Annotated in this window: 52 protein-coding genes, 1 tRNA gene and 1 pseudogene; 28 read left to right on the top strand and 26 right to left on the bottom strand. The window is 70.4% G+C overall.

Features of this window, described 5'->3' with window-relative positions:
• Positions 1-224: 224 nt before the first annotated feature.
• Positions 225-1073: a 16S rRNA (cytidine(1402)-2'-O)-methyltransferase gene (rsmI, locus tag ACI2L1_RS37770; RefSeq protein WP_404743961.1), complete on the bottom strand. Its 849-nt coding sequence runs from the start codon at positions 1071-1073 to the stop codon at positions 225-227.
• Between the two features lie 85 nt (positions 1074-1158).
• Between rsmI and ACI2L1_RS37765 the strand changes: the two genes are divergently transcribed.
• The 3 genes from ACI2L1_RS37765 to ACI2L1_RS37755 all read left to right on the top strand — a co-directional run bounded on the left by ACI2L1_RS37765 (position 1159) and on the right by ACI2L1_RS37755 (position 6416).
• Positions 1159-2898: a dolichyl-phosphate-mannose--protein mannosyltransferase gene (locus tag ACI2L1_RS37765; RefSeq protein WP_404743960.1), complete on the top strand. Its 1740-nt coding sequence runs from the start codon at positions 1159-1161 to the stop codon at positions 2896-2898.
• Between the two features lie 125 nt (positions 2899-3023).
• Positions 3024-4634 (top strand): penicillin-binding transpeptidase domain-containing protein, encoded by a 1611-nt coding sequence (locus ACI2L1_RS37760; RefSeq protein WP_404743959.1) that lies wholly within the window; start codon positions 3024-3026, stop codon positions 4632-4634.
• A gap of 96 nt (positions 4635-4730) precedes the next feature.
• A complete protein-coding gene (locus tag ACI2L1_RS37755) occupies positions 4731-6416 on the top strand; it encodes a penicillin-binding transpeptidase domain-containing protein (RefSeq protein ID WP_404743958.1) in 1686 nt (561 codons plus the stop codon).
• Here the strand turns inward: ACI2L1_RS37755 and ACI2L1_RS37750 are convergent.
• Positions 6413-6760 (bottom strand): SsgA family sporulation/cell division regulator, encoded by a 348-nt coding sequence (locus ACI2L1_RS37750; protein ID WP_404743957.1) that lies wholly within the window; start codon positions 6758-6760, stop codon positions 6413-6415. The genes ACI2L1_RS37755 and ACI2L1_RS37750 overlap by 4 nt on opposite strands.
• A 166-nt stretch (positions 6761-6926) precedes the next feature.
• On the opposite strand from ACI2L1_RS37750, the gene ACI2L1_RS37745 reads away from it, so the two are divergent.
• The 6 genes from ACI2L1_RS37745 (at position 6927) to ACI2L1_RS37720 (ending at position 11716) form a co-directional block, all read left to right on the top strand.
• Complete coding sequence (locus ACI2L1_RS37745; RefSeq protein WP_404743956.1) at positions 6927-7967, top strand: energy-coupling factor ABC transporter permease; 1041 nt, start codon at positions 6927-6929, stop codon at positions 7965-7967.
• A gap of 1 nt (position 7968) precedes the next feature.
• The gene (cbiQ, locus tag ACI2L1_RS37740) at positions 7969-8730 is read left to right on the top strand and encodes a cobalt ECF transporter T component CbiQ (RefSeq protein WP_404743955.1); all 762 of its coding nucleotides are present in this window, start codon (positions 7969-7971) and stop codon (positions 8728-8730) included.
• Positions 8718-9494: an energy-coupling factor ABC transporter ATP-binding protein gene (locus ACI2L1_RS37735; protein WP_404743954.1), complete on the top strand. Its 777-nt coding sequence runs from the start codon at positions 8718-8720 to the stop codon at positions 9492-9494. The genes cbiQ and ACI2L1_RS37735 overlap by 13 nt, the downstream gene beginning before the upstream one ends.
• Before the next feature lie 10 nt (positions 9495-9504).
• The gene (locus tag ACI2L1_RS37730; RefSeq protein ID WP_404743953.1) at positions 9505-9966 is read left to right on the top strand and encodes a MarR family winged helix-turn-helix transcriptional regulator; all 462 of its coding nucleotides are present in this window, start codon (positions 9505-9507) and stop codon (positions 9964-9966) included.
• Between the two features lie 107 nt (positions 9967-10073).
• Complete coding sequence (locus ACI2L1_RS37725; protein WP_404743952.1) at positions 10074-10520, top strand: organic hydroperoxide resistance protein; 447 nt, start codon at positions 10074-10076, stop codon at positions 10518-10520.
• Positions 10521-10555: 35 nt separating this feature from the next.
• Entirely contained in the window at positions 10556-11716 is a 1161-nt protein-coding gene (locus ACI2L1_RS37720) for a serine hydrolase domain-containing protein (RefSeq protein ID WP_404743951.1), read from the top strand.
• A gap of 4 nt (positions 11717-11720) precedes the next feature.
• Here ACI2L1_RS37720 and ACI2L1_RS37715 read toward each other — a convergent pair whose 3' ends face one another.
• The 3 genes and pseudogenes from ACI2L1_RS37715 to ACI2L1_RS37705 form a co-directional block, all read right to left on the bottom strand.
• The gene (locus ACI2L1_RS37715; RefSeq protein WP_404743975.1) at positions 11721-11996 is read right to left on the bottom strand and encodes a DUF1876 domain-containing protein; all 276 of its coding nucleotides are present in this window, start codon (positions 11994-11996) and stop codon (positions 11721-11723) included.
• Between the two features lie 102 nt (positions 11997-12098).
• Positions 12099-12941, bottom strand: a pseudogene (locus tag ACI2L1_RS37710) (EamA family transporter); the annotation flags it as partial.
• Positions 12938-13450 (bottom strand): YbaK/EbsC family protein, encoded by a 513-nt coding sequence (locus ACI2L1_RS37705; RefSeq protein ID WP_404743950.1) that lies wholly within the window; start codon positions 13448-13450, stop codon positions 12938-12940. The pseudogene ACI2L1_RS37710 and the gene ACI2L1_RS37705, both read right to left, overlap by 4 nt.
• Positions 13451-13533: 83 nt before the next feature.
• On the opposite strand from ACI2L1_RS37705, the gene ACI2L1_RS37700 reads away from it, so the two are divergent.
• Entirely contained in the window at positions 13534-14175 is a 642-nt protein-coding gene (locus ACI2L1_RS37700) for a GNAT family N-acetyltransferase (RefSeq protein WP_404743949.1), read from the top strand.
• A 40-nt stretch (positions 14176-14215) separates the two neighbouring features.
• On the opposite strand, the gene ACI2L1_RS37695 is transcribed toward ACI2L1_RS37700, so the two are convergent.
• Complete coding sequence (locus tag ACI2L1_RS37695) at positions 14216-16480, bottom strand: MMPL family transporter (RefSeq protein ID WP_404743948.1); 2265 nt, start codon at positions 16478-16480, stop codon at positions 14216-14218.
• Positions 16481-16601: 121 nt separating this feature from the next.
• The gene (locus ACI2L1_RS37690; RefSeq protein WP_404743947.1) at positions 16602-17207 is read right to left on the bottom strand and encodes a TetR/AcrR family transcriptional regulator; all 606 of its coding nucleotides are present in this window, start codon (positions 17205-17207) and stop codon (positions 16602-16604) included.
• 184 nt (positions 17208-17391) lie between these two features.
• Between ACI2L1_RS37690 and ACI2L1_RS37685 the strand changes: the two genes are divergently transcribed.
• Positions 17392-20700: a S41 family peptidase gene (locus ACI2L1_RS37685; protein ID WP_404743946.1), complete on the top strand. Its 3309-nt coding sequence runs from the start codon at positions 17392-17394 to the stop codon at positions 20698-20700.
• 159 nt (positions 20701-20859) lie between these two features.
• On the opposite strand, the gene ACI2L1_RS37680 is transcribed toward ACI2L1_RS37685, so the two are convergent.
• The 4 genes from ACI2L1_RS37680 to ACI2L1_RS37665 form a co-directional block, all read right to left on the bottom strand.
• Positions 20860-21063, bottom strand: coding sequence for a hypothetical protein (locus ACI2L1_RS37680; RefSeq protein ID WP_404743945.1), 204 nt, complete (start codon positions 21061-21063; stop codon positions 20860-20862).
• 88 nt (positions 21064-21151) lie between these two features.
• Complete coding sequence (locus tag ACI2L1_RS37675; protein ID WP_404743944.1) at positions 21152-22036, bottom strand: SDR family oxidoreductase; 885 nt, start codon at positions 22034-22036, stop codon at positions 21152-21154.
• On the bottom strand, positions 22033-22950 hold the full coding sequence (locus ACI2L1_RS37670) for an alpha/beta fold hydrolase (RefSeq protein ID WP_404743943.1): 918 nt from the start codon (positions 22948-22950) through the stop codon (positions 22033-22035). The genes ACI2L1_RS37675 and ACI2L1_RS37670 overlap by 4 nt, the downstream gene beginning before the upstream one ends.
• Positions 22947-24449 (bottom strand): flavin-containing monooxygenase, encoded by a 1503-nt coding sequence (locus ACI2L1_RS37665; protein WP_404743942.1) that lies wholly within the window; start codon positions 24447-24449, stop codon positions 22947-22949. The genes ACI2L1_RS37670 and ACI2L1_RS37665 overlap by 4 nt, the downstream gene beginning before the upstream one ends.
• A 127-nt stretch (positions 24450-24576) precedes the next feature.
• On the opposite strand from ACI2L1_RS37665, the gene ACI2L1_RS37660 reads away from it, so the two are divergent.
• Positions 24577-25221 (top strand): MerR family transcriptional regulator, encoded by a 645-nt coding sequence (locus ACI2L1_RS37660; protein ID WP_404743941.1) that lies wholly within the window; start codon positions 24577-24579, stop codon positions 25219-25221.
• A gap of 160 nt (positions 25222-25381) precedes the next feature.
• Positions 25382-26698, top strand: a complete 1317-nt coding sequence (locus ACI2L1_RS37655) for a recombinase family protein (RefSeq protein WP_404743940.1) — start codon at positions 25382-25384, stop codon at positions 26696-26698.
• A 51-nt stretch (positions 26699-26749) separates the two neighbouring features.
• Here the strand turns inward: ACI2L1_RS37655 and ACI2L1_RS37650 are convergent, their stop codons facing one another.
• Positions 26750-27553, bottom strand: a complete 804-nt coding sequence (locus tag ACI2L1_RS37650) for an exodeoxyribonuclease III (RefSeq protein WP_404743939.1) — start codon at positions 27551-27553, stop codon at positions 26750-26752.
• A 66-nt stretch (positions 27554-27619) separates the two neighbouring features.
• Between ACI2L1_RS37650 and ACI2L1_RS37645 the strand changes: the two genes are divergently transcribed.
• The 3 genes from ACI2L1_RS37645 to ACI2L1_RS37635 are packed head-to-tail and all read left to right on the top strand — an operon-like array spanning position 27620 to position 28930.
• Entirely contained in the window at positions 27620-28096 is a 477-nt protein-coding gene (locus ACI2L1_RS37645) for a GNAT family N-acetyltransferase (protein WP_404743938.1), read from the top strand.
• Positions 28097-28136: 40 nt separating this feature from the next.
• Positions 28137-28589 carry a hypothetical protein gene (locus ACI2L1_RS37640; protein WP_404743937.1) on the top strand — a complete coding sequence of 151 codons (453 nt, stop codon included), beginning with the start codon at positions 28137-28139 and terminating at the stop codon, positions 28587-28589.
• Positions 28586-28930, top strand: coding sequence for a hypothetical protein (locus ACI2L1_RS37635; RefSeq protein ID WP_404743936.1), 345 nt, complete (start codon positions 28586-28588; stop codon positions 28928-28930). Before ACI2L1_RS37640 ends, ACI2L1_RS37635 begins: the two co-directional genes overlap by 4 nt.
• 251 nt (positions 28931-29181) lie before the next feature.
• Here ACI2L1_RS37635 and ACI2L1_RS37630 read toward each other — a convergent pair.
• From ACI2L1_RS37630 to galU, 7 genes are all read right to left on the bottom strand, one after another.
• Positions 29182-29255: transfer RNA gene (locus tag ACI2L1_RS37630), tRNA-Ala, on the bottom strand.
• A gap of 95 nt (positions 29256-29350) precedes the next feature.
• Positions 29351-30613 (bottom strand): gephyrin-like molybdotransferase receptor GlpR, encoded by a 1263-nt coding sequence (gene glpR / locus ACI2L1_RS37625; RefSeq protein WP_404743935.1) that lies wholly within the window; start codon positions 30611-30613, stop codon positions 29351-29353.
• A 210-nt stretch (positions 30614-30823) separates the two neighbouring features.
• Positions 30824-31462 carry a GNAT family N-acetyltransferase gene (locus tag ACI2L1_RS37620; RefSeq protein ID WP_404743974.1) on the bottom strand — a complete coding sequence of 213 codons (639 nt, stop codon included), beginning with the start codon at positions 31460-31462 and terminating at the stop codon, positions 30824-30826.
• Positions 31459-32001 carry a molybdenum cofactor biosynthesis protein B gene (locus tag ACI2L1_RS37615; protein ID WP_404743934.1) on the bottom strand — a complete coding sequence of 181 codons (543 nt, stop codon included), beginning with the start codon at positions 31999-32001 and terminating at the stop codon, positions 31459-31461. The genes ACI2L1_RS37620 and ACI2L1_RS37615 overlap by 4 nt, the downstream gene beginning before the upstream one ends.
• On the bottom strand, positions 31998-32477 hold the full coding sequence (gene moaC / locus ACI2L1_RS37610) for a cyclic pyranopterin monophosphate synthase MoaC (RefSeq protein WP_404743933.1): 480 nt from the start codon (positions 32475-32477) through the stop codon (positions 31998-32000). The genes ACI2L1_RS37615 and moaC overlap by 4 nt, the downstream gene beginning before the upstream one ends.
• A gap of 62 nt (positions 32478-32539) precedes the next feature.
• Positions 32540-33862 carry a gephyrin-like molybdotransferase Glp gene (gene glp / locus ACI2L1_RS37605; protein WP_404743932.1) on the bottom strand — a complete coding sequence of 441 codons (1323 nt, stop codon included), beginning with the start codon at positions 33860-33862 and terminating at the stop codon, positions 32540-32542.
• A 5-nt stretch (positions 33863-33867) separates the two neighbouring features.
• The gene (gene galU, locus ACI2L1_RS37600) at positions 33868-34794 is read right to left on the bottom strand and encodes a UTP--glucose-1-phosphate uridylyltransferase GalU (RefSeq protein ID WP_404743931.1); all 927 of its coding nucleotides are present in this window, start codon (positions 34792-34794) and stop codon (positions 33868-33870) included.
• 168 nt (positions 34795-34962) lie between these two features.
• On the opposite strand from galU, the gene ACI2L1_RS37595 reads away from it, so the two are divergent.
• Positions 34963-35511 (top strand): 5-formyltetrahydrofolate cyclo-ligase, encoded by a 549-nt coding sequence (locus ACI2L1_RS37595; protein ID WP_404743930.1) that lies wholly within the window; start codon positions 34963-34965, stop codon positions 35509-35511.
• A 78-nt stretch (positions 35512-35589) separates the two neighbouring features.
• On the opposite strand, the gene ACI2L1_RS37590 is transcribed toward ACI2L1_RS37595, so the two are convergent.
• On the bottom strand, positions 35590-38397 hold the full coding sequence (locus ACI2L1_RS37590; protein WP_404743929.1) for a penicillin acylase family protein: 2808 nt from the start codon (positions 38395-38397) through the stop codon (positions 35590-35592).
• 205 nt (positions 38398-38602) lie between these two features.
• Between ACI2L1_RS37590 and ACI2L1_RS37585 the strand changes: the two genes are divergently transcribed.
• The 6 genes from ACI2L1_RS37585 (at position 38603) to mscL (ending at position 44343) form a co-directional block, all read left to right on the top strand.
• The gene (locus tag ACI2L1_RS37585; protein ID WP_404743928.1) at positions 38603-40246 is read left to right on the top strand and encodes a potassium/proton antiporter; all 1644 of its coding nucleotides are present in this window, start codon (positions 38603-38605) and stop codon (positions 40244-40246) included.
• Between the two features lie 207 nt (positions 40247-40453).
• Positions 40454-41719: an MFS transporter gene (locus tag ACI2L1_RS37580; RefSeq protein WP_404743927.1), complete on the top strand. Its 1266-nt coding sequence runs from the start codon at positions 40454-40456 to the stop codon at positions 41717-41719.
• A 68-nt stretch (positions 41720-41787) separates the two neighbouring features.
• A complete protein-coding gene (locus ACI2L1_RS37575; RefSeq protein ID WP_404743926.1) occupies positions 41788-42117 on the top strand; it encodes an FmdB family zinc ribbon protein in 330 nt (109 codons plus the stop codon).
• Positions 42118-42215: 98 nt separating this feature from the next.
• Complete coding sequence (locus ACI2L1_RS37570; protein WP_404743925.1) at positions 42216-43061, top strand: S-methyl-5'-thioadenosine phosphorylase; 846 nt, start codon at positions 42216-42218, stop codon at positions 43059-43061.
• Between the two features lie 133 nt (positions 43062-43194).
• Positions 43195-43731: a hypothetical protein gene (locus tag ACI2L1_RS37565; protein ID WP_404743973.1), complete on the top strand. Its 537-nt coding sequence runs from the start codon at positions 43195-43197 to the stop codon at positions 43729-43731.
• Between the two features lie 138 nt (positions 43732-43869).
• Positions 43870-44343, top strand: coding sequence for a large conductance mechanosensitive channel protein MscL (gene mscL / locus ACI2L1_RS37560; RefSeq protein ID WP_404743924.1), 474 nt, complete (start codon positions 43870-43872; stop codon positions 44341-44343).
• A gap of 43 nt (positions 44344-44386) precedes the next feature.
• Here the strand turns inward: mscL and ACI2L1_RS37555 are convergent, their stop codons facing one another.
• Positions 44387-44569 (bottom strand): hypothetical protein, encoded by a 183-nt coding sequence (locus ACI2L1_RS37555; protein ID WP_404743923.1) that lies wholly within the window; start codon positions 44567-44569, stop codon positions 44387-44389.
• A 113-nt stretch (positions 44570-44682) separates the two neighbouring features.
• Between ACI2L1_RS37555 and ACI2L1_RS37550 the strand changes: the two genes are divergently transcribed.
• From ACI2L1_RS37550 to ACI2L1_RS37535, 4 genes are all read left to right on the top strand, one after another.
• Positions 44683-45891 (top strand): low temperature requirement protein A, encoded by a 1209-nt coding sequence (locus tag ACI2L1_RS37550; protein ID WP_404743922.1) that lies wholly within the window; start codon positions 44683-44685, stop codon positions 45889-45891.
• A 40-nt stretch (positions 45892-45931) separates the two neighbouring features.
• A complete protein-coding gene (locus ACI2L1_RS37545; protein WP_404743921.1) occupies positions 45932-46963 on the top strand; it encodes a P1 family peptidase in 1032 nt (343 codons plus the stop codon).
• A 343-nt stretch (positions 46964-47306) separates the two neighbouring features.
• Entirely contained in the window at positions 47307-48533 is a 1227-nt protein-coding gene (locus ACI2L1_RS37540) for an Ig-like domain-containing protein (protein ID WP_404743920.1), read from the top strand.
• 177 nt (positions 48534-48710) lie between these two features.
• A complete protein-coding gene (locus ACI2L1_RS37535) occupies positions 48711-49460 on the top strand; it encodes a DUF6227 family protein (protein WP_404743919.1) in 750 nt (249 codons plus the stop codon).
• Between the two features lie 49 nt (positions 49461-49509).
• On the opposite strand, the gene ACI2L1_RS37530 is transcribed toward ACI2L1_RS37535, so the two are convergent.
• From ACI2L1_RS37530 to ACI2L1_RS37510, 5 genes are all read right to left on the bottom strand, one after another.
• Positions 49510-49764, bottom strand: coding sequence for a hypothetical protein (locus ACI2L1_RS37530; RefSeq protein ID WP_404743918.1), 255 nt, complete (start codon positions 49762-49764; stop codon positions 49510-49512).
• A gap of 99 nt (positions 49765-49863) precedes the next feature.
• Positions 49864-51891 (bottom strand): fructose-specific PTS transporter subunit EIIC, encoded by a 2028-nt coding sequence (locus tag ACI2L1_RS37525; RefSeq protein ID WP_404743917.1) that lies wholly within the window; start codon positions 51889-51891, stop codon positions 49864-49866.
• Positions 51892-52039: 148 nt separating this feature from the next.
• Positions 52040-52987 carry a 1-phosphofructokinase gene (gene pfkB, locus ACI2L1_RS37520; RefSeq protein WP_404743916.1) on the bottom strand — a complete coding sequence of 316 codons (948 nt, stop codon included), beginning with the start codon at positions 52985-52987 and terminating at the stop codon, positions 52040-52042.
• Positions 52984-53745, bottom strand: coding sequence for a DeoR/GlpR family DNA-binding transcription regulator (locus ACI2L1_RS37515; protein ID WP_404743915.1), 762 nt, complete (start codon positions 53743-53745; stop codon positions 52984-52986). Before ACI2L1_RS37515 ends, pfkB begins: the two co-directional genes overlap by 4 nt.
• Before the next feature lie 186 nt (positions 53746-53931).
• The gene (locus ACI2L1_RS37510) at positions 53932-55458 is read right to left on the bottom strand and encodes an MFS transporter (RefSeq protein ID WP_404743914.1); all 1527 of its coding nucleotides are present in this window, start codon (positions 55456-55458) and stop codon (positions 53932-53934) included.
• Positions 55459-55519: 61 nt separating this feature from the next.
• On the opposite strand from ACI2L1_RS37510, the gene ACI2L1_RS37505 reads away from it, so the two are divergent.
• Positions 55520-56485, top strand: coding sequence for a helix-turn-helix transcriptional regulator (locus ACI2L1_RS37505; RefSeq protein WP_404743913.1), 966 nt, complete (start codon positions 55520-55522; stop codon positions 56483-56485).
• Positions 56486-56865: the final 380 nt, after the last annotated feature.

The following is a 56865-nucleotide window of genomic DNA, read 5'->3' as shown; positions in this document are numbered from 1 at the left end:
GTTCGAAGGACGGGTACGTCCCTCACCCCAGTGGACGCCTCCCGAGGCGCCGAGGCGACAGGCCTGTCGAGTGTTGGAGTCGATTTGGACTTTCCTTGCCGAACAGGCCCGCCACACCGTGCGGACCTTTGCATTCCGAGACACCGCTTTGCATGCACATGGGGCGCACGCTCAGAAGTCATGCGCCCTGCTCAGAGGGGGTGTGAGCCACCTCATGCGGCAGGTCAGGAAGGGGCGTTCTTCGCCGCGACGACCGCATCGAAAACAACCCTCTTGGGGATCCCCGCCTCGACGGCCACCGCGGCGATCGCCTCCTTGCGCCGCTCCCCCGCCTCCTCCCGCACCCGCACCCGCCGCACGAGCTCCGCGTCGTCGACCTCCTCGGCCCCCTTCTCGGGCGCCCCCTCGACCACGACGGTGATCTCCCCGCGCACCCCTTCCGCGGCCCACTCTGCGAGGAAACCCAGCGCCCCCCGCTTGACCTCCTCGTACGTCTTCGTCAGCTCCCGGCACACCGCGGCCCGCCGGTCCGCCCCGAACACCTCGGCCATCGCGGCGAGGGTGTCGTCGAGCCGGTGCGGCGCCTCGAAGTACACGAGCGTGCGCCGCTCCCCGGCGACCTCCCGCAGCCGCGAGAGCCGCTCGCCGCCCTTCCGCGGCAGGAACCCCTCGAAGCAGAACCGGTCCACGGGCAGCCCGGACAGCGCGAGCGCGGTGAGCACCGCGGACGGTCCGGGTACGGCGGTGACCCGGACGTCCTTCTCCACGGCCGCGGCGACCAGCCGGTACCCGGGGTCGGACACCGACGGCATCCCGGCGTCCGTGACGAGCAGCACACGCGCGCCGCCGAGAAGTTCCTCGACGAGTTCGGGCGTACGAGCGGCCTCGTTGCCCTCGAAGTACGAGACGACCCGCCCCTTGGGCGTCACGCCCAGCGCCTGGGTCAGCCGGCGCAGTCGGCGGGTGTCCTCGGCCGCGATCACGTCGGCCCCGGTCAGTTCCTCCGCCAGCCGGGGAGGAGCGTCCGCGATGTCGCCGATGGGGGTGCCTGCCAGGACAAGGGTTCCAGTCACGTGCCCATCCTCCCAGGGGCGGCCCGAACCGGACGCATCCGCCCATGCACGGGACTCACACAGCGCCGTTCCCTACGATGGCGCGGTGACCAGTACCGCGTCCTCCACGGACACCCGGCAGGAGCAGGCCCCCCAGGACCGGCGGCCGTCATGGCAGCAGAGGCTGCGCCGTTTCGGCTACACGGCGCCGACCAGCAGCGATGTGCGCGAGCGCCTGGTGCCGCCGTATGTCGAGCCCAGTCCGCGGATGTGGCAGGTACTGGGTCTGCCGGCGTCGCTCACCGACCGGATCACCCGCTGGTCGGGCTGGGTCGGGCCGCTGCTGGTGACGCTGGTGGCGGGTCTGATGCGGTTCTGGAACCTGGGCAGCCCGAAGAAAGTGATATTCGACGAGACGTACTACGCGAAGGACGCGTGGGCGCTCGTCCACCGCGGCTTCGAGCTCAGCTGGGGCAAGAACGTCGACAGCCAGCTCCTGTCCTCGAACGGGCACATCGCGCTGCCGACGGACGCCGCCTATGTGGTGCATCCGCCGGTCGGCAAGTACGTCATCGGGCTCGGCGAGCTGATGTTCGGGTTCAATCCGTTCGGCTGGCGGTTCATGACGGCGCTGCTCGGCACGCTGTCGGTGCTGATCGTGTGCCGGGTGGGCCGCCGGATCTTCCGCTCCACCTTCCTGGGCTGCCTGGCCGGGGCGCTGATGACCGTGGACGGCCTGGCCTTCGTGATGGCGCGGACCGCGCTGCTCGACGGCGTGCTGATGTTCTTCGTGCTGGCCGCGTTCGCCTGTCTGGTCATCGACCGCGACCGGGCCCGGGAGAAACTCGCCGCCGCGCTGCCTGTCGACTCCTACGGGCTCGTGCGCCCCGACGCGCACATCGCGGACACCATGCGCCTGGGCTGGCGCCCCTACCGCTGGCTGGCGGGCCTGTTGCTGGGCCTGGCCATCGGCACCAAGTGGAACGGCCTGTTCTTCCTGATCGCCTTCGGCATCATGACGGTGCTGTGGGATGTCGGCTCGCGCCGGGTCGCGGGCGCGAGCCGCCCTCACGAGGCGGTCCTCAAGTACGACCTCGGCATCGCGTTCCTGGCCACGGTGCCGGTCGCGGTCATCACCTACTTCACCTCGTGGATCGGCTGGATCCTCTCCCCCTCGAACGGCACCGGCGGCTACTACCGCAACTGGGCCGCGACCGACGGCAAGGGCGGCAGCTGGACCTTCCTGCCCGACTGGTGGCGCAGCCTGATCCACTACGAGCACGAGGTCTACAAGTTCAACGTCGGCCTGTCCTCACCGCACACGTACATGTCCAACCCGTGGAGCTGGATCGTCGACGGCCGCCCGGTCTCGTACTTCTACGAGTCCCCCTCGCCCGGCACGGACGGCTGCCCGGCCGACGCGGGCGAGAAGTGCGCCCGAGAGGTCCTGGCGATCGGCACGCCCCTGCTGTGGTGGGCGGCCTGCTTCGCGATCCTCTACGTCCTGTGGCGCTGGTTCTTCCGCCGTGACTGGCGGGCGGGCGCCATCGCCTGCGGCATCGCGGCCGGTTACCTCCCCTGGTTCAACTACCAGGAGCGGACGATCTTCTTCTTCTACACGATCGTCTTCCTCCCCTTCCTCTGTCTGGCCGTGGCCATGCTCATCGGCGCCCTCATCGGCCCCCCACACGCCTCCGACACCCGCCGGGTGGCGGGAGCCACAGCGGCCGGCGTCCTGGTCCTCCTGATCGCCTGGAACTTCATCTATTTCTGGCCGCTGTACACGGGAACATCGATCCCGATCGATGAGTGGCGATCGCGGATGTGGCTGGATACATGGGTGTAGCGGGCCGACGTTCACGTATGTGATTGAGCACCCGGCCCGGCGAATCGGGAAACTCTTGCCCCGCCTGTCACACCTCCCGCTTAGAGTTCCCACAACAACGGGGTAACCGGGGAGGGGGCCAGACCATGGCCAAGGGGGTGAAGGTCGCTGTCGTCAGCACGGTGTTCGCCGTAATGGTCGGCGGGGCCGGATACGGGGCGTACAACTTCGTGTCGGCGATGAGCGACGACGGGTCCGGCGGCGTCAGGAGCGGGCCGCCGGACGCCGACGAGATCGCGAAGACGTCGAAGGACTTCTTCGCCGCCTGGGAGAAGGGCAACGCGGCGACCGCGGCCGCGCTCACGAACAACAACACCGCTGCCGAGGTGCTGCTGACGGCCTACGGGACGGACGCGCACATCGGCGACGTGCACATCACGCCCGGCAAGGCGACCGGCGCGACCGTGCCGTACAGCGTGAAGGCGACCGTGTCGTACGACGGGAAGTCGAAGCCGCTGGCGTACGAGAGCAAGCTGACCGTCGTGCGCGGGGTGACCACCGGGAGGGCACTCGTCGACTGGCAGCCCTCCGTGGTGTACCCGAAGCTCCAGGCGGACGACAGGCTCGCCACCGGTGAGTCCGCGAACCCGTCCATCGAGGCGGTGGACCGCGACGGCAAGGTGCTGACCAAGGAGAAGTACCCCTCCCTCGGCCCGGTCCTCGACGCCCTGCGCGAGCGGTACGGAAGCCAGGTCGGCGGCACCCCGGGCATCGAGCTGGTCATCAAGCACCCGGACCAGACGCCCGACACCTCACTGCTCACCCTCGCCGAGGGCAAGGCGGGCGAGCTGCAGACCACGATCAGCGCGACCGCTCAGGCCGCCGCCGAGAAGGCCGTGAAGCTGTACGGCCAGTCCTCGATCGTCGCCCTCAAGCCCAGCACCGGCGAGGTGCTGGCCGTCGCCAACAACCGTACGGACGCCTTCAACGCGGCCTTCGAGGGCACCAAGGCCCCCGGCTCCACCATGAAGATCCTCACCTCCGCGATGCTCATCGACAACGGCGTGACCTCGATGAACGGCCCGGCGCCCTGCCCGGACAGCGCTGTGTGGCAGGGGCAGACCTTCAAAAACCTCACCAGCATGGAGCCCAACGAGAGCGCCACGCTGGCCAACAGCTTCATGCGGTCCTGCAACACCGCCTTCATCAAGCTCATCGACGAGAAGCCGCTCACCGACGAGTCCCTGACCACGGAGGCCGCGTCGCGCTTCGGGATCGGCAAGGACTGGAAGACCGGCATCGTCTCCTTCGACGGCAAGGTCCCCGCGGTCAGCGGGCCCGACCGCGCGGCCAACGCGATAGGCCAGGGCCAGGTCCAGATGAACCCGCTGAACATGGCCTCGGTGACGGCCACCGCGATCACCGGTGCCTTCCGCCAGCCCTACCTGGTCTCGCCGAAGCTCGACGACCGCCGACTGGCCACCGCCAAGGGCCTGCCGTACAACACCGCCTCCCAGCTCAAGCAGATGATGCACCTCACCGCGACCCAGGGCACCGCCCAGAAGGCGATGGCCGGGCTCGGCGGGGACATCGGCGCCAAGACCGGCTCCGCGGAGGTCGACGGGCAGGAGGTGTCCAACAGCTGGTTCACCGGTTTCCGCAACGACGTGGCCGCGGCGGCCATGACGGAGGAGGGCGGCCACGGCGGCGACGCGGCAGGGCCGATTGTCGCAGCTGTGCTACGAGCTGCCGGCTGAAGTCACCCGCGCGGGACAGGGACTCTAGGCTGGTGCGGTCGTTGAGGTGCATGAGGGCAACGGGGACCCTGGGATAGCGCGGAGGAAGCGTAAGTCGTGGGTAACAGAAGGCGCGTCGCCGAGCGACGGAAGACCAAGCCCGCCGTGATCGGCGGGATGATCGCCGTGGTCGTCGGCGGCGCCGGCATCGGCGTCTACGCGCTGTACGGCTCGGGGGCGGCGGCCGACGACCGGACGCAGAACACGTCCGCGTCCGCCGACCAGAAGCCGAAGGTCAAGACCGGCCCGCTGTCGGCGACCGAGGTGACCACCACCGCGACCACCTTCCTCACCTCCTGGCAGCAGGGCAAGGTGGCCACGGCCGCCGCCGCGACCAGCGACACCAAGGCGGCCACCACCCTGCTCACCGGCTACACCAAGGACGCCCACATCACCGGCGTCACCCTCACCCCGGGCACCCCCACCGGCGACAAGGTGCCCTTCTCCGTGAAGGCGACGGTGTCGTACAAGGACACCAGCAAGCCGCTGACGTACAGCAGTTCACTGACCGTCGTGCGGAACACGAGCACCGGGAAGCCGCAGGTCGACTGGGTCGCCTCGGTCGTCCACCCCGACCTCAAGGACGGCGACACCCTCGTCACCGGCGAGTCCGGGACCCCGCCCATCAAGGCGGTCGACCGGGACGGCGGCGAGCTGACCGCGGCCAAGTACCCGTCGCTGGGCACGGTGCTGGACGGGCTGCGCGAGAAGTACGGCAAGAAGGCCGGCGGCAAGGCGGGCATCGAGCTGCGGGTGATCCGCGGCAAGGACGCCGATTCCTCCAAGTCCAAGGACTCGGACAAGACACTGGTGGAGCTCAGCGAGGGCACCCCGGGCACCGTGAAGACCACGCTGAACCCGACGCTCCAGGCGGCGGCGGAGCGGCAGGTCAAGACGCAGGCCCGGTCGTCCGTCGTCGTCCTGCGCCCGTCGACCGGTGAGATCCTGGCCGTGGCGAACGCCAGCCCCGGCTTCAACACCGCCTTCCAGGGCTCCCTCGCTCCGGGCTCCACGATGAAGACCGTCACCTCCTCGCTGCTGATCGAGAAGGGCCTCGCCTCGGCGGACAAGGCGCATCCGTGCCCCAAGTACTTCACGTACGGCGGCTGGAAGTTCCAGAACGACGACAAGTTCGAGATCAAGGGCGGCACCTTCAAGGCCAGCTTCGCCCGCTCCTGCAACACCGCCTTCATCAGCCAGGCGGGCAAGCTGGACAACGACAGCCTCACCAACCAGGCCCAGCAGGTGTTCGGCCTGTCCATGGACAACTGGGCGATCGGCGTCCCGTCCTTCGACGGCTCGGTACCGGTGCAGAGCGCCGCGCAGAAGGCGGCCTCGCTGATCGGCCAGGGCGGGGTCCGCATGAACCCGCTGAACATGGCGTCGGTGTCCGCCACCATCGAGTCGGGCACCTTCAAGCAGCCCTACCTGGTGTCTCCGACGGTCGACAACCGCACCCTGGCCACGGCCTCGCGCACGATGTCCGCGGGCACGCTGTCCCAGCTGCGTGAGCTGATGGCGTACACGGCGGGCTACGGCACGGCGGCCGAGGCGATGTCCGGGGTCTACGGCAACGTCGGCGCGAAGACCGGCTCCGCGGAGGTCGACGGCCAGAAAAAGCCCAACGGCTGGTTCACCGCGTACCGGGGCGACCTCGCGGCCGCGGGCGTCGTCCAGGCGGGCGGCCACGGCGGCGACACGGCGGGCCCGATCGTGGCAGCCCTGCTGAAGATGGGCGGCTAACTCCGTACGGGCGCGGCCGCCATGTAGGTGCGGCGCAGAAACCTGAGCAGCGCCTTCTGCTCGAACTGCACCACCGACACCCCCTGCGGGGAGTGGAACTCCATCACGGCCTGGACCCGCCCGCACGGCCACACGCGGACCTCGCCGCTGCCGACGGGCGCTCGCAGCCCCTGCTCCAGCAGGGCACGTGAGAAAGTCCACTCGTGCGGCCCCGGCAGACCGACTCGTACCGAGCGCGGGTCGGTCTCGGGGTCGTAGTGCAGGATCACCGGGACCGCCTCGTCCTCCGCGATGTCCGCGTCCGAAACGATGTGGGCTCGTGCGTACTGTTCGACTACAGACATCGTGACGGCCTCTCACGCTGCGTAACCTGTGTGGAAGCTGTGCGTCCGCTCCCCCTCCAGCGTCGCACATTTCCCGCGTTCCGCCCCCGGGGCCGAAAGCCTGCTGGTTGTTGTTCGCGCCACTCCTCTCTTGCAAAAGGTTCGCAACAAGCCACATCATCTAACGGTGCATGTGCCTGACGGATTCATAGACGCCCCCATCTCGGCCGCGACCGGAGTCGTCGCGGCCGCCGCCGTCGCGGTGAGCCTGCGCGGCGCCCGGCGCGAACTGGACGAGCGCACCGCGCCGCTGGCCGGCCTGGTCGCGGCGTTCATCTTCGCCGTGCAGATGCTGAACTTCCCGGTCGCCGCGGGGACCAGCGGACACCTGCTCGGCGGAGCGCTCGCGGCGATCCTCGTGGGTCCCTGCACGGGGGTCCTGTGTGTCTCCGTGGTCCTGCTCATGCAGGGCATCCTCTTCGCGGACGGCGGCCTGACCGCGCTCGGCGTGAACATCACCGACATGGCCGTCGTCACGACGGTCGTGGCGTACGCCGTCTTCCGCGGGCTGGTGAAGGTGCTCCCGCGCCGCCGCGGCTCCATCACCGCCGCCTCCTTCGTGGCCGCCGTGCTCTCGGTGCCCGCCGCGGCCGTCGCCTTCACCCTGATCTACGCCATCGGCGGCACCACCGACGTGTCCATCGGCAAGGTCGCCACCGCGATGATCGGCGTCCACGTCCTCATCGGCATCGGCGAGGCGGTCATCACCGCGCTCACGGTCGGCGCCGTCATCGCCGTACGCCCCGACCTGGTGCACGGCGCGCGCGGCCTCCAGCAGAAGCTCAAGCTGCGGGTCGGCGGCGAGCTGGTCGACGTACCGGACGCCGCGCCCGTGGCCGCCGCCCGCTCCCACCGAAAGGTCTGGATCACGGGTCTCGTCACCTCCCTGGTCCTCGCCGGGTTCGTCAGCTTCTACGCCTCCGCCAGCCCCGACGGTCTGGAGAAGGTCGCGGCCGACAAGGGCATCGACGCCAAGGCCGAGGAGCACGCCACCGCGGACTCGCCGCTCGCCGACTACGGCGTGAAGGACGTCGAGAACGCCCGCCTGTCCGGGGGGCTGGCGGGCGTGATCGGCGTCGGCGTCACCGTCGTAGCGGGCAGCACGGTGTTCTGGGCGGTGCGCAGGCGTCGTACCGCCGACACCACCCCCGTCAGCACGGGCGTCTGACATGGGTGCCGGACACACGCACAGGCTCTACCGGCACGGGCACTCGCCCGTGCACGCCCTGCCGCCGCACACGAAGCTCGCCGCGGTCTTCGCCTTCGTGGTGGTCGTGGTCTCGACCCCGCGGGAGGCGATGTGGGCGTTCGGCCTGTACGCCGTCCTCCTGGGCGTGGTCGCGTACGTCGCCCGCGTGCCCGCCGGCTTCCTGCTGAAGCGGCTGCTGATCGAGGTGCCGTTCGTGGCGTTCGCGGTGCTCATGCCGTTCGTCGCGGAGGGTGAGCGGGTCGAGGTGCTCGGGATGTCCCTGAGCGTGAACGGCCTGTGGGGCGCCTGGAACGTGCTCGCCAAGGGCACCCTGGGGGTCGCCGCCTCGGTGCTGCTCGCCTCCACCACCGAGCTGCGCGAACTGCTGCTGGGCCTGCAACGGCTCAAGCTCCCGCCGCTGCTCGTCCAGATCGCGTCCTTCATGATCCGCTACGGCGATGTCATCACCGACGAGATGCGGCGGATGCGGATCGCGCGGGAGTCGCGGGGGTTCGAGGCGAGCGGCGTCAGGCACTGGGGCGTGCTCGCGAAGTCGGCCGGCGCACTGTTCATCCGCTCCTACGAACGCGGTGAGCGGGTGCACCTGGCCATGGTCAGCCGGGGTTACGCAGGTTCGATGCCGGTCATCGACGAGGTGACCGCGTCCGGGGCGCAGTGGTCGTACGCCTTCACGCTCCCCGCCGTCGCCCTCGTCGTCTGCGTGTTGGGATGGGCCCTGTGACTACCGCATCCGCTTCCCTGGAGGTCTCCGGCCTCGCCTTCGCCTACCCCGACGGGCACCAGGCCCTGTTCGGCGTGGACTTCTCGATCGCGCGCGGCGAACGGGTCGCGCTGCTCGGCCCGAACGGCGCCGGCAAGACGACCCTCGTCCTGCACCTCAACGGCATCCTGGGCGGCGGGGTCGGCTCGGTCGAGGTCGCCGGGCTGCCCGTGGACAAGAAGAACATGGCGGAGATCCGGCGCAAGGTCGGCATCGTCTTCCAGGACCCCGACGACCAGCTCTTCATGCCGACCGTGCGCGAGGACGTGGCGTTCGGACCGGCGGCGGCCGGGCTCAGGGGGCCCGAGCTGGAGGAGCGCGTGGACCGGGCGCTGGCCAGGGTCGGCATGGCGGAGTTCAAGGAACGGCCCCCGCACCATCTCTCCTTCGGTCAGCGGCGCCGGGTGGCCGTGGCGACGGTGCTCGCCATGGAGCCGGAGATCCTCGTCCTGGACGAGCCCTCCTCCAACCTCGACCCGGCCTCCCGCCGTGAACTCGCCGATATCCTGCGCTCGTTGGACGTGACGGTCCTGATGGTCACCCACGACCTGCCGTACGCCCTCGAACTGTGCCCGCGCTCCCTGGTCCTGAGCGAGGGCACCATCGCCGCGGACGGGAAGACCGCCGAACTCCTCTCCGACGAGGAGCTGATGCGCGCCCACCGGCTGGAGCTGCCCTTCGGCTTCGACCCCCGTTCCGCCGCGGCGGCGCTCGGCCGTCCGTGACAATGGGCGCGTGACGAACGAAGAGGACGCCGGATCGCTGCTCCTTGACGACCAGTTGTGCTTCGCGCTGTACGCCGCCCAGCGCGCGGTGACCGCCGCGTACCGCCCGCTTCTCGACGAGCTCGGTCTCACCTACCCGCAGTACCTCGTGCTGCTGGTGCTGTGGGAGCGCGGGCAGACCGGCGTGAAGGAGCTCGCGGGGGCGCTGCGCCTCGACTACGGCACGGTCTCGCCGTTGCTCAAGCGGCTGGAGAGCGCGGGGCTCGTACGCCGGGAGCGCGCGGCGAGCGACGAACGCTCGGTCCTCGTCGCGTGCACGGGGCGCGCCGAGGAACTCAGGGAGCGCGCGGCCGGTGTCCCCGGCGCCCTGCTCGCGGCGACGGCTCTCGACGGCACGGAGGCCGCGCGGTTGCGCGAGGAGCTGTGGCGGCTCGCACAACGGGCGGACGCGGCAGCCGAGCGCCCCCACTGACCTCCTGTTACCCAAGGTTGCTACCCCCTGGTAACCCGGCCTCTACCTACCGGCCAGTACCTTGTGCACGATGTACTTGCGCGCACTTCTCCGGGGGGAGACCAGCCATGACTGAGGAAACCGCCGCCGACACCCGTCCGACGAAGATCATGTACGTCGCCGAGGCCACCGCCCACGGCGGCCGAGACGGCTATGTCACCAGCCAGGACGGCCAGATCGAGCTGAGGGTCGCGATGCCACCGGCGCTCGGCGGGGACGGCAACGGCACCAACCCGGAGCAGCTCTTCGCCGCCGGTTACAGCTCGTGCTTCCACAACGCGCTGATCCTGGTCGGCAACCGCGAGGGCTACGACCTGACCGGCTCCACGGTCGCCGCGAAGGTCGGCATCGGCCCCAACAGGCACCGCGGCTATGGCCTCGCGGTCGCCCTCAGCGTCTCCCTCCCGGTTCTCGACGCGGACCTCGCGGCCAAGCTCGTGGAGGCGGCCCACGCGGTCTGCCCGTACTCCAACGCGACCCGGGGGAACATCGACGTGACGATTCTGCTTGGCTGACACAGGCACCGGTCAGCAGCAGGAGGAGTGCGCGCGTGAACGTGAACGGCACAGTCGCCGAGGGGTTCGAGCCGGTCAGGGACGTGTTCGCGTGGAACTTCGAGGCGCTCGGGGACCGGGGTGCGGCGGTCGCCGTGTACCGGGACGGGCGCAAGGTGGTCGACCTGTGGGCCGGCACCCGGGACGTCGACGGCACCGAGCCCTGGGCGCGCGGCACCGCGCAGATCGTGCGCTCGGCGACCAAGGGCGTCGCCGCCGCCGTACCCCTGCTGCTGCACCAGCGCGGGGACCTGGACCTGGACGCGCCGGTGGCCGAGTACTGGCCCGAGTTCAAGGCGCGCGGCAAGGAGCGGGTGCTGGTCCGGCACATCCTGAACCACCGGGCCGGGCTGCCGGTGCTGGACCGGCCGCTCACGCCCGAGGAGTCCCTGGACCCGTTGAAGGGGCCGGCGGCGGTCGCCGCGCAGGCGCCCGTCTGGGAGCCCGGCACGGACCACGGGTATCACGCGCTGACGTACGGCTGGATGCTGGACGAGGTGGTGCGCCGGGTGACCGGGGCCGGTGCCGGTGCGTGGATCGCGCGGGAGATCGCCGGGCCGCTGGGGGCGGAGTTCTGGCTCGGGCTGCCGCGGGACGAGGAGGCGGCCGGGCGGACGGGACGGGTGGGCCGTATCGAAACTCCCGAACGCGAGGGTGTCCTTCGGGTCCGTCCCAAGCGGTCCGTCGTCGAGGCCTTCGACGACCCGGACTCCCTCACCCGGCGGGCCTTCGCCGCGGTCACCCCCCACCCCGACCAGAACGACCCGGCGTACCGGGCGAGCGCCCTGCCCGCGGCCAACGGGATCGCGACGGCCGACGGGCTGGCGCGGATCTACGCGGCGCTGATCGGCGAGGTCGACGGGACGCGCCTCTTCGACCCGGCCACGGTCGAGCTCGCGCGCGCCGAGGAGTCGGCGGGACCGGACCGGGTGCTCGTCGTGAACACCCGCTTCGGCCTGGGCTACATGCTGCACGGCAGCGCGTCGCCGTTCCTCGGCGCGGGCTCCTTCGGGCACCCCGGCCGCGGCGGTTCCCTGGGTTTCGCCGACCCGGAGACCGGGATCGCCTTCGGCTATGTCACCAACGGCTTCCGGAAGTCGGTGACGGCGGATCCGCGCGCCCAGGCACTGGTCAGGGCGGTGCGGGCGGCGCTCTGACCGCTCAGACGTGGATCGGGTGGGAGGTCCGCCCGGACGCCTCGTCGATCTCGTCGTGCGCCTTGGTGAGCAGCCGCATCGCGAGCTCGTTCAGCGCGCGGGCACCGGCGACCTCCTCCCCCACCCTCGGCTGACTGGTGTCGGTGTGGTGGCGGGTGGCGTGGCCGTGGGTGCGTACCTCGGTGCCGTCCGGCAGCCGCACCATCGCCGCCGCCCGCGTGTGCTGGTCGTCCTCCTGGAACTCCAGCTCGATGTGCCATCCCACAGTGTTGCGCGTCATGACGGTCACCTCCGGAGCGTCTCCCTTTCTCCCAGGGTGCTCCTCGGGAGGCGGCGGCGCACGGGGCGGGACTTCCGGGTCGGAGTTTGCGGCCACGCCCTGACCGGCGTGCAGCATCAGCCCGATCCCCACCACCAGCAGCCCCGCCGCCGCGATCCTCGGCACGCCGAACTGCTCCTTGAAGAACACGGCGCCGATGGCCGCGCCGACGATGATCGAGGACTCGCGCAGGGCGGCGATAGGGGCGAGTTCGGCCTTGGTCTGGGCCCACAGGACGAGCCCGTACGCGGTGACGGACAGGGCGGCGCCGAGCAGCCCGACCCACGCGAACGGCCTCAACAGGGCGACGAGTTGACCACGCAGGCGCTGGAGTGCGTACACCGGGATCACCACTCCCTGCACCGCCATCAGCCAGGCGATGTACCCGAGCGAGGAGCCGGAGGCGCGCACGCCGAGCCCGTCGACGACGGTGTACGCGGCGATGGTCAGCCCGGTTGCCAACGCGGCCCCGATGGCGGCCCAGTGGGGCCTGCGCCCGCGCAGCCCCCACAGTGCGACACCGGTGAGTCCCGCGCAGGACAGGGCGATTCCGGCGGCGGCCCATCCGTCGGGCACCTCGTGGGCGAACGGGGCGGCGAGCAGGGCCACCACCAGGGGTGCGGTGCCGCGCGCGATCGGATAGGCCTGCCCGAAGTCCCCGAGCCGGAAGGACTTCATCAGCAGCGTGTAGTAGGCGATGTGGATGCAGCACGAGACGAGCAGATACGGCCACGCGCCCGCCGCCGGAACCGCCGCGAACGGGATGATCGCCAGCCCGATCAGCATCCCCCCGCCCGAGATCAGCGTGAACCCGACCAGCTTGTCGGTGATCTGGTGCGCGATCGCGTTCCAGCCGGCGTGCGTCACCGCGGCGAGCAGGACGGCCGCGGTGACGAGGGGTGTCACGGCGTGCGCTCACGGACGTCCACGAGAGTGGCTCCGGCGTGTGCGACGAGTTCCTTGGGTGCCATGGGGAACACGGCGTGCGGGTTTCCGGCGGCGGCCCACACAAGCTCGTGTTCGAGCAGCGACCGATCGGCGAGCACCCGGGTCCTCGTCCGGTGTCCGAAGGGCGGCACACCCCCGATCGCGTACCCGGTCGTCTCCCGTACGACATCCGCCTTGGCCCGCGTGACCTTGCCGACCCCGAGCGCCTCCCGGACCAGCTCCACATCCACCCGGGACGCCCCGTCCATCAGCACCAGCACCGGCACCCCGTCCGCCGCGAAGATCAGCGACTTGCAGATCTGGCTCAACTCGCACCCGATCGCCGCGGCGGCCTCGGCGGCGGTACGGGTGGCGTCCGGGAAACGGCGGATGCGCGGGGTGAGTTCATGGAGCCCCAGCTCCCGCAGAGCCTCGGCGAAACGGGGGTGAGCGGCCTCGGAACCGCCGGCGTCAGTGGTCGTCGTCATGCGGGGCACGCTAGCGGCGGATGCAACGGGCACGCGACCCGGTTTGCGGGCCCCTCTCGCCCTCCGTCATGCAGGATGCTGCGATGACCCCACCACTCACCCCGTCTCCCGCCGTACGCCCCTATCTCCCCCAGGACCGCGACGCCCTTGAGGACATCTGTGTCCGCACCGCGCACGCGGGCCGGGACAGCCGCCCCCACTACAAGGACCCCGGCGTCTTCCCGGCGGCCTTCGCGGCGCCGTACGTCCATCTCGAACCGGAGCTGGCCTTCGTGCTGGACGACGGGGAGGGGCTGGCCGTCGGGTACGTGCTCGGTACGGCCGACACGGCTCGGTTCGTCGAGGACTACCGGGTGAAGTGGCTGCTGCTGATGGCCGATCGATATCCCGAGCTCAGTCACGCGCCGCGCACTCCCGACGAGGAGATCGTCGCGCTCCTGTACCGCCCCGAGCGGATGCTCGTGCCCCAAGTCGCCGCGTATCCCGCCCACTTGCACATAGACCTGATCCCGGAGTGGCAGGGGCGGGGGTACGGGCGGGCGCTCATGGAGACCTTCCTGCGCGCCCTGCACGAGCGGGGCGTGGCCGCCGTACACCTGTCCATGCTGAGCGCCAACACACCCGCGCGCGCCTTCTACGACCGTCTCGGCTTCCACGAGATCGCCGTACCGGATCCGGGGCCCGTCACCTGGCTGGGCCGGAGCACGGCAGCGGAGAGCCGGTGAGGGCATCCCCCTCACCGGCTCCGCGTTCACACGGTGTGCCTCAGACGCGTACCAGTTCCCGGTCCTCGTCCGGGTCCGCGTCCTTCTCGGCCTGGGTGCGCAGCCCCTCGCCCTCGACGTCGACGTTGGGCAGTGCGCGGTCCAGCCACTTCGGCAGCCACCAGGCGCGGCGGCCGAGCAGGGCGAGCACCGCGGGGACTATCGCCATGCGGACCACGAACGCGTCGAAGAAGACGGCGATCGCGAGTCCGAAGCCGATCATCTTGATCATCGACTCGCTGGAGCTGATGAAGCCCCCGAAGACGGCCATCATGATGACCGCGGCGGCGACCACGACCCGGGCGCTGTGCCTGAACCCGGTCGCGATGGCCTGGCTCGGGGACTCGCCGTGGACGTACGCCTCCCGCATCCGGGTCACGAGGAACACCTCGTAGTCCATCGCGAGGCCGAAGACCACACCCACCATGAAGATCGGCATCATCGACATGATCGGGCCGGTCTCCTCGACCCCGAGCAGTCCGCCGAGCCAGCCCCACTGGAAGACCGCGACCACGGCGCCGAGCGCGGCGAGCACCGACAGCAGGAAGCCGAGGGCCGCCTTCAGCGGGACCAGGATCGAGCGGAAGACCACGATCAGCAGGAGGAAGGCGAGGCCGACCACCAGGGCCAGATACGGGATCAGGGCGTCCGTGAGCTTCTGCGAGAAGTCGATGTTCATGGCGGTGGTGCCGGTGACCAGGACGTCCGCGTCCGCCTTGGACGCGACGTCGTCACGGATGGCGTGCACCAGGTCCTCGGTATCGGCCGAGGACGGCTTCGAGTCGGGGACGACCGTGATGGTCGCGGTGTCGCCCGCCTTGTTGAAGGTCGCCGGGGTGACGGTCGCGACGTCCTTGAGGCCCTTGATCCCGTCGGTCACCGTGGTGGCGGCGGCCTCGGGGTCGTCGCTGTCCTGCGCGTCGACCACGATCATCAGGGGGCCGTTGAAGCCGGGGCCGAAGCCCTCCGAGAGGAGGTCGTAGGCGCGGCGCTGGGTCGTGGACGTCGGCTGTGAACCGTCGTCGGGCAGGCCCAGCTCCAACTGGCTGACCGGCAGCGCGATGGTGCCGAGGCCGACCACACCGAGCAACAGCACGGCGGCCGGACGGCGGATGACGAAGCTCGCCCAGCGGGTGCCGAGGTTGGGCTTCGCCGCCTTGTCCGCAAGCTTCCCCGTCTTGTCCGCAAGCCTCCCCGCCTCGTCCGCAAGCCTCCCCGCCTGGTCCGCACCGGTGGCCTTCTTGCGCTTCTCGCCCGCCGGGCGGACCTTGCGGCCCGCGTACCCGAGCAGTGCCGGGATCATGGTCAGCGCGATGAGGACGGCGATCACGACGGTGCCCGCCGCGGCGAGGCCCATCTTGGTCAGCATCGGCACGTTGACGACGGCGAGACCGGCCAGCGCGATCACGACGGTGAGGCCGGCGAAGACCACCGCCGAACCGGCGGTACCAGTGGCCCGCCCTGCGGCCTCCTCGCGGTCGCGGCCCTCGGCCAGCTCACCGCGGTAGCGGGAGACGATGAACAGCGCGTAGTCGATGCCGACCGCGAGTCCGATCATCAGCGCGAGGGTGGAGGCGGTGTCGCCGAGGTCGAGCGCTTTGGCGAGGGCGGTGATGGTGGAGACGCCGATCCCGACGCCGATGATCGCCGTCAGCAGCGGCAGCCCGGCCGCGACCAGCGAGCCCAGGGTCATGACCAGGACGATCGCGGCGATGGCGAGGCCGATGGCCTCACCGATGGCTCCCGGCTCGGCTGCGGCCTGAAGGGCGTCACCGCCGACGTCGACGGTCAGTCCGGTGGCCCGGGCCTCGTCGGCGGCCTTCTCCAAGGCGTCCCGGGTGGCGTCCTTGAGCTCCATGGCGGGGGCGTCGTAGCGCACCGACGCGTAGGCGACGGTGCCGTCCTTGCTCACCGCGTTCGTCGTGAACGGGTCGGTGACGGAGACGACCTCGGAGCCGTCTCCGAGTCCCTTGACGGTCTTCGCGACGGTCGCCTTGTTGGCGGCGTCCGTCATCTTCTCGCCCTCGGGCGCCTTGAAGACCATGCGTCCGGTCGCGCCGTCCGCGCTGGCCCCGGGGAAGCGCTGTTCCAGCAGGTCGAAGGCCTTCTGCGCCTCGGTGCCGGGGATGGAGAAGGAGGTGGATCCGGCGGCGGGGGCGCTGGCCGCGCCGACGCCCGCGAGCGTCAGCAGGGCCACCCATATCAGGGCGACGAAGTGCCGTCGCCGAAAGGCGAGCCGGCCGAGTTTGTAGAGGAAAGTGGCCACGGAGGCGTACTCCCGGTCAGGTCGTGGGATCTAGGGCGACGGCCCTAAGGGCAGGGGTGATCAGCCCGACGACGTGAGCGGATACGTCAGGTGGAGGGCTTGCCGGTGAGAGGACTGGGGGTCAGTCGCTCGGGATGCCGAGGGCGGGGAGGACCACGGCGTCGATGTACGAAAGGAGGAAGGCCTGGGTCGGCGGCAGTTCGTCGATCATGGCCCGGGCGGCGAAACCACCCAGCATCATGTGCATCATGAACTCGATCGCCGGGTTGTCCTCGCGGACCTCGCCCCGGTCGATCGCCCGCCGCACCACTCGGTGGAACTCCGCGAGCTCGGGTTCGATCAGGTGCTCGCGGAACGCCTTGAGGAGGTCCGGGTTGCCGTGGACCGCCATGGCCAGCCCTCGCATGAGCGCGGAGTTCTGCTCCATCTCGCAGTCGTCCGAACGCTGGGTGAGAGCGTGCAGGTCGCCCTTGAGCGACCCGGTGTCGACCTCTTCGAGGCCGAGACCGCCCGGCTTGTTGTGCCGTACCGCCTTAGCCACCAGTTCGGCCTTGCCGCCCCACTGGCGGTAGAGCGTGGCCTTGCTGGAGCGGGTGCGCGCGGCTACGGCGTCCATGGTGAGCGCGTCGTAGCCGACCTCCCGGAGCAGGTCGAGCACGGCGCCGTACAACTCGGCCTCGCGCTCGGGGGTGATACGGCTGCGACGTGCTGTGGTGACCTCGGTCATGCCCCTCACCCTTCCCGTTCCGGACCTTGAACGACACCGTTTCGTACGACACGAATGTAGCGCACCCCTAAGCGAAACGAAACTGTTTCGTTCGTGTTGTGCGTCACCCGGCCGTCACCCGGCCTCACACCTGGCCGATTTTTCATAAGTTGCTCCGGTCCATCCCCCGGAAAAGCATGGGGAGGTGAGCTATCTGCGCCTTCCGCACCTGAGCGGCGACCTGCTGTGCTTCGTGGCCGAGGACGACCTCTGGCTGACCCCCCTCGACGGCCCCGGCCGCGCCTGGCGCCTGACCGTCGACCGCACCAAGATCGGCCACCCCCGCTTCTCGCCCGACGGCCGCCACATCGCGTACACGAGCTGGCGCAGTCTCGTGCCCGAGATCCATCTGGCTGACGTGGACGGCGGACCGGGCCGGCGGCTCACCTACTGGGGTTCGGCGGACACCCAGGTCTGCGGCTGGACCCCGTCCGAGGGCGAGAGCGGAGGCACCATCCTCGCCGTCGCCTCCCACGGCGAGCCCTTCTCCTACTTCACCTGGGCGTACAAGGTCCCCACGGACGGCTCCCCCGGCCGCAAGCTCCCCTGGGGCCCGGTCTCCGACATCCAGGTCGCCGACCGCAAGACCCTTCTGCTGACCGGCACCCCGCCGCACGAACCGGCCGCCTGGAAGCGCTACCGGGGCGGGGCCACAGGCCGCCTGTGGCTGCACGGCGAACGCCTGCTGCCGGACCTGAACGGCCACCTCCACTCCCCCATGTTCGTCGGCGACCGGATCGCCTTCCTCTCCGACCACGAGGGCGTCGGCAACCTCTACTCCTGCGCCCACGACGGCTCCGACCTGCGCCGCCACACCGACCACGACGCCTTCTACGCCCGGCACGCGGCGAGCGACGGCACCCGGGTGGTGTACCAGTGCGCGGGCGACCTGTGGATCGTCGACGACCTCACCGCGAACACCCAGCCCCGCAAGCTCGACGTACGGCTGAGCGGGCCGCGCGCGGGACGCCGTACGTACCAGGTGCCCGCAGCCCAGCACGTGGACGGCATCTCGGTCGACGAGACGGGCCGCGCGAGCGCCGTCGTCGTCCGCGGCAGCCTGTACTGGCTGACCCACCGGGACGGCCCGGCGCGCACCATCACGGCCACTGCGGGGGTACGGGTCCGGCTCCCGGAGATGCTCGGCTCCGGCGGTCAGGTCGCGTATGTGACGGACGCGGAGGGCGAGGACACGATCGAGATCGCGTATCTGCCCCGGGCCACCGGTGACCGCGAGCCTCGACGACTGGCCTCGGGCGAGCTCGGACGGGTCCTGGAGCTGGTCTCGGATCCGAGAGGGGAGCGCCTGGCCATCGCCTCGCACGACGGACGGCTGCTCCTGATCGACGCCACCGAGGATTCTGGGGGCACCTCCCGGACGGAGTCTGGGGGAGGTGAGGTCACGGAGCTGATCCGCTCGATCAACGGGCCTGTCCGCGACCTCGCCTTCTCGCCGGACGGGACCTGGCTGACCTGGTCGCATCCCGGGATCGGCCGATCGCTCAGACAGATCAAACTCGCCCGGATGAAGGACCGGTTGATCGTCGACGTCACCAACGGCCGCTTCGAGGACGAGAACCCGGTCTTCACCAAGGACGGCCGCTACCTGGCCTTCCTCTCCTGGCGGGGCTTCGACCCGGTGTACGACGTCCACACCGGCGACCTGTCCTTCCCCCTCGGCTGCCGCCCGTACCTGGTCCCGCTGTCCTCGGCGACCCCCTCCCCCTTCGCCCTCAACCCCGAGGGCCGACCGGCCGCGGGAGGCCTGGACCCGGTCGAGGACGAGAGCGGCGAGGGAGGTGCCGTCACGGTCGAGATCGAAGGGCTGGAGAGCCGGGTGACCCCCTTCCCGGTCCCCGCCTCCAAGTACTCGGCCCTGCACCCGGTCGCGGGCGGCGGCCTGGTCTGGCTGCGCTGGCCGATCTCGGGCGCGCTCGGCGAGACCTTCGTGAACCCGGACGACACCTCCGAGCGCCCGACCCTGGAGCACTTCGCCATCAGCAAGGCGAAGAAGTCCGAACTGGTCGAGCACCTGGACTGGTTCGCGGTCAGCGGCGACGGCTCACGGCTGGTCGTGGTGGACGAGGGCGACCTGCGCGCCACGCCCTCCGCGGAGTCCGGCGACGGCGACACGACCGTCTGGATCGACCTCCGCCGCATCCTGCACGAGGCCGACCCGGCCGCCGAGTGGCGCCAGTCCTACGAGGAGGCGGGCCGCCTGATCCGGGCGTACTTCTGGGAACCGGGGATGTGCGGCATCGACTGGGACGCGGTACTCGACCAGTACCGCCCGCTGGTCGAACGGGTCACCTCCCCCGACGAGTTCGCGGACCTGCTGCGCGAGGTCCTCGGCGAACTGGGCACCTCCCACGCCTACGTCACCGCGGCCCGCCGCAACGAGGGCCCACCGCACTACCAGCGCCGCCAGGGCCTGCTCGGCGCGAACCTGGTTCTCAGGGACGGCGGCTGGACCGTGAAACGGATCCTCCCCGGCGACTCCTCGGACTCCAAGGCCCGCTCCCCGCTGGCCGGCACGGGCATCCGCGAGGGCGCGGTCCTCACCCACGTGGACGGCCGCCCGGTCGATGCGACGACGGGTCCGTATCCCCTGCTCGCGGCGGCGGGCGGTACGACGGTGGAGCTGACGTTCGCCCGACCCGTCGCCCACCACCACCCTTCCGAGGAAGGCCCTTCGGGCCCCTCTGATCCGGCGGAGGGCGAAGGCGGTGCCCGCCGGGTGGCCGTGGTCCCGCTCCTCGACGAACGCCCCCTGCGCTACCAGGACTGGGTGGCCAAACGCCGGGCCGTCGTACGGGAGTTGAGCGGCGGCCGCTGCGGCTATCTGCACATCCCCGACATGGGCGGCTCGGGCTGGGCCCAGTTCAACAGGGACCTGCGGATGGAGGTCTCCCGCCCCGCCCTCCTCGTCGACGTACGCGGCAACGCGGGCGGCCACATCAGCGAGCTGGTCGTGGAGAAGCTCACCCGCACGATCCTCGGCTGGGACCTGACGAGAAACGCCCAGCCGGTGTCGTACGCCTCCAACGCCCCGCGCGGCCCGGTGGTCGCGCTGGCCGACGAGGCGACCTCCTCGGACGGCGACATGATCACGGCGGCCTTCAAACTCCTCAAGCTCGGCCCGGTGGTCGGCCAGCGCACCTGGGGCGGAGTCGTCGGCATGACCGGCCGCCACCAGCTCGGCGACGGCACGGTGATCACGGTCCCGATGAACGCGGCCTGGTTCGACGCGTACGGCTGGACGGTCGAGAACCACGGAGTGCTCCCGGACCTGGAGATCCTCCGCACCCCCCTGGACTGGGCGGAGGGCAGACACGCCCAGCTGGACGACGCGGTGAAGCTGGCGCTGGACCTCCTGGAGACCAACCCCCCGGCGACGCCTCCGGATTACCGGGATGTGCCGGACCGGTCGAGGCCCAAACTTCCGCCCAGGTGAGTGTCTTTCAGGGGCGCGGGGCTGTATCAATGTGCGGCTCCGCCGCGTGGGCGCGACAAGCCCCCACCGGCCGGCACCCGACAACGCACCTGTGAAGACACACAAAAGCGCAGGGTGCCCTCCCAACAAACAGAGGGCACCCCACGCGTCAAGCAGTGACTACATGTCGTAGTCGGGGTCGAGCCGCTCCTGCTCCTCGCGCTGGAGCCGCTCGCTCTCCTCGTCCCGCATGCGGTCGCGGTCCGGGCCCTGGCCCTGACCCTGGCGACCCCGCTGGCCCTGCTCCTTGGCCTGCTCGGCCTTCTGCTTGGCCTGCTGCTGCCACTGCTCGGACTTGTCCTGGAACTGGTCCTTCATACCCATGTGGGTTCACTCCCGTGAGGGTGAGGGGAAGAGCCCCTGACCGGGGCCTCGACCAGATTCACACGACCCGACAAAGAGCGCATTTCGATCAACTACGGTGCGTAGCGCGCGACTCCTCATCGGCCGCCCCACCTGCACCGACGAGGCCCACCCGCATGCCCTCCAACCGCTCCCCGAACCGCCGCATCTCCCGCTGCCCGACGGTCCCGATGAGCCCGGGAAGATACCCGCGCATCCCCTGCATCCCGCGCAGCCACCCCTGCCCGTACACATGGCTGGACCGCCGCTCGATCCCGGCCACGATCCGCTCCACCGCGGGACCCAGCGGATACGTCTTGTTCGCCGGCCACGGCAGCCGCTGCCGCAACTCCCGCATGGCGTCGTCCTGGTCGGCCCCGCGCACCATGTCGGTGTCGGTCCACGACAGATACCCGACCCCGACCCGCACCCCCTTGTGCCCGACCTCGGCCCGCAGACTGTGCGCGAACGCCTCCACCCCGGACTTGGACGCGCAGTACGCGGTCATCATCGGCGCCGGGGTGATCGCGGCGAGGGAGGCGATCTGCAGCAGATACCCGCGGCTCGCCATCAGCACCGGCAGGAACGCCCGTGCGGTGACGGCCGATCCGATGAGGTTGACCTCGATCACCCGCCGCCACGCCTCCGGATCTGAGTCGACGAAGGGCCCACCGGTGGCGACACCGGCGTTGGCGACGACGATGTCGACCTTCCCGAACCGCTCCTTCACCTCCCCCGCCACCCGGGCCATCGCCTCGTGGTCGGTGACATCGGCGTACCAGTGGTCGCTGTCGCCGTGCAGCCGCTCGGAGAGCTGCTTGAGCGCGTCCGCCTCAAGCCCGACCAGCGCGACCTTCGCCCCGCGCGCGGACAGCTTGCGGGCGAGCAGCTCACCCACGCCCCGCGCGGCCCCCGTGACGACCGCGACCTGTCCTTCGAGTCCGACCCTGCTCATGCGCCCTCCTTGACCTGGACGTGGGTGGTGACGAGTTCCCGGATCTGCGCGGTGACCAGCTCGGGCGCCTCGATGGGCGTCATGTGGCCGAGACCCGGCAGTTCGGTGACGCCGAGACAGTTCGGCAGCGCGGCGGCCAACTGGTGTGCGTGCAAGGGCGGGGTGAGCCGGTCGGCCGTACCGACCACGACGGCCGTGGGCGCACTGAGCTGCCGTACACCGTGGTCCAGATCGAGCAGGTCGAGCACCTGCGACCAGGCGTAGCGCACCTTGCGCGGGCAGGCGTGCACGATCCGCGCGCACGCCTCGACCATGTGCGGCGCCGAACCGGGGCCCATCGTCCCGTACTTGAGGATCCGCCGGGCCATCGGCGTGACCGGCCCGAGCGGCGCCCGGGCTCCGAGGACGTGCCGGGTCAGCCAGGTGCGCAGCCGCCCGGACCGGATCGGTATGAGGGTCGACTCGGCGACCAGCCGCGACGAACCGGTGCTGCACAGCAGGACGGCCGCTGCGTGCGCACGGAACGCCGGGCGCTCGGCGGCGGCCATGACGGTCATCCCGCCCATGGAGTGACCGACGATCACCGCCTTCTCGTCGGCCGCGAGGGTTGCCCCCAGTACGGCTTCGAGGTCGTCGGCGAGCAGGTCCGCACGGCAGGCAGGGCTCGCCGGACTGCGTCCGTGGCCGCGCTGGTCGTAGGCGATGACCCGGTGGTCGACGGAGAGTCCACGGATCTGGGCGGCCCAGAAGGCGGTGGAGCAGGTCCAGCCATGGGCGAGGACGACCGGGGGCGCGCCCTCGGGCCCGTGCACCTCCACGTGCAGGCACGCGCCGTCGGCGGAGACCGCGGTGAGTTCGCGCACCGGGGCGGGCGGGGCGTACGGACCGGAATCGACATGCGTCAGACGGCTCATACGGCACTCACCTCCGCGTGCGCCGGAACCCGCAGCACGTCGTACTCGGCGAGGTCCACCCGCCGTGTCGCCCGCCGGAACTCGGTGGTCGTGCCGGGCCAGATCGTGCTGTTGCGGCCGTTCGCGTCCAGATACCAGCTGGTGCAGCCGCCGGTGTTCCACACCGTGCGCTTCAGCCGCTCCTGCACCCGATGGTTCCAGGCCTGCACGGCGGAGGGCCGGGCGTCGAGGGCCACACGGCCGCCGAGGACGTCGAGCTGCCGTACGAAGTCGGCCATGTAGTTCAGCTGGGACTCGATCATGAGGATCATCGAGGAGTTGCCGAGGCCGGTGTTGGGCCCGATGAGGGTCATCCAGTTGGGGAACCCGGCCGCCGAGGCACCGCGCAGCGCCTCCATCCCACCCTTCCAGGTCTCGGCGAGCGTCCGCCCGTCCGCGCCGACGACCCGTTCGGCGATCGGCATGTCGGTGACATGGAAGCCCGTACCGAAGACGATCGCGTCGACCTGGGCCTCGCTGCCGTCCGCGGCAACGAGCTTCGACCCCTCGATACGGCTGAGCCCGCTCGCGACCACGTCCACGTTGGGCCGGGTGAGCGCCGGGTAGTACGTGCTGCTCAGCAGGATCCGCTTGCAGCCGATGCGGTAGTCGGGGGTGAGCTTGGCGCGCAGCACCGGGTCCTTGATGGCGCGGGCCATGTTCCGCTTGGCCAACTGCTCCACCGCGCCCAGCTCGCCCGGGTGCTTGGTGAACGCCTGGACCTGCAACTCCCGGATGCCCCACAACAGTCCGCGCCGGGCCTGGGTGGTGAAGGGCAGCTGCCGGTGCAGCCAGCGCTCGGCACCGCTGATCGCCCGGTCCATGCGGGGCATCACCCAGGGCGCGGTCCGCTGGAACAGCGTGAGCTGCCGGACGAGGGGCTGGATGGCCGGCACGATCTGGATGGCCGAGGCCCCCGTCCCCACCATGGCGACCCGCTTGCCGCGCAGGTCGTAGTCGTGGTCCCAGCGGGCGGAGTGGAAGACCTTGCCGGGGAAGGAGTCCAGCCCCGGGATGTCGGGGATCCTGGGATCGGAGAGCGGCCCGGTGGCGGAGACGACGAGATCGGCCGACAGCCTGCCACTGGCGGTCTCGATGTCCCACCGCAGCTTCTCGCCGTCCCAGGTCATCCGCTTCACCTCGGAGTTGAGGCGGATGTGCGGGCGGAGCCGGAAGACGTCGGTCACATGCTCCAGATAGGCGCGGATGTGCTCCTGCCCGGAGAAGGTGCGCGGCCAGTCCGGATGGGGCGCGAAGGAGAACGAGTACAGATGGGACGGCACATCACAGGCACACCCCGGATAGCTGTTGTCCCGCCACGTACCACCCACACTGCCGGCCCGCTCCAGCACGACGAAGTCGGTGATCCCTTCCCGCCGCAGCCGTACGGCGGCCCCCAGCCCACCGAACCCGGACCCGACCACCGCCACCCGCACATGCTCGTGTTCGTGTTCGGCCATGCCGACGCCCTTCCCCGCGCGACCCTGCCAGTAAATACTGGCGCAATGGGAGGTTAGAGCAGCTCCGTACCGATGGGTAGGGGCCGGGGGAAGGAAAGTCACGCCGGGTACAACATAGGCTGCGGACGTGACGGACAAGCGCGAATACCGCATGGAGGAACTGGCCCGCCTGGCCGGCATCACAGTGCGCACCCTGCGCTTCTACCGCGAACGCAAGCTGATCCCGCCGCCTCGCCGCGAGGGCCGTATCGCCTGGTACGACGACCACCACCTGGCCCGCCTGCGCACGATCGCGGCGCTCCTGGAACGCGGCCACACCCTCACCGGCATCGCGGAACTGGCGGAAGCCCTCGACCACGGCCGCGACGTCGCCGACGTCCTCGGGGTGGTACAGCCCACGGAGGAGGAACCGGTCCGCCTCACCCCCGAGGAACTCGCCGCCCGCTTCGAGGGCGAGGTCACCCCGGAGAACCTCGCCGCGGCCATGGACCTCGGCTACCTCGGCACCGACGGCGACGAGATCGTCCACATCAGCCGCCGCCTCCTGGACGTCTCCTCAGCCCTGGTCCGCGAGGGCATCCCCCTCGCGGAAGTCCTGGCCGCCGCCAAACAGGTCCGCGAACACGTCGACGACCTCGCGGAGATGTTCGCCACCCTCGTCCTCCGCCACGCCACCGAGAACGACCTCCACCGCCTGCGCCCACTCGCCCGGAGCGTGGTGGAGGCGGAACTGTCCCTGGCGCTGGACCGGCGGTTGCGGAAGCGGGGCTAGGCCCAACCACCCTGCAGATCCTGCACATTCACTCCATCGAGGCACTTTCTCTCGATCAGCGCCCGCAACGACGTTCGCACTCCAATAGTGAGGTCGAAAAGGCCCCGGCGACTGTGCGACCAGTCCCGGGGTGTGGCCGACACTTTCGAGGAGCGTCGACGTGCCCAAGTTTAGTCCTCAGCCAGTTACCGAACGCCTCAGAGCCATCGCTGCCGTACGCCTCAGCTCCCTCACCACAGTGACGACCTCGCCGGAGCGACAACGGTCCACCATCCAGATCTGCGCCGAGCGACTCGGCCTGACCCTCGTCGCCGAGGCAACGGATCTCGGCGTCTCGGCACGCGGGACATCGCCCTTTGAGCGCCCTTCCCTCTCCTCATGGCTGCATCGTCCTCACGAGTACGAAGCCGTCGTATGGGCTCATGTGGATCGCGCCGTGCGTTCCGTGGCACACATGGCGGAGTTGGTCGCCTGGGGGCGGCAGCAGGGCAGAACACTCGTCTTCGGCACGCCTGAGGCCGGTCACCCTCTCGTTCTGGCGCCCAGGGCCGACGGCTCCGCCATCCAGCGGTGCATGCAATTGGCTCACGACGCGGAACAAGAATCACGCACCATCTCACACCGGCTCACCAGCAGCCACGAAGCACTGCGCGCAGCAGGCCGCTACGGAGGCGGCCTGGTCCCGTTCGGGTACCAGAAGGCCCCGCACCCCTCCGGCAGTGGATGGTGCCTGACTCCCGACCTCGAAACCGCCGAACTCATCCGTACGATCACGGAGAATGTCCATGCTGGAGCCTCGCTGATCGCCATCGCTCGCGAGTTGAACGCATCCGGGGTACCTGTGCCACGCGACCGCCATGCCCAGCTCCAAGGCCGCCCGATGGGAGGTCATCGCCACGGACGTGACTTCGAACGATTCCGCTGGACCTCGGGCACACTCTCCAAGGTGTTGCGCAGCCCGTCCCTGATGGGCCATCGAACCCACCGAGGCCAGACTGTGCGCAGCGCCTCCGGCGCCCCCGTCCTCATCGGGCAGCCTCTGCTGTCCGATGAGGAGTTCGAGGCTCTGCAGAAAGCGCTCCTCGCACGCTCCAACGGCACGCGCCGCCCGAGAAACCGGACCTCCGCACTACTCACCGGCATCGCGTACTGCACCGGCTGCGACGGCCGCATGTACTTCGCCGCCCGCAAGGGCTACCCCTACGGCGACTACGTGTGCCGCGCGACCGCACGCGGCGACGATTGCCCGGCGTCCGCCGCCATGCGGTCCGACTGGCTCGACGCATACGTGCTCGACGAGTACCGCCGCATGACGGGCGCGGACGACGTGTCCCGTGAGCATCTCCTGCTCCACGGCGCCCGCGTCACCGTCGCGAAGGGCCGACCCGGGGGCGGCCCCGCCCGATGCGCCGGACCGGACGTCTCCCGATTGACCTTCACGCTCGGGCAACAGAAGGACGTGCGACGGACCGGCTGACAGCCGACCGACGGCCCGGGTGAGGTGCACTCACACCACTCGGGCCGCCTGTCACATGTCGAAGACGACCGTCACGGGAGCGTGATCCGACCACCGCTCGGCATGGCTGGCGGCCCGCTCCACAAACCCCTTGACCGCCCGCCGGGCAAGCCCGGGAGTCGCGACGGCGAGGTCGATCCTCCATCCCGAATCGTTGTCGAACGCCCGCCCCCGGTACGACCACCACGAGTACGGCCCCTCCACGTCCGGATGCAGAGCCCGTACGACGTCGACGTAGCCGCCGTCAGTGGGCTCCAGCACCCGGCTCAGCCAGGCCCGTTCCTCCGGCAGGAAGCCGGAACTCTTCTGGTTGGCACGCCAGTTCTTGAGGTCGGCCTGCTGGTGGGCGATGTTCCAGTCGCCGCAGACGACGACTTCGCGGCCGTCGGCGGCGGCGCGCTCGCGCAGTCCCTTCAGGTACACGAGGAACTCGTCCATGAAGCGGACCTTCTCGTCCTGCCGCTCGGTGCCGACCTCTCCGGAGGGCAGGTAGAGGGAGGCGACGGTGACACCAGGCAGATCGGCCTCGACGTACCGCCCACTGCCGTCGAACTCGGCCGACCCGAAGCCGACCTGGACACGGTCCGGCTCACGGCGGGAGTAGAGGGAGACGCCAGCGCGCCCCTTGGCGGCGGCGGGCGCGTGCACGACATGCCAGCCCTCGGGAGCACGGACCCCCTCGGGCAGCTGCTGCGGCTCGGCGCGCACCTCCTGCAGGCAGAGCACATCGGCGGAGGTCTCCGCGAGCCACTCCACGAAGCCCTTCTTCGCGGCGGCACGGAGTCCATTGACGTTGGCGGAGGTCACGGTGAGCACGCGGGAACGATACCGGCACACTGGATCGGACCCTGTTCTGGACTGATCGATTCGTGGGGGATGAACATGCACATACGCCAGGTCGCCTTCGACCACCCGGACGCGGTGAAGCTGAACGACGACGTCCAGGCCGAGTACCACGTCCGCTACGGCGACGGCGGCGACGCGACGACCCTGGCACCGGAGGACTTCGAGCCGCCGAACGGCCTGTACCTGATCGCGTACGACGAGACGGACGCCCCGGTCGCCACAGGCGGCTGGCGCGCCCAGGACACGAACGCCGAGGGCAACCTGGACGGCGACGCCGAGCTCAAGCGCATGTACGTCGTCGACGCGGCCCGCGGCCGGGGCCTCGCCCGCCGCATCCTCGCCGCCCTGGAGGACGACGCCCGCACGGCCGGCCGCACCCGCATGGTCCTGGAGACCGGCACCAAGCAGCCGGAGGCCATCGCCCTGTACACCTCCAGCGGCTACGAACCCTGCGTGAAGTTCGGCCACTACCGCTTCCACGAGGACAGCCGCTGCTTCGCGAAGGACCTGTGAGGGCGCCGTACACACGACGGAGGGCTGCGCCCTCTTCTGGGTGACCGAGCTGGTGAACAAGAACAAGCAGACGCTGGCCCGGCTCCAGGAATCGCCGAGACTGCTCCTGCACCGCGGAGACGGTGAGGACCTGGTCCTCACCACCGCGGCGCGGGCCGAGCAGGACCAGACCGTGGTGTCGGCAGCCACCCGGATGCTGGCCGCGATGGCGCGACGGGAGCCCGGCGGCATGGAACTGCTCCTTGACATACTGCCGGACGCATTCCCATGGGTCCGCTTCCTGCCCGAGCCCGATCTCCACGCCTTCGCCGTCGAACTGGTCGACACCATGCGCGCCGCCGACTCAATCGGCAACAGCGCTTCCGTCGCCCAGCTGCTCATCGCCTGGCAACACACCGCCGAGGTCCACTCCGACCCCGAACTGCTGGCCGCACTGACCAGGGATCACGGCGAAGACTACGGTCCGGTACCAGACCCTCGGGATGTCGTATGACCGCAATCCGCGCCCCGGCACCAGACGGCCACGGGGAAGTCCGGTTCGCTGACGCAGCCTCGGCCAAGGGCTGGGAGAGTCTGGCCCAGCAGGCCCGCGAGAACGCCTACCGCGCCTGGACCACCATGCGCACCGCCCCCGGACCAGCCGCAGAGACGCCCCGGCACCACCGCCTCAAGGGCGGTCTGGCGCACGGCACCCACCGCGGGCAGACCTGCGAGCAGGGGCAGATCGAGGTAACCGGCGACGGCCGCATCTGGTACCTCCTCGACACTGTCCGGGAGACCTGCTGGATCACCTTCGCAGGTACGGCGCACCCGCGAGCCACTGACCGACGCTGAGCCGGGTCATCCGGCCGCTGTGCACCCCAACTGCCAGACGGGATTTGACGTTTGACTGCCTGGCACTCCTGGCTGCCGTCACGACTGAGGCGGATCCGACAGCGGGAGTTGACGAAGCAGGCAGCCGGTGAGCACCGCTCAAACTGGGCAAGCACCTTGGGAGGCAAGCTCGGAAGCAGTTGCTGCGCTTCGCTGCTGTACGGCATGCCAAAGCCCCCACCGGGATTCCCCGGCAGGGGCTTTGAGCTGCGTGGACCTGTGGGGATTTGAACCCCAGACCCCCTCGATGCGAACGAGGTGCGCTACCAGACTGCGCCACAGGCCCTTGCAACGAGTGAAACTCTAGCATCCTCATCCGGGTGCTTGGAAATCCGTTCCCGGGCTGGTCAGGGACGGGGGTGCGACCCCGTCCCCGGGGCGTCACTCGTTGGCCGCGCGCGGCCGCTCGCCTTCCTCGTACTGGTCGAAGAGCGGCGTACGGCCACGCTCGCGCGCCCGGCGTGCGGAGGCGGCGCGGCGGGCGTCACTGCGATCGTCCGCCGCCGGCTTGTCCTCCGCGTCGGCGGGCTGTTCCTCCGCTCCCCCGTCCTCCGCGACGGGCGTCGCCTCGTGTTCCGGCGCGACGGCGCTGGACCGCGCCGAACTCCACGCGTCCGGCGCCCCGAGGTCCACGTCCGCGGTGGCCCGCGGAGCGACCGGCGCGGTCACGTACGTCGGCAACGGCACCGGCACCGGGTCCCAGCTGTCCCCGTGCCCCGGCCGGTGCTGTCGTTCGCGCTGCTGGTCGACCCACTCGGCGTGGTCGGTCTGCTCGACGAGGGCACGCCGGTCGGCGGCGAGCGCCGAAAGGCCGGGGTCCGTTGCCGCTTCTGGTCCCTCGTCCGGATCGTCGGCTTCCACTCCGTTGCCCAAGGAGGCGCGTCGGCGCGGCTGGCGTGCCCGCTCCCGCAGTCGCTGCGCGGCGGCCTCGGCCCGGCGTCGGTCCATCTGGTAGGCGAAGCGACGGCGTTCCTGGGAGCGCAGGTACGCGATGTACCCACTGAGCATCACGGCGGGCACCCCGGGCGCCCACAGGAAGGCGAGCCCTCCGACGGCGGCGACGACCGCGCCGAGAGTGAAGGCCACGAAGAGCATGACTGTCGTACGGCGACGGCGCGCGAGTGCCTTCATACGCCGGGCGCGCGCCGCGGCCGCGTCCGCGGAGGCCGTACGCCGGAGGGCGTGTGCCTGAGTCTGCGCTTGCGCTTGGGCGGTGGGTCCGGGTGCCTGCTTCCGCGCGGGCGCGCCACTGTGCTGCTCGGGTGCGGGCGCGTTCGCCTTCCCGCGCGCCGGTTCACGCGCGGGCTCGCGTGCCGCTTCCGGTCGCCCCGAAGCGGACGGCTGGACCGTCGCCCGGGTCTGCGGACGGGTCGGGGGCATGGCGAAGGCCCGGACGTCCACCGACTCGGTGACGACATCCGGTTCGTCGGCGTCGTGCTCCCCCTCGTCGGTGGAGCGCGCGCGCAGGTCCTTGGCGTATCGACGCTCCATGCCCGCCCGTCCGGACAGCAGCCGGATGGCGGTGCTGAAGCGTTCCGTCGGACGGGCCTCGTTCAGCTCGTCCTGCCTACGGAGCCACATCGGCACCAAGTAGGCGGCCCAGGCCCCGACAATGACTGCGTAGATGAGGCCGCTGCTGCTCACGCCTCACACGGTAGAGGGGTTTGCGTGAGGCCATCCGCCAATTGAGTCGGTGTGTCGCACGATCCGGCTAATATTTCGAGCTTTTTTTGTGACCGATCCGATCAGCAGGCCGCCCCAGTCGCGAATTCAATGCCCCAAGACGGTCATGCACCGATCATTTTCGAACACCCATTCCATTTCTGGGCCCCGTCATCGCGCCTGGCTTCCCGGCTATGCGGGATTGTCGTGGGGCGTACTGCCGGAGCGTGCCCGCTGCCAGCGTCGGAGCAACCCGTCGGGCACCTCTTCCGCGGTGAGGGCGAACACGAGATGGTCGCGCCAGGCCCCGTCGATGTGGAGATAGCGCGGCCGCATGCCCTCCTCGCGGAATCCGAGTTTTTCCACCACCCGTCGGCTGGGCCCGTTCTCGGGGCGAATGCAGACCTCGATGCGATGCAGCCCGACGGTACGGAAACAGTGGTCCACGACAAGCGCGACGGACGTCGGCATCACACCGCGCCCGGCCACCGACTGGTCCACCCAGTAGCCGACATGACCCGAGCACATCGAGCCCCAGGTGATACCGGCGACCGTCAACTGCCCGACCAGCTGCCCCCGGTACTCGATGACGAACGGCAGCATCCGCCCCGCGTTCGCCTCGGACCTGAGGTGCCGGACCATCTGACGGTAGGTCGGCCGGTGCGCGATCGGCCCGCTGGGCGTGGGCGGCGGAATGGTCGCCTCCCAGGGGCGCAGCCAGTCCCGGTTGCGCCGGTTGATCTCACGCCAGGCCCGCTGGTCGCGCATCTTTATCGGCCTCAGGACGACGTCGCCGTCCGCCAGTACGACGGGCCAGGATGGGCTGTTCAGCTCGCACCCCCACTGCCGGCGCCGGGTCTCGGGTGGTCGCCGCCGCGGATCTGGTCGACGGCGTGCATCAACAGGGGCTCCAGGACGGCCAGTCCGTCCTTCACCCCGCCACTGGAACCCGGCAGATTGACGATCAGCGTGCGTCCCGCCACCCCGGCCAGGCCCCGGGAGAGCGCGGCGGTCGGCACCTTCTCCCGTCCGAACGCCCGGATGGCCTCCGCGATGCCCGGCACCTCGTGGTCGATCACCGCGCGGGTCGCCTCGGGGGTGCGGTCGGTGGGCGAGATGCCGGTGCCGCCGGTGGTGACGACGACGTCGTATCCGGCGTCCACGGCGGCGCGCAGGGCGGCCTCCACGGGGTCGCCGTCGGGGACGACCTGGGGGCCGTCGACGGCGAAGCCGAAGCCCTTGAGGCCGTCGGCGATCAGGGGGCCGCCCTTGTCCTCGTAGATGCCGGCGGCGGCCCTGTTGGAGGCCGTGACGACCAGGGCGCTGTACGGCGCGAGGAGCGCGCCGCCGACAGACACGTCGCGTGTCATGTCCGGCTCCAGTCGCCCGACTTTCCGCCCGTCTTCTCCTCCACCCGTACGTCCGTGATGACCGCTCCCTTGTCGACCGCCTTGACCATGTCGATCACGGTGAGCGCGGCGACGGAGACCGCGGTGAGGGCCTCCATCTCGACGCCCGTGCGGTCCGTGGTCTTCACGGTGGCGAGGATCTCCACGGCGTCGTCCGCGACCGACAGATCCAGTGTCACACCGGACACCGACAACGGGTGGCACAGCGGAATCAGATCCGGGGTGCGCTTGGCGCCCATGATGCCCGCGATCCGCGCGGTGGCCAGCGCGTCGCCCTTGGGGACGCCCTCGCCGCGCAGCAGCTCGATCACCCGGGGCGACACGAGGACACGTCCACTGGCACGCGCGCTGCGTGCGGTGACGTCCTTGCCGGAGACGTCGACCATGCGGGCGGCTCCCGCCTCGTCGATATGCGTCAGTCGGTCCTGCGTACTCATGGTTGTGCGGTGCTCCCGGTCCGGCCTGTTGTGCGCGACACGGTACCGCCAACCAGGGGCGCTCAGCCGAGCAGGACCACTTCGACCTCGGCGCCGGGCTCGACGGACTCGACGTCCTCCGGTACGACGATCAGCGCGTCCGCCTGCGCCAGGGCCGCCACCAGATGGGAGCCGGCGCCGCCGACCGGGCTGACGGAGCCGTCGGCGTACGTGCCGCGCAGGAACTGCCGGCGTCCCTTGGGCGAGGTCAGCGCCTTGTCCGCGGTCAGGGTCGCCCTGGTTCGCGGCCGGTGGACGTCGTCGAGGCCCATGAGGGTGCGGATGGCGGGGCGGACGAACAGTTCGAAGGAGACGTACGACGACACCGGGTTGCCCGGCAGGGCCAGCAGCGGGGTGTGGTCGGGGCCGATCGAGCCGAAGCCCTGGGGTTTGCCGGGCTGCATGGCGAGCTTGCGGAAGTCGACGCCGCTGCCGGGCTCGTCCTCGTCGCCGACGGAGGACAGCGCCTCCTTGACGACGTCGTACGCCCCGACGCTCACGCCGCCCGTGGTGACCACGAGGTCGGCGCGGACGAGCTGGTCCTCGATGGTGGAGCGCAGGATCTCGGCGTCGTCGGCGACGGCGCCCACGCGGTAGGCGATGGCACCGGCGTCCCGGGCGGCCGCGGTGAGGGCGAAGCTGTTGGAGTCGTAGATCTGGCCGGTGCCGAGGGTCTCGTCGGGCTGGACGAGTTCGCTGCCGGTGGACATGACGACCACGCGCGGGCGCGGGCGTACCCGTACGGTGCCGCGGCCGATCGCGGCGAGCAGGGCGATCTGCGGCGGGCCGAGGACGGTTCCGGCGTTCAGGGCGCGGTCGCCGGCCCGGACGTCGCTGCCCTTCGCGCGTACGTGCGCGCGTGCCTCTGCGGGCCGGTACACGTGCACGTGCCCCTCGGCGCCCTCGGGGGCGAGGCTGCGGGCCCGCATCCCGGTCGCCGTGCCCTCGCCGAGGCCCCCGTCGGTCCACTCGACGGGGACGACGGTCTCGGCTCCGGCCGGCAGCGGGGCGCCGGTCATGATGCGGGCGGCCTGCCCGGGTCCGACGTGCAGCAGCTCGGCCTGGCCCGCCGCGACGTCCCCGACGACGTCCAGGACGGCTGGGAACTCCTCGCTCGCGCCCGCCACGTCCGCGACCCGCACCGCGTACCCGTCCATGGAGCTGTTGTCGAAGGGCGGCAGGGACACCTGCACCGTGACGTCCTCGACCAGGACGCAGCCCTGTGCGTCGAGGAGCTGCAGCTCGATGGGTTCCAGGGGGCGGACGGTCGCGAGGATGTCCTCCAGGTGTTCGTCCACCGACCAGAGGTGGTCCTGGCCGGTGGTGCGGGGCGCGGCGCTGCTCAACGTGGCTACATCTCCTCGGCTACGTAACTGCGAAGCCAGGTCCGGAAGTCCGGGCCCAGGTCTTCACGTTCGCATGCGAGTCTGACAATGGCACGCAGGTAGTCGCCGCGGTCCCCGGTGTCATAGCGGCGGCCCTTGAAGACGACGCCGTGCACCGGTCCGCCGACCTTCCCCGTGGCGGTAGCCGCTGATGTATGCGTCTGGGCGAGCTGCTGGAGGGCGTCGGTGAGCTGGATCTCGTTGCCGCGGCCCGGTTCGGTCTTGCGGAGGATGTCGAAGATGTGCGGGTCGAGGACGTAGCGGCCGATGACGGCGTAGTTCGACGGGGCGTCGGCCGCGTCCGGCTTCTCGACGAGACCGCCCACCTTGACGACGTCGCTGTCCTCGGTCTCCTCGACGACGGCACAGCCGTAGAGGTGGATCTGCTCGGGCGCGACCTCCATGAGCGCGATGACGCTGCCGCCGTGCTGCTCCTGCACCTCGATCATCCGCTTGAGCAGGGGGTCGCGGGCGTCGATCAGGTCGTCGCCGAGGAGGACGGCGAAGGGCTCGTCGCCCACGTGCGGGGCCGCGCACAGGACGGCGTGGCCGAGACCGCGGGGGTCGCCCTGGCGGACGTAGTGCATGGTGGCGAGGTCGCTGGACTCCTGGACCTTGGCGAGCCGGCCGGCGTCGCCCTTCTTCTGGAGGGCGGACTCGAGTTCGTAGTTGCGGTCGAAGTGGTCCTCCAAGGGGCGCTTGTTGCGTCCCGTGATCATGAGGACGTCATCGAGGCCCGCCGAGACGGCCTCCTCGACCACGTACTGGATCGCCGGCTTGTCGACGACCGGCAGCATCTCCTTGGGAGTGGCCTTGGTTGCCGGCAGGAAGCGGGTGCCGAGCCCTGCTGCCGGAATGACAGCCTTGCTGATCCGAGGGTGCGACTGAGTCATGACCGCAACCCTATCCGGTGCTTTTGCGTGGAATCCGTGGCTCCGGTTAATAAGCTCTTATATGAGCGTATTGGAAGGGTACGGGTGCACACATTGAGTCACGTCGGACGTCCCACCGAGCCTGACAAGCGAACATTGCGGCAAGAATACCTGGCGGTGAGGAACAGATTGACGGCCGATGACGTGCGGGAAGCCGCTACCGCGCTGGCCGGCCGGGCCCTTGAGCTGCCCGAACTGGCGCGGGCGCGCACGGTGGCGGCGTACGTCTCCGTGGCGGGCGAGCCCGGCACGCTCCCGCTCCTCGACGCACTGCGCGTGCGGGACGTACGCGTCCTGCTCCCTGCACTCCTGCCGGACAACGACCTGGACTGGGGCGCGTACGACGGCGAGGGCTCGCTCGCGCGTGTCCAACACGGCGGAAAAATGGCCCTCTTCGAGCCCTGCGGCGAGCGCCTGGGCCCGGACGCGGTGACCGGCGCCGACGTCGTGCTACTGCCCGGCCTGGCGGTGGACGGCCGCGGGATGCGCCTGGGGCGCGGCGGGGGGTCGTACGACCGGGTGCTCGCGCGCCTGGAACGCTCGGGCGCACGACCGGCGCTGGTGGTCCTCCTGTACGACTCCGAGGTCGTCGCGCATGTCCCGGCGGAGGCGCACGACCGGCCGGTGCACGCGGTGGTGACGCCGTCGGGCGTGCGCCGGTTCACCGCCCCGGCATGAGCTTTCCCGGGCCCGGCATGGCGAAGGGGCCCTCCACGCGCGCGTGGAGGGCCCCTTCCTGCGTCTACCGCCGGAGGCTCACGGCTTCAGGACCAGGGTGTCGCTCGTGCTCTTGTCGACGGCGTCGTCCGAGAAGGCCCAGTCCAGCAGTTCGCCCTTGACCCACTCGCCGGTCTGGTCGGTGTAGTGCGCGCTGTAGGCGTGCCCGGAGGCGCCGGTGAGGTTGATCCACTTCGACTTGTCGAGGTCGCCGAGGTTGACGACCATACGCATCGACGGCACCCAGACGACGCCATAGCCGCCGGCGGCGTTCCAGCCGGTCGCGTTGACCGTCGCCTCGCCGCCGCTGAGCTTCCAGGGACCGCGGTTGAGCATGTACTGCAGGAAGCCGGGGCCTTCGGTGCCCAGGGTCTGGTTCTTCAGGAACAGGCGGTGCAGCCGGCCCCAGCTCCAGGTGTCGATGTCCTTGCCGAGCTTGGCGGTCAGTTCCCAGCGGGCGTCGATCATGGCGCGCTTGAACAGCTGGTCGCGGTTGTCGGCCTTGGGGCGGTCGCCCACCCCGGCCGGGGTCTTCCACCAGTCGCTGTTCTCGTCGTCCATGAGCTTGCGGACGACCTCGAACCAGCGGTCGCCGCCGTCGGGCTGCGCCTGGTCGGCGTCGCGCTGGCCGCACTCACGGACCTTGTCGGTCTCGTCCGCGGGTCCCACGGTGTCGACGGGATCGACCCACAGGCACTGGCCCTTGACCCGCAGCTCCTTGGGCAGCTTGTTGCCGAAGGCGAGCTTGAGGATGTTGCGCCACACGGAGTTGAAGTAGGCAGCCGCCGCGGAGTCGGCGTCCTGGGTGTAGTCCCAGCCCTCAAGGAGCTCCTGCGCCTCGCGTACGTCCTTGTCGGCGACGTCGATCTTCAGCAGCTTGGGCACGAGCAGCTTGGCGATCTCACTGCTGTTGTCGAGCTGCATCTGGCGCATGTCGTCGGTGGAGATCTTGCCGCCGCCCTTGATCTTCTGCTCGATCAGGTCGGTGATGCGCTGGCTGCGGGTGCCGTACCCCCAGTCCGTGGTGAGCGTGTAGGGGTATTTGTCCTTGTCGACCACGGCCTGGTTGGCGGTGACGATGTAGCCACGTGACGGGTTGTACTCGTAGGGCAGCTCGTCCTGCTGGATGTACTTGCCGGTCCAGGTGTACTTGGAGTTCCAGCCCGGCGCCGGGATGGAGCCGTCGTCGCCCTTGGCGCGGATCGGGATGCGGCCGGGCAGGGTGTAGCCGATGTTGGTGGCGTCGGCGTAGACGAGGTTCTGGGACGGCACGTCGAACAGGGACGCGGCCTCGCGGAATTCGCTCCAGTTCGACGCCTTGTCCATCGCGAAGACGGCGTCCATGGAAGTGCCCGGGTCCAGCGCGGTCCAGCGCAGGGCGACGCCGTAGCCGTCACCGCGGTCGGGTGCCGCGTTGTCGACGGTGGCCTTCTTGCCGACCTTCACGAGCTCGTCGTTGCGGTCGGACAACAGGGGACCGTTGTTCGTCTCCCGGACGACGATCTTCTTGGACGCGCCGCCGGCGACCTTGATGGTCTCCTCGCGCGTGGTGAAGGGCTTGGTCTTGCCGTCGTAGAGGTAGCCGTCGCCGGAGAGCTTCTCCAGGTAGAGGTCGGTGACGTCGACCCCGGAGTTGGTCATGCCCCAGGCGATCTTCGCGTTGTGGCCGATTATCACACCGGGCATGCCCGCGAAGGTGTAGCCGGTCACGTCGTACTGGCACTTGCTGGAGACGGTCCGGCAGTGCAGACCCATCTGGTACCAGACGGACGGCAGGGAGGCCGACAGGTGCGGGTCGTTGGCCAGCAGCGGTTTGCCGGTGATGGTGTGCGAGCCTGCCACGACCCAGGAGTTGGAGCCGATGCCCTGGCCGTTGACACCGACGGCTGTGGGGACGTCGTCCAGGACGTCGTAGAGGCCCGACAGCTGGCTCTGGAGAGCCGAGGAGGCCGTGGTGGAGGAGGATGACGACGACGTGCCCGTGGTGCCGCTCGTGGACGTTCCGGAGCCGCTCGTGGAGCTGCCGGAGTCGGACAGGCCGTTGTTCTCCGAGCTGCCGTCCTGCTCGAACGCCCCGGTCAGCTCGTTGTACTGGCCTTCCTGAACGATCGTCTGGTTGCGGCTGTACGGGTACTGCGGGTACAGGTCGGCGATCTGCTTCGGGCCGAGGCGGCTGGTCATCAGGGCGCGGTCGATCTCGTCCTGCATGTTGCCGCGCAGGTCCCAAGCCATCGCCTTCAGCCACGAGACCGAGTCGACCGGGGTCCACTCCTCGGGCTTGTAGTCGTTCTCGAAGCCGAGCGCCGCGTATTCCAGGGAGATGTCCTTGCCACTCTTGCCCTGGAGATAGGCGTTGACTCCCTTGGCGTAGGCCTGGAGGTACTTCTTGGTGGAGGCCGACAACCTGGTGTCGTACTCCTCCTTCGCGACCCGGTCCCAGCCGAGCGTGCGCAGGAACTCGTCGTTGTCCACCTGGCCCTCGCCGAACATCTCCGACAGGCGCCCGGAGGTCATGTGCCGGCGCACGTCCATCTCGTAAAACCGGTCCTGGGCCTGGACGTAGCCCTGCGCCATGAACAGGTCCGCGTCGGAGGAGGCGTAGATCTGCGGGATGCCGTAGCTGTCGCGCTTGACGTCCACGGGGCCCGACAGGCCTTCGAGCGTGATCGATCCCTTGGTCTGCGGGAAGGACGCGCGGACCGTGCTGACCGACCAGTACCCGCCGTAGGCGACACCGCCGATGATGGCCAGTACGAGCACCAGGACGACCAGGCGGGCTCTGCGCCCCTTCTTCCTGCCGGACTTGCCGGGCTGCTGACCCGATGAGGCGGTGGTGGTGGGGGGCATCGCTGTCCTTGCTGTCCTAACGCGAGCGGCAGGGCGGGCTGTGCTTTTGACTGAGAGCCTGTGTCACATCCCCGGCCGCACGCACCAGACGCCGCGCGCCCGGCCGGGGATGTGACACAGGCTCTGCGCGCTGGAGCAACCATAGGCGCAGGGCCCGGCGCCACTTGACGCGGAGTCGGGAACCAGCGCGGACGGGCGTTCGATCATGCCTCGCCTAGCGTCAAGAAATCGTCAAGAGTTAGGTAAGGTAACGAAGTACTTGGATGCGGAGTCCTTTCACTTCGTGTCCTATGTACGTGAGCTCACGCGCGTGACGCGAGTGAGCCAGGGAAGGGAACGGCCGCTGACAGTCCACCACCTCAACCAGCTCCTGCTCGTCTGCTCGCTCGTCCTGCTCGTCGCCGTGGCAGCGGTCCGGATCTCCTCGCGCAGCGGGCTCCCCAGCCTGCTCGTGTACCTGGGGATCGGCATCGCCATGGGCCAGGACGGCATCGGCGACATCCACTTCGACAACGCCGAGCTGACCCAGGTCATCGGGTACGCGGCCCTGGTCGTGATCCTGGCCGAGGGCGGCCTCGCCACGAAGTGGAAGGAGATCAAACCGGCCCTGCCCGCCGCCACCGCGCTGGCGCTGGCCGGGGTCGCGGTGAGCGTCGGGGTCACGGCGACGGCCGCGCACTACCTGATCGGCCTCGAATGGCGCCAGGCGCTCATCATCGGGGCGGTCGTCTCCTCGACGGACGCGGCGGCGGTCTTCTCGGTGCTGCGCAAGATCCCCCTCCCCGCGCGCGTGACGGGCACGCTGGAGGCCGAGTCCGGCTTCAACGACGCTCCTGTCGTCATCCTGGTGGTCGCCTTCTCCCAGACCGGCCCGGTCGAGCACTGGTACGCGCTGATCGGCGAGATAACCCTGGAGCTGGCGATCGGCGCCGCCATAGGCATCGCGGTGGGCTGGCTGGGCTCCTGGGGCCTCAGGCACGTCGCCCTGCCCGCCTCCGGTCTGTATCCGATCGCCGTCATGGCGATCGCCGTCACCGCGTACGCGGCCGGCGCGCTGGCTCACGGCAGCGGCTTCCTCGCCGTCTACCTCGCCTCCATGGCAATGGGCAACGCCAAGCTGCCGCACTGGCCCGCCACCCGCGGTTTCGCGGACGGGCTCGGCTGGATCGCGCAGATCGGCATGTTCGTGCTGCTCGGCCTGCTGGTCACCCCGCACGAACTGGGCGACGACGTACTGCCCGGGCTCGTCATCGGGCTCGTGCTGACCATGGTGGCGCGGCCCCTGAGCGTCGTGCTGTGCCTGACGCCGTTCCGGGTGCCGTGGCAGGAGCAGACCCTCATGTCCTGGGCCGGGCTGCGCGGCGCCGTGCCCATCATCCTGGCGACGATCCCCATGGTGAGTGGCATCGAGGGCAGCCGCCGCATCTTCAACATCGTCTTCGTCCTGGTCGTCGTCTACACCCTCGTCCAGGGGCCGACACTGCCCTGGCTGGCCCGCACGCTGCGCCTTGGCGGAGACCCCGAGGCCGCCGACCTCGGCATCGAGTCGGCGCCCCTGGAGCGACTGCGCGGACACCTGCTGTCCGTCCTGATCCCCGAGGGGTCCCGCATGCACGGCGTCGAGGTCAACGAGCTGCGACTGCCGGCCGGCGCCGCGGTCACCCTGGTCGTCCGCGATGCAAAATCGTTCGTTCCGCTGCCCACGACGGTGCTGCGGCGCGGGGACGAACTCCTCGTCGTCGCCACCGACCCGGTCCGTGACGCCGCGGAACAGCGGCTGCGGGCGGTGGGCCACGGCGGCAAGCTCGCCGGATGGCTGGGCACGGGCGGCGCCGACAGCGCACGTTAAGAGGGTGTTTCGCGCTCCCTGTACGATGAGCGCGCACCCCTGATCGAACCAACTCTGCCTGACGCAGAGCTGGCGCGACCGTATGGCGGCCGAGACGTCCCTGAGCAGTGGCCTTCGGCATCTACCGCAGTCCGCGCAAGAGGACAGCTCTCGGCGCCATCCCTGGGAAAGGGAGTCGCGCTACCAGGCGGCAGAAAGGCACGGGCCGTGGCATCCACGGTCACCTCCTCCCGCCCGGGATACGGGCAGCTGCTGCGCACGCGCGGCGCCTGGACGTTCCTGCTCCCCGGCTTCGCGGCACGCCAGCCGTTCGCGATGCTCACCATCTCCATCGTGCTGCTCGTGCAGCACACCACCGGCTCGTACGGCGCGGCGGGCGCCGCGGCGGCCGTCACCGGCGTCTCCATGGCGCTGTTCGCGCCCGGCAGCGGCCGTCTCGCGGACCGCTACGGACAGCGCGCCGTGCTGATCCCCGGCGTCCTGGTGCACACGCTGTCGGGCCTGACCCTGACGGCCCTCGCCCTCTCGCACGCGCCCTTGTGGGCCCTGTTCGCGGCGGCCGTGCCCACAGGTGCTTCCGTGCCGCAGGTTGGCCCCATGGTGCGTGCGCGCTGGGGCGTGCAGCTCCAGGGCTCGCCCCTGATGACCACGGCCGCGGCCTTCGAGTCCGTCACGGACGAGCTGACCTTCGTCTTCGGCCCCCTGCTGGCCACCGCCCTGTGCACCGCCGTCCACCCCGCCGCGGGCCTGCTGACGGAGGCGTCGCTGACCCTGCTGGGCGGCCTGCTGTTCGCCGCGCAGCATGGCACGCAGCCGCCCGTCGGCTCGGGGGAGCACGCGCGCGTGGAGCACACCTCGGCTCTGCGCGTCCCCGGCGTACGCGTCCTGATCGTGACCTTCCTGGGCATCGGTTCCGTCTTCGGCGGCATGCAGGTCTCGCTGGCCGCGTTCAGCGAGTCCATCGGCGAACCCGGTCTGAACGGCGTCCTGTACGGCGTCTTCGCCGCGGGCAACATGCTCTCCGGGCTGGTCTGCGGCGCCATCGCCTGGAAGGTGGCCCCGAGGCGGCGCCTGGTCGTCGCATACGGCGCCCTCGCCCTGACGGCCTCCGGCCTGTGGGCCGCGCACTCGGTGCCCGTCCTGGCGGGCCTCGGCCTCCTGGTCGGGATGTGCATCGCGCCCGCCCTGATCACCGGCTACACCCTGGTCGAGAACCTGGTCCCGGCCGGCACCCGCACCGAGGCCTTCACCTGGCTGACCGGAGCCGTGGCACTCGGCCAGGCGGCCGCCGTCACGATCGCCGGACAGCTGGAGGACCGCTTCTGGAGCGGCGCCGGATTCCTGGTGCCCATGGGCGGCACCCTGCTGGCCCTCGCGACCCTGCTGGCGCTGCGATCACACCTGTCGGGACGCTCCCGCAGCCGGACGGTCGCACGTGGTATCGGTCACCGAGTGCCGGTGGCAGTGGACTGATCCTCGGGAATACGTCACTATGGACCCTCGTTAGCACTCATTGAGTGAGAGTGCCAGGAGGAAGACAAGTGCCGACCTACCAGTACCAGTGCACCGAGTGCGGCGAGGGCCTCGAGGCGGTGCAGAAATTCACCGACGACGCCCTGACCGAGTGCCCGAACTGCCAGGGCCGCCTCAAGAAGGTGTTCTCCGCGGTCGGCATCGTCTTCAAGGGCTCCGGTTTCTACCGCAACGACAGCCGTGGCTCCTCGTCGAGCAGCACCGCGGCGTCGTCGTCCTCGAAGCCGTCGACGTCCACCTCGTCGTCGTCCGAGTCGTCCTCGTCTTCTTCCTCGTCCTCCTCGGACTCGAAGTCGTCGAGCACGGGCACCTCGTCCAGCAGCAGCTCCGCCGCGTAAGCCTCGCTTCCGGGACCCTGTCGTCGTAGGACGGCGGGGTTCTTGGCGTTCTCCAGGTCGGTCGCCGCGGGATTTCGGGGCCGGATACTGTGCTGCTCATGGCGAACGCAGAGATCAACGCAGAGATCGGCGTCATCGGCGGCTCGGGCTTCTACTCGTTCCTCGACGACGTGACCGAGGTCCAGGTGGACACCCCCTACGGTCCGCCCAGCGACTCCCTCTTCCTCGGCGAGGTCGCCGGCCGACGGGTGGCCTTCCTGCCCCGGCACGGGCGCGGCCACCATCTGCCGCCGCACCGGATCAACTACCGGGCGAATCTGTGGGCGCTCAGGTCGGTGGGCGCACGACAGGTCCTCGGTCCCTGCGCCGTGGGCGGGCTGCGCCCCGAGTACGGGCCGGGCACACTGCTGGTGCCGGACCAGCTGGTCGACCGTACGAAGTCCCGGGTGGGCACGTACTTCGACGGGTTGCCGCTGCCGGGCGGCGGCGTGCCGAACGTGGTGCACGTGTCCCTGGCCGACCCGTACTGCCCCGTCGGGCGGGCGGCCGCGCTGAAGGCGGCCCGCGGGCGGGACTGGGAGGCGGTGGACAGCGGGACGCTGGTCGTGATCGAGGGCCCGCGGTTCTCGACGCGTGCCGAATCGTTGTGGCACCAGGCGCAGGGCTGGTCGGTGGTGGGCATGACCGGCCATCCGGAGGCGGCGCTCGCCCGTGAACTGGAGCTCTGTTACACATCGTTGACCCTGGTCACCGACCTCGACGCGGGCGCCGAGACCGGGGAGGGCGTGTCGCACGACGAGGTGCTGCGGGTGTTCGCGGCGAACGTGGACCGGCTGCGCGGAGTGCTGTTCGACGCGGTGGCCGCGCTGCCTTCGCAGGAGGAGCGGGACTGTCTCTGCGTGAACGCGCTGGGCGGGATGAATCCGGGGTTCGAACTGCCGTAGCGGCGGCGGAAGTTCTCGTTCGGGTGAGGGAGTTTTCCACAATCTGTCGGTAGCCCACCGGCCTCAGCGGAATCCGGCGCGAAGCCTCATCGTGGCATCGCAAGCCGAACTCCCGTCGCTGGTGGTGATCCTCATGTCCTTCGCTCCGCCCCCTTCTCTCCTCACTCCGCACCCGCCCGGTACGGACGCTCCGCCGACCTGCGAGGTCCCGCACTTCGCTCCCGTGCGAGTGCGCGGCGGGCGGTATCAGCTACGGCAGCTCGTGCGGCACCGGCGACGGGCCGTGGCCGTCGGTCTGGTCGTCACCGCGGCCGCGCTGGTGGCGGCGGGCCCGCGGAACGCCGACGGGGCGCGCGGGCATCCGGTGGCCGACCCCGTGCGGGGGCACCGGGCCGTCGCGATGGTGTCGGCGCCGGTGCGGATCGCCGACGGGGCGACGGTCCGGCTGCTGCGACCCGGCGACCGGGTCGACGTGATCGCCGCGGAGGAGTCGGCGACGGGCGGCGACGCGCACGTGGTCGCGCACGGGGCGCGGGTGTCGAAGGTTCCGCAGGCGCTGGATGGTGCGGACGGAAGCGGGGCGCTGGTCGTTCTGTCGGTACCGCGTGCCACGGCGGCGCGCCTGGTCGGAGCGAGTTCGACGGCGCGGTTGGCGGTGACGCTGTGTTGAGCAGTGCATTTCGCCTGTTGCGCACCTTTGTGTCAAGTCTCCCTTTCGAGCCACCCCATTGGACATGGTCACCGCACGTTGACGTAGGTTGCGGAGCTGTTTGTTCCACAACGTGCGCGTGCGAGAAGAGGCCTCTGGGTGAGCGAGAAGAAGCCGAGCGTCTGGGAGGGCTTCAAGGCCTTCCTGATGCGCGGGAACGTCGTCGATCTGGCAGTCGCGGTGGTCATCGGCGCCGCCTTCACCAACATCGTGAACTCGGTGGTGAAGGGCGTGATCAACCCGCTGGTGGGGGCGATCGGCACCAAGAACCTCGACAGCTACAGCTCGTGTCTCCGGGACCCGTGCAAGGTAACGGCCGACGGCACCGTGCTGAGCGGCATCCCGATCAGGTGGGGCTCGGTCCTCGGCGCCACGCTCAGCTTCGTGATCACCGCGGCCGTCGTGTACTTCCTGATGGTCCTGCCGATGGCGAAGTACCTGGCCCGGGTGGAGGCCCGCAGGAAGGCGAAGGAGGGGACACACGAGGTCATCGAGGTAACCGAGCTGGAGGTCCTCAAGGAGATCCGCGACGCGCTGGTCGCGCAGCGGGGCTCGGGGCACGACGCACGCTGACGGGCCGGGCCCGCCGTCTGTGGCGGGCCGCCGTGCGGATCGCTCAGATGTGGTGGGGCGGCTTCTCGTCGAGGAAGCGCTTCAGGTCGGCCGCGCTGTCGTTCTCGGTGCGCGGCCGGTCGCCCCAGCCTCGGTCGGTGTCGTCCGAGGACTGCTGGTCCAGCGGGTCGTCGAAGACCAGCGCGGGCCTCGGTTCGGCAGGCGTGGGATCGGGGGCGGTACTCACGGATCCAGGGTACGGCAGCCGCGCCGACGGCTCGTCTGACGCGGATCCCCCACCACGACGGCTTGTGGAATCGGTCACAAGAATTTCGGGTGGGCATCTGCTGTGCTTGGGCCATGACGCCCAGTCCGACGCGCAGTCCACTGCGCAGACTCACCGCCCGCGGCCGGGACGAGGCCCACCGGGTCGCCTCGCCGCTGGAGCTCTTCTTCGACCTGTGCTTCGTCGTGGCCATCGCCCAGGCAGGCGTGGCCCTGGTGCACTCCGTCGCCGAGGGCCACGCCGGCGAGGGCATCCTGAACTACGCGATGGTCTTCTTCGCCATCTGGTGGGCGTGGATGAACTTCACCTGGTTCGCCTCGGCGTACGACAACGACGACGCGCTCTACCGGGTCGTCACCCTGGTACAGATCTCCGGTGTCCTGGTGCTGGCGGCCGGGGTGTCCCGGGCGTTCGAGGACCACGACTTCCTGGCCGTGCTGCTGGGCTATGTGATCATGCGGCTGGCGCTGATCGTGCAGTGGCTGCGGGTGGCGCGTTCGAGCGAGGGCGCGGAGCGGACGATGACCCTGCGGTACGTGGCCGGCGTGCTGCTGTGCCAGGTCGGCTGGGTGGGGCTGCTGGTGCTGCCCGAGGGCGGACGGTCCTGGGTCTTCCTGGTGATGGCGCTGCTGGAGATGTGTGTGCCGCCCTTCGCCGAGAAGGACCATCCGACGTCGTGGCATCCGCACCACATCGCGGAACGGTACGGGCTGTTCACGATCATCGTGCTCGGCGAGACGATCGCCGCCGCCACGGTCGCCGTGAAGTCCGGTATCGACGAGAACGACGCGCTGGACGAACTCCTGCCGATCGCCGCGGGCGGACTGCTGATCATCTTCGCCGCCTGGTGGATCTACTTCGTGGTGCCCATCCACGGCCATCTGCGCTCCAACAAGCAGGCGTTCCTGTGGGGTTACGGCCACTACCTGGTCTTCGCCTCGGCCGCCGCGATCGGGGCGGGCCTGGAGGTCGCCGTCGAGCAGGCCGTCGGAAAGGCACACATCTCCACCCTGGCCGCGTCGGCCGCCGTGACCCTGCCGACCGCGCTCTATCTGCTCACCGTGTGGGTGCTGCATTCGCGGCACTTCAAAGTGGGTATCGCACAGCAACTGGTGCTGCCGGTCACGGCGTTGCTGGTGATTTGCTGCACGTTCCTGGACGACTGGGCGGTGTTCGCGGCGGGCATCGTGGCGGCTCTGGCCGTGGTGACCGGGACGACGCTGACCGCGCGCATGGCCGTCCGGGAAGGCGGGGAGCGCGGGGAGCGGATTCCGGCGGCGTGACCTCATGGGGCCGGGGTGGCGGCTGGACGAGACTGGTCCCATGACAGTTGACGCTCTGACGGATGTCGCCGGGGTGCGCGTGGGACATGCGACGCGCACCGGCGACGGTTGGCTCACCGGCACCACCGTCGTGCTCGCCCCGGACGGTGGGGCCGTCGCCGCGGTGGATGTGCGGGGCGGAGGTCCCGGCACCAAGGAGACCGACGCGCTGGACCCGCGCAACCTGGTGCAGAAGGTCGAGGCGATCGTGCTGACCGGGGGCAGCGCGTACGGGCTCGACGCGGCGTCCGGGGTGATGGCCTGGTTGGAGGAGCGGGGGCGGGGGGTGCGGGTAGGACCGGATCCCTCGCATGTGGTGCCGGTCGTGCCCGCCGCCTGTGTCTTCGATCTCGGGCGGGGCGGGGACTTCCGGGCCCGACCTGATGCGGCGACCGGGCGGGAGGCTGTGGAGGCCGCGGCGGCGAGTGCCGTCGGTGCGGTGGTGCGCGAGGGGTGTGTGGGGGCGGGGACGGGGGCCGCGGCCGGGGCGTTGAAGGGGGGTGTGGGGACGGCGAGCATCGTGCTCGACTCGGGGGTCACTGTGGCGGCGCTGGTGGTGGTCAACGCGGTGGGGTCGGTGCTGGATCCGGAGACGGGGGTGCTGTACGGGGAGTTGTTCCAGGGGCGGGTGGACCGTCCTGAGGCGCGGGTGCATGAGGCCGCTTGTCGGCGGCTCGCCGAGACCGCGGCGAAGAACGGGACGCCGCCGCTCAACACCACGCTCGCGGTGGTGGCCACCGACGCGGAACTGTCCAAGGCGCAGGCGCAGAAGGTGGCCGGCACAGCGCACGACGGGATCGCGCGCGCGGTGCGGCCGGTGCACCTGCTTCACGACGGCGACACGGTGTTCGCTCTGGCCACGGGGGCGCGGGCGCTCGACACCGCGAACCCGCTCGCGCTCAACTCCGTGCTGGCCGCGGGGGCGGATGTGGTGACGCGGGCGATCGTGCGGGCTGTGCGGGCGGCGGAGTCGGTATCGGGGGTGGGTGGGGTGTGGCCGGCGTACGAGGAGTTGTACGGGGCGGAGGCCTGAGGCCGGGATGCCTGCGGCGGCCTGTGCGGCTTGGTGGGGGCGGGCGTTTTGCGCAGTTCCCCGCGCCGCTGTATGCCTGCGGTCCGGTGGGTGGGTCGGGGCCGTACGCGGCTTGAGGCGCGTACACCGTCCCTACTCAGGGGCGCGGGGAACTGCGCGATCAGCCGCCACCGGCCGGCAGCCGCGCGACAACCGAACCCGGCACTTTCCTGGGCGCCCGGTTCAAGCTCAGCGCAGAGTGGTGGCATTCGATCGGTTCTGAGGGAACCCGCGAGGGGACCGGGTCCCTCTTTCTTCACGGAGTGGAGCGGACAACGTAGATCACACGAATCTGGAGCAGCCCGTGACAACGCCGGACATAGCAGCGCGGCGCGCACTGGGAGCCTGTGTCGTCATCATGGTCGGCGCCCTCACCCTCACTGCGTGCGGTGGCGGCACGGACACCAAGAGCGAAGGCAAGGACGGGAAGAACCCCGCGAAGACCTCTGCCGCGGAGATCGTCATCTCGGCGAAGAACGGCTCGACCGGAGCGTCGATCAACAGGACCGGCGTGAAGGTCAGCGACGGCACGCTGACCGGCGTGAAGATGACGGTCGCGGGCACGGGGCAGGACGTGCCGGGCTCGATGGCGTCGAACGGGGGCAGTTGGAAGCCGGCTGAGCAGTTGGAGCGCGGCACGAAGTACGAGATCGCCGCCACCGCCAAGGACTCGGACGGGAAGGCCGTGGCCGCGAAGTCCGTCTTCACGACCGTCTCCAAGGCGAACAGCTTCATCGGCACGTACACACCGGACAACGGGACGACGGTCGGTGTCGGGATGCCCGTGTCGTTCAACTTCGACAAGGCGATCAGCGACAAGAAGGCCGTGCAGTCGCACATCACCGTCAGCTCCAGCAGTGGGCAGCAGGTGGTGGGCCACTGGTTCGGGACGCAGCGGCTCGACTTCCGGCCCGAGGAGTACTGGAAGGCCGGCTCCAAGGTCACGATGAAGATCGACCTGGACGGGGTCCAGGGTGCGAACGGCGTGTCCGGGGTGCAGGAGAAGACCGTCAGCTTCACCGTGGGGCGGTCCCAGGTGTCCACCGTGGACGCCCACACACAGAGCATGAAGGTCGTACGGGACGGTACGACCGTCAAGACGGTGCCGATCTCCACGGGCAGCCCGGAGTTCACCACGTACAACGGGCAGATGGTGATCTCCGAGAAGTACAAGAAGATCCGCATGGACAGCAGGACGGTCGCCCTCGCCAACGCGTACGACATCAAGGACGTCCCGGACGCGATGCGTCTGACGCAGTCGGGGACCTTCATCCACGGCAACTACTGGTACAACAAGGGGAATCCGCCCTTCGGGCACACCGCTACCAGCCATGGCTGTGTCGGGTTGCAGGACGTCAGGGGCGGGCAGGCGGACACTCCGGCGAAGTGGTTCTACGACAACTCGCTGATCGGGGACGTGGTGATCGTCAAGAACTCCCCCGACAAGACGGTCGCGCCCGACAACGGGCTGAACGGCTGGAACATGTCGTGGAACGAGTGGGTCGCGGGGAGCGCCGTCAGTACGTCGTGATCGCATCAAGGCCCCTCTGACCGGGGATTTTTGACGGATCATCGGGCCGCGTGGGAACTTCCTGCGCGGCCCGGGAGTTTTCCGAGCGTACGTTTTCTCGGTTCCCGGACATGATGTCCGACCGAGGAGCTACGGTATGCACCCACAAGGTGACATGCAGCAACGCCGGGAGAAACCTTGAGCGTTCCGTACGAGACGGCAGCGTACGAACCACCCGAGTCGCCCGAGTCTCCGGAGGAGCACCTCGCGCGGCTCCTCGGTCGTGCCCTGAACTCCTTCGAGCTGCCCGACGAGACGATTCGGCGGCTGGACTGCGCGCTGGCGCACGACAGTTCACTGCACTCCGCGCACCACAGCGCGGGGCTGCACCGCGAGACGTACCGGCACACCTGGCTGCTCGCCGACGGCTCGGCGCTGACGCTGTGGGAGCTCGTCCACAACACCGCGCGGGACAGCGTTCCGCAGCACGAGGTGTACGTCGACGAGGAGGAGCTGCGGGAAGCGACCGCGCGACTGCCGTTGCCGTCGGACACCCCGGACTTCGAGCTGCCGGTGACGGTGCAGCTCTCGCCGGTCCACGCCCCGCGCCACGCCTACGTCCCGGACGACTCGGCGGACCACGCGCGTCGGCTCCTGCGCCGCGCGGAGAACCCGGACCGGCCGGGCTCGGAGACGGCCGCGCTGCTGACGAACGCGTTCGCGCACCAGATCACCCAGGCGTTCGGCCGCCCGTGCCGGGCGGGACGCGCCGGCGGTTTGGGCTACTCGTTGTACGAGCACGCGTTCCTGCTGCGCGACGGCGCGGAGATCTCCCTGTGGGAGGCCGAGCACACGGCGACGCCCGACGGGCGGCACATGTGCGAGGTGTACGTCAGCGAGGACGCGGCCCGGGAGGCGATGGAGCGGCGCGCGGCGCAGGTCTCCTGAGCGAGCTCACGCGCGGAGCACCACCGTACGGCCGGCGCCGGGAGCCGGGTCAGCGGCCGCCGCTGAGCTGTCGTACCAGACCCGCGAAGGCGTCCTCCTCCGCCGGAGTCAGTTCGACGGACTCGTGGCCGGGCGCGGCCTTTCGCTGTTGGGGCAGGGCGGGCAGGCCATGGGCGACGCGCCACAGGGCGGCCTCGTGGCGGCCGCGGCGCAGCATGTAGGCCAGGCCCATCGCCCAGGCGACGACCACCAGGACAAGCAGGGTCATACCAAGCAACTGGTAGACGGAGACGTGCTCAGGCATGCGCTCCAGTAGACACCACGGTCCGGGACTTTGGTCCCGGACCGTGACGTATCTCGCAGGTGCCGTGAACAACTCACAGCTGCCCAAAGGGGCACAGGGTCACGCGGCGACGGGCTGCTTCGCCTCCGCCGCGGGAGCGGGCGCCGCGGGGGCCTCGACCGCCGGGGTCGTCTTGCGCATGCCCTTGAGGACGATGACCAGGCCGGCCGTGATCGCCGTACCGATGGCGATGGCCAGCAGGTACAGGAACGGCTTGCCGATCAGGAAGGTGACCCAGATCCCGCCGTGCGGGGCGCGCAGGGTGGAACCGAAGGCCATGGTCAGGCCGCCGGTGACCGCGCCACCCACCATGGAGGCGGGGATGACACGCAGCGGGTCGGCCGCGGCGAACGGGATCGCGCCCTCGGAGATGAAGGAGGCGCCCAGCACCCAGGCCGCCTTGCCGTTCTCGCGTTCGGCGGGGGTGAACAGCTTCTTGCGGACGGTGGTCGCGAGGGCCATGCCCAGCGGGGGCACCATGCCGGCGGCCATCACGGCGGCCATGACCTTCATCGCGGAGTCGCTCGGGTCCTGTACGGCGATCCCGGCGGTGGCGAAGGCGTAGGCGACCTTGTTGACCGGGCCGCCGAGGTCGAAGCACATCATCAGGCCGAGGAGGACGCCGAGGAGGATCGCGTTGGTGCCGGAGAGGCCGTTGAGCCAGTCCGTCATGCCCTTCTGTGCCTCGGCGATCGGCTTGCCGATCACGATGAACATCAGGAAGCCGACGACGATCGAGGAGACCAGCGGGATCACGACCACCGGCATGATGCCGCGCAGCACCGGCGGGATCTTCACCCGCTGGATGGCGAGGACCACGCCACCGGCCAGCAGACCGGCGATCAGGCCGCCGAGGAAGCCGGCGTTGATGTTGACGGAGATCATTCCGCCGACGAAGCCGGGCACGAGTCCTGGCCGGTCGGCCATGCCGAAGGCGATGTATCCGGCGAGGACGGGGATCAGGAAGCCGAAGGCGACCCCGCCGATCTGGAACAGCAGTGCGCCCCAGCTGTCGACCTGGCCCCAGTCGAAGTGCTCGGAGACCGACTTGGCGCCGTTGATCTGGTAGCCGCCGATCGCGAAGCCGAGGGCGATCAGCAGACCGCCCGCCGCGACGAACGGGACCATGTAACTCACGCCGGTCATCAGCCACTTGCGCAGCTTGGTGCCGTAGCTGTCGCCGGGGTCACCGGCCCGCTCGACCGGCGTTCCGCCCTTGGCGGCCGCGCTGACCTCGCCGCGTGCCGCCTTCCCGCGCACCTCGGTGATGAGTTCGGCGGGGCGGTTGATGCCCGCCTTCACACCGACGTCGACGGTCGGCTTGCCGGCGAAGCGGTCCTTGTCGCGTACGGGGACGTCGTGAGCGAAGATCACACCGTCCGCGGCCGCGATGACCGCCGGGTCCAGCCGGTCGAAACCGGCCGAGCCCTGCGTCTCGACGACGAGTTCGACGCCCGCCTCACGGCCTGCGTTCTCCAGCGACTCGGCCGCCATGTAGGTGTGGGCGATACCGGTCGGGCAGGAGGTGACGGCGACGATCCGGAACGGGCCCTGCGGAGCGTCCGGGGTGGTGTCTGCCGTTGCGGCATCGGCGGAGGCCGCCGCCGATGCCGCAACGGAGTCTTCGGTGGCGTCCGCCGCCGGCACCTCGTCGCCGCGGATCAGCGCCGCCGCGTCCGCCGCGTCCCCGACGGACCGCAGCGCGTCCGTGAACTCGGCGTTCATCAGCTGCCGCGCGAGCGAGGACAGGATCGTCAGGTGGGCGTCGTCCGCGCCGGCCGGTGCGGCGATCAGGAAGATCAGGTCGGCGGGTCCGTCCGCCGCGCCGAAGTCGATCCCGGCGGCGCTGCGCCCGAAGGCGAGCGTCGGCTCGGTCACGTGCTCGCTGCGGCAGTGCGGGATGCCGATACCGCCGTCGAGGCCGGTGGGCATCTGGGCCTCACGGGCGGCCACGTCGGCGAGGAAGCCGTCCAGGTCGGTCACCCGGCCCAGGGCGACCATGCGCTCGGCGAGGGCGTGTGCCGCCGCTTCCTTGGTATCGGCGGACAGGTCGAGGTCGACCAGGTCCGCGGTGATCATGTCGCTCATCGCGGGCTCCTTCGCACGCGTATCGCCCGGGGAGTGGAGTGGGCGGGAGGGGTGGGGACGGGGGTGCAGTGGGGGATCAGGGGGACGCCGGTACGGGTGGCGGAGGCGGGTAACGGGGAGTCCGCCATCGAGAAGAACCGCAGGTCCGTCATGACACCGGCTCCTTCAGCACTCGGTCCACCGGCACCTCGGCCGTCACCGTCACGGACGCCGGGTCCAGATCGAACGGCGTCGGCATCACACTGCCGGGCAGCTGGACGGCGGCGGCGCCGTGCGCGACCGCGGAGGCGAGCGCCTCGGGTCCGCCGCCGCCGGCGATCAGGAAGCCGGCCAGCGAGGAGTCACCGGCGCCGACATTGCTGCGTACGACCTCCACGTGCGCGCTGCCGAACCAGGCGCCCGAGCCGTCCACGAGCAGCTGCCCGTCGGCGCCCAGGCTCGCGAGCACGGCGTGCGCGCCCATCTCGCGCAGTTCCTCGGCCGCCTTCACGGCGTCGCCGACCGTCGCCAACGGCCGCCCGACGGCCTCCGCGAGCTCCTCCGCGTTCGGCTTCACCACGTCGGGCCGTTCGCGCAGTGCCTCCAGGAGCGCGCGCCCCGAGGTGTCCAGTGCGATCCGCGCGCCTCCGGCGTGCGCCCGCGCGACCACCTCGGCGTACCAGGACGGCGCGAGCCCCCGGGGCAGGCTTCCGCAGCACGCGATCCAGGAGGCGTCACGCGACTGCGAGCGCACCGTCTCCAGCAGCAACTCCTGCTCGGCCGCGGACAGTTCGGGCCCCGGCGCGTTGATCTTCGTGAGCACCCCGTCGGACTCCGCGAGCGCGATGTTCGACCGGGTGGCGCCCTGGACCGGCACCGGCGCGACCTCGATGCCCTGCGCGTCGAGCAGATCCGCCACCAGCGCGCCCGGCGCACCGCCCAGCGGCAGTACGGCGACCGTACGCTGCCCGGCGGCCGCGACGGCTCGCGAGACGTTGACGCCCTTGCCGCCCGGGTCCATGCGTTCACCGGTGGCGCGGATGACCTCGCCGCGCTCCAGGGACGGAACCTCGTACGTGCGGTCCAGGGACGGATTCGGGGTGACGGTGAGGATCATGCGCGCACTACTTCCGTGCCGCCGCGCTCGACGGCGGCGGTGTCTTCGGGGCTCAGCCCGCTGTCGGTGATCAGCAGGTCCACGTCGCTCAGGTCGCCGAAGCGGGCGAAGTGCTCCTGGCCGTGCTTGGCGGAGTCGGCGAGCAGCACCACGCGGCGGGCGGCGGCGATCGCCGCGCGCTTGACCGCGGCCTCGGCGAGGTCGGGGGTGGTGAGGCCGTGGTCGGCGGAGAAGCCGTTGGCCGCCACGAAGAGGACATCGGCCCGGATCTCGCCGTACGCCCGCAGCGCCCAGGCGTCGACGGCGGCGCGCGTACGGTGCCGTACGCGCCCCCCGACGAGATGGAGCTGGATGCCGGGGTGGTCCGCGAGGCGGGCCGCGATCGGCAGGCTGTGGGTGACGACGGTGAGCGAGGCCTCCAGCGGGACCGCGGCGGCCAGGCGGGCGACGGTCGTACCGGCGTCGAGGATCACGGTGCCCTCGGTCGGCAGTTCCGCGAGGGCCGCCTTGGCGATGTGGTCCTTCTCGTCGGCCGCGGTCGTCTCGCGCTCGGCGAGGTCCGGCTCGAAGTCGAGACGGCCGGCCGGGATGGCCCCGCCATGCACCCGTTGCAGCAGCCCCGCGCGGTCGAGGGCCTTCAGATCTCTCCGGATGGTCTCGGCCGTGACCTGGAACTCCTCGGCCAGCGAGACGACGTCCACCCGCCCGCCGTCTCGCGCGAGCCGGAGAATCTCCTGCTGCCGCTCCGGTGCGTACATGTCCGTTCGCCTCCGACCCATGCCCGAACGTGTGGATTCAGTCGGAGGCTACGCCCGGATTTCCGGAAAGTAAACAGTTTCGGACGCGATTCGGGCATGAACAGGCTTCTGAGGGTGTCCGAGCAGGGGAGGCAAAGAACAGAAGGGCCCGGCACCTCGGAAGATGCCGGGCCCCCACCAGGAACCTCACCCCACCGGCTGCGGCTCCCGCTCCTCCACCACCGGACTCTCCGACGCCCCCTCGATGTGCTGCGCGGGCCGCCGGGGCAGCGCGAACATCAGCAGGAAGATGACGACCATCACCGCGGCGACCCACCCGAGCGCGTGCTGGAAGGCGTCCACGAAGGCCGGGCCGACCTGCTCCGGTCGCAGGTCGTCGCCGATGACCCCGTAGAACACCACCGACACCAGCCCGAGCCCCAGCGCGTTGCCCATCTGCTGCACGGTGTTGATGAGCCCCGACGCCGACCCGGCGTGCTCGCGCGGCACCTCCGACAGCACCGCGTCCGTCAGCGGAGCGACGATCAGGCCCATGCCCACTCCCATCACGACCAGTGGCAACGTCATCTGCCACGAGCTGACCGACATGCCGTACCGCTCGGCCTCCCAGAGGTAGAGCAGCACGCCGACCGCCATCAGCAACGCACCGGCCTGGAGCACCTTGCGCCCGAAGCGCGGCACGAGCTGCTGCACCGACAGCCCCGCCGCCGTGGACACGGCGAGGGAGAACGGCACCCCTGTCAGCCCGGCCCGCAGCGGGCTCCACCCGAGCCCGAACTGCATGTACAGCGTCCACACCAGGAAGAAGATGCCGAGCGCGATCCCGAACACGGTCTGCACCGCGATACCGGCCGCGAAGCTCTTCACGCGGAACAGGGAGAGCTCGATCAGCGGGGAGCCGTCGCGGGCGGTCTTGCGGCGCTCGTACGCCACCAGCGCACCGAACACGACGAGCGCACCGGCCATGCACAGGTACCCCCACAGCGGCCAGCCCAGCTCACGGCCCCGGGTGAGCGGGTAGAGCAGCATCAGCAGGCCGAGGACGACCAGGGCGACCCCGACAAGGTCGAGCTTGAGCGCCTTGGGCGCCTTCGACTCGGTGATGAAGCGGCTGCCGAGCAGGAGTCCCGCGATGCCGACCGGCAGGTTGATGAGGAAGATGGGCCGCCACTCCAGCCCGAACAGATTCCACTCGGTCAGCAGCGCCCCGAGCAACGGACCGGAGACGGCCCCGAGCCCGACGACCGCGCCGAAGAGACCGAACACCTTGCCCCGCTCATGGGCCGGGAAGGTGGCGTGCACGATCGACAGCACCTGCGGCACCATCAGCGCCGCCATACCGCCCTGCAGAATCCGGGAGGCCACCAGCATCTCCGGGTTCGCGGCGAAGCCGCACAGCGCGGAGGCGAGCGTGAATCCGCCGATCCCGAGGAGGAACAGCCGCTTGCGGCCGTGGATGTCACCGAGCCGTCCGCCCGTGACGAGGCCGGCGGCGAAGGCGAGCGCGTACCCGGCCGTTATCCACTGGATCTGGCTGACGGAGGCGCCGGCGTCCCGCTGGATCGACGGGATGGCGATGTTGACGATCGTGACGTCGACGAGGTCCATGAAGGCCGCGGTCATCACGATGGCGAGGGCGAACCAACGACGCCGGTCGCCCGCGGCGGGCTGTGCGTCGAGGGGGCCCGAAGGGCTGGTCTCGGTGGAGGTCATACCCAGAACCTACGACCCCACTAGGACAGATCACGTCCTACTCGTACGGCATCCTCGAACCATGACGACGGACACCCCGGCACGGCTCCTGACGCTCCTCTCCCTCCTCCAGACGCCCCGCGAATGGCCCGGCGGCGAGCTCGCCGACCGCCTCGGGGTCTCCCGCCGCACGGTCCGGCGGGACATCGACCGCCTCCGCGAACTGGGCTATCCCGTCCAGGCGACCATGGGCTCCGACGGCGGCTACCGGCTCGTCGCGGGCAAGGCCATGCCCCCGCTCGTCCTCGACGACGAGGAGGCGGTGGCCATCGCGGTCGGCCTCCGCGCGGGAGCGGGGCACGCGGTCGAGGGCGTGGAGGAGGCGTCCGTACGAGCGCTGGCGAAGCTGGAACAGGTCCTGCCCTCCCGGCTACGGCACCGGGTGTCCACCCTCCAGTCCGCGACAACCCCGCTGACCAGTGGGGACGGGGCGACCATCGCGACGGAGACCCTCACGGTGATGGCCTCCACGGTGGCCGGTCACGAGCGTCTCCGGTTCGCCTACCGCGCGAAGGACGGCGCCGAGTCCCGACGGGTCGTGGAGCCGTACCGCCTGGTCTCCACCGGGCGCCGCTGGTACCTCGTCGCCTACGACCTCGACCGCGGCGACTGGCGGACCTTCCGCGTCGACCGGGTGAGCGACCCCTTCGCGACCGGAGCACGGTTCGCTCCGCGGGAGCTGCCGACGGGGAGTGCGGCGGAGTATCTGCGGCAGTCGATGTACCGGCGGCAGGAGACGTACGAGATGGTCGTGACCTTCGAGGCCGATGTGTCGGTGGTGGGGGCGCGGGTGCCGGGGTGGGTGGGGGTACCGGAGTCTCTGGGCGAGGGGCGGTGCCGGTTGCGGGCGGCGGTGGGGGATGCGGTGGAGTGGATGGCGGTGCGGCTGGCCATGACGGGGGTGGAGTTCACGGTCCAGGAACCGACGGAACTCGTGGAAGCGGTACGGAAGTTGGGCGAGCGGATGGTTCGGGCGGCGGGCGCCTAGAGGGGTGCCGGGTCGGGTTGCCGTGCGGGTGCGGGTCCGTTGGGGCTGGTCGCGCAGTTCCCCGCGCCCCTAGGGGGTTGCAGGCGGCCTGCGCCACGACGGACCGTCAACCACCACGCGCGCCACCACGAGCCGTTCCCCATCCCGCGGCCACGACGGACCGCCAACCACCACGCGCGCCACCACGAGCCGCTCGCCATCCCGCGCGCCACGACGAGCCGTTCGCCACCACGCGCGCCACCACGAGCCGTTCGCCATCCCGCGCGCCACCACGGGCCGTTTGCCGCGTATGGCGCGAAGGGGACGGGGTGGGGGGTGTCCGCCCGCAGCGGCCGGCGTCCGTTACAGAGCACATCTGAGGCAACCGAGCCGCCGGACCG

Source organism: Streptomyces sp. NPDC019531 (genome assembly GCF_044903305.1).
Classification (GTDB): domain Bacteria; phylum Actinomycetota; class Actinomycetes; order Streptomycetales; family Streptomycetaceae; genus Streptomyces.
Note: the sequence above shows the minus strand (reverse complement) of the source record. Positions and strands in the feature narration are given on the sequence as shown.

Coding starts and splice junctions, on each gene's coding strand:
- ACI2L1_RS37645 (WP_404743938.1), top strand. CDS start 27,620: ATGCACATACGCCAGGTCGCCTTCGACCACCCGGACGCGGTGAAGCTG.
- ACI2L1_RS37705 (WP_404743950.1), bottom strand. CDS start 13,450: ATGACGACGACCACTGACGCCGGCGGTTCCGAGGCCGCTCACCCCCGT.
- ACI2L1_RS37680 (WP_404743945.1), bottom strand. CDS start 21,063: ATGGGTATGAAGGACCAGTTCCAGGACAAGTCCGAGCAGTGGCAGCAG.
- ACI2L1_RS37615 (WP_404743934.1), bottom strand. CDS start 32,001: ATGACACGCGACGTGTCTGTCGGCGGCGCGCTCCTCGCGCCGTACAGC.
- ACI2L1_RS37515 (WP_404743915.1), bottom strand. CDS start 53,745: ATGTACGCACCGGAGCGGCAGCAGGAGATTCTCCGGCTCGCGCGAGAC.
- pfkB (WP_404743916.1), bottom strand. CDS start 52,987: ATGATCCTCACCGTCACCCCGAATCCGTCCCTGGACCGCACGTACGAG.
- moaC (WP_404743933.1), bottom strand. CDS start 32,477: ATGAGTACGCAGGACCGACTGACGCATATCGACGAGGCGGGAGCCGCC.
- ACI2L1_RS37590 (WP_404743929.1), bottom strand. CDS start 38,397: ATGCCCCCCACCACCACCGCCTCATCGGGTCAGCAGCCCGGCAAGTCC.
- ACI2L1_RS37750 (WP_404743957.1), bottom strand. CDS start 6,760: ATGTCTGTAGTCGAACAGTACGCACGAGCCCACATCGTTTCGGACGCG.
- ACI2L1_RS37565 (WP_404743973.1), top strand. CDS start 43,195: ATGTCCTTCGCTCCGCCCCCTTCTCTCCTCACTCCGCACCCGCCCGGT.
- ACI2L1_RS37585 (WP_404743928.1), top strand. CDS start 38,603: ATGCCTCGCCTAGCGTCAAGAAATCGTCAAGAGTTAGGTAAGGTAACG.
- ACI2L1_RS37570 (WP_404743925.1), top strand. CDS start 42,216: ATGGCGAACGCAGAGATCAACGCAGAGATCGGCGTCATCGGCGGCTCG.
- ACI2L1_RS37760 (WP_404743959.1), top strand. CDS start 3,024: ATGGCCAAGGGGGTGAAGGTCGCTGTCGTCAGCACGGTGTTCGCCGTA.
- ACI2L1_RS37675 (WP_404743944.1), bottom strand. CDS start 22,036: ATGAGCAGGGTCGGACTCGAAGGACAGGTCGCGGTCGTCACGGGGGCC.
- ACI2L1_RS37530 (WP_404743918.1), bottom strand. CDS start 49,764: ATGCCTGAGCACGTCTCCGTCTACCAGTTGCTTGGTATGACCCTGCTT.
- ACI2L1_RS37665 (WP_404743942.1), bottom strand. CDS start 24,449: ATGGCCGAACACGAACACGAGCATGTGCGGGTGGCGGTGGTCGGGTCC.
- ACI2L1_RS37635 (WP_404743936.1), top strand. CDS start 28,586: ATGACCGCAATCCGCGCCCCGGCACCAGACGGCCACGGGGAAGTCCGG.
- ACI2L1_RS37510 (WP_404743914.1), bottom strand. CDS start 55,458: ATGACCTCCACCGAGACCAGCCCTTCGGGCCCCCTCGACGCACAGCCC.
- ACI2L1_RS37690 (WP_404743947.1), bottom strand. CDS start 17,207: ATGACCGAGGTCACCACAGCACGTCGCAGCCGTATCACCCCCGAGCGC.
- ACI2L1_RS37505 (WP_404743913.1), top strand. CDS start 55,520: ATGACGACGGACACCCCGGCACGGCTCCTGACGCTCCTCTCCCTCCTC.
- ACI2L1_RS37550 (WP_404743922.1), top strand. CDS start 44,683: ATGACGCCCAGTCCGACGCGCAGTCCACTGCGCAGACTCACCGCCCGC.
- ACI2L1_RS37670 (WP_404743943.1), bottom strand. CDS start 22,950: ATGAGCCGTCTGACGCATGTCGATTCCGGTCCGTACGCCCCGCCCGCC.
- ACI2L1_RS37735 (WP_404743954.1), top strand. CDS start 8,718: ATGGGCCCTGTGACTACCGCATCCGCTTCCCTGGAGGTCTCCGGCCTC.
- ACI2L1_RS37525 (WP_404743917.1), bottom strand. CDS start 51,891: ATGAGCGACATGATCACCGCGGACCTGGTCGACCTCGACCTGTCCGCC.
- ACI2L1_RS37700 (WP_404743949.1), top strand. CDS start 13,534: ATGACCCCACCACTCACCCCGTCTCCCGCCGTACGCCCCTATCTCCCC.
- galU (WP_404743931.1), bottom strand. CDS start 34,794: ATGACTCAGTCGCACCCTCGGATCAGCAAGGCTGTCATTCCGGCAGCA.
- ACI2L1_RS37545 (WP_404743921.1), top strand. CDS start 45,932: ATGACAGTTGACGCTCTGACGGATGTCGCCGGGGTGCGCGTGGGACAT.
- ACI2L1_RS37715 (WP_404743975.1), bottom strand. CDS start 11,996: ATGACGCGCAACACTGTGGGATGGCACATCGAGCTGGAGTTCCAGGAG.
- ACI2L1_RS37725 (WP_404743952.1), top strand. CDS start 10,074: ATGACTGAGGAAACCGCCGCCGACACCCGTCCGACGAAGATCATGTAC.
- cbiQ (WP_404743955.1), top strand. CDS start 7,969: ATGGGTGCCGGACACACGCACAGGCTCTACCGGCACGGGCACTCGCCC.